This is a genomic window from Leucobacter sp. VD1, assembly GCF_037150695.1.
Lineage (GTDB): Bacteria > Actinomycetota > Actinomycetes > Actinomycetales > Microbacteriaceae > Leucobacter.
The window spans coordinates 623,529-680,003 of sequence record NZ_JBBCPO010000002.1 but is presented as its reverse complement, the minus strand read 5'-3'; the positions used below and the strand labels follow the sequence as shown (position 1 = coordinate 680,003).

Here is a 56,475-nt window from a genome sequence, read left to right as displayed (position 1 = left end):
GCGGCTGGCTGCCGGCTTTCCGTCGCCGGGCGGGGCGGCCGAGTCAGCGCGAATGGCGGCTGATCGCGCTGTCGCTGCTCATCGCGATCGGCGCGATTCAGGTGCTCGATCTGGTGGTTCCCTACAACGGGCCACTCGGAGCGAACGATCCGATTGCGTCGTTCACCGATGTGGCGATCGATGTGGTGGTGATCGCGCTCATCGCGAACGGTATTCGGCAGGGCTATCGCCTGGCCTGGACCATCGCGATCGTGCTCGGGGTCTTCAACGTGGTCACAGCGGCAGTGGTGCTGCCGCTGCTGCCGCTGCTCGTCGAGCAGGGCGTGCTCAGCGCCCCTTCGGAAGTCGTCGGTCTCGTGCTCGCGCCGGCCTTGTTCTGGCTCGGGCTCGTGCTCTTGCTCGTGCTGGCGCGGGGTGCGTTCCGGGTGCGGCTGCGCAAGTCCAATAGGCGGCTCGACGCGCAGGCGCTCAGCCGGCAGCAGCTCATCGAGCGGTTGCAGCACAGCGGCGGTGGCACGATCTCATGGATGTCAACGTGGGAGGGCAACCGGCGCATCGCTTCTGGTGAGGTCGGCGCTATCGCCTACCAGTCGCACTCGGGGGTCGCGATCATGCTCGGCGACCCGATCGTGCCTGCGGGTGATACGAGCGCAGCGCTCGCCGATTTCGCGCGGGTGACCCAGCAGGCTGGGCTGATCCCGTGCGTGTTCTCGGCGGGTGAGGAGGCCGCTGCGGCGCGGCCGGAGGGGTGGCGCTCGGTGATCGTGGCGGAGGACACCATCGTCGATCTGCCGGGGCTCGCGTTCACGGGCAAGGCTTGGGGTGCTGCGCGCACTGCCCTCAATCGTGCCGCCCGCGAGGGCGTCGAGTTTCGCATGGTGCGGCTCGCGGATGAACCCTGGAACGTGCTCGCTCAGGTGCGCGCGATCTCGGAGCAGTGGACGGGCGACAAGGGGCTTCCCGAGATGCGGTTCACGCTGGGCACTGTCGATGAGGCGCTGGATCCCGAGGTGCTCGTGGGCATCGCCGTCGACGGGCGGGGCGACCTGCACGGCGTCACCTCGTGGCTGCCGGTCTACGGGCCTGCCGATCCTGCGACCGGCGAACCACGCATCGTGGGGTGGACTCTCGACCTGATGCGTCGCCGCGACGGCGGATTCGGCCCGGTCATAGAGTTCTTGATCGCCGCGTCGGCGCAGCACCTGTCGGAGCAGGGCTACGAGTTCATCTCGCTCTCGGGCGCCCCGCTGGTGCGCCCGGCCGAAGCGGAGGCCGGCCCGGTGGATCAGGTGCTCGAGCAGATCGGCGGCCTCATCGAACCGCTGTACGGATTCAAGTCGCTGCACCGCTTCAAGCAGAAGTTCAATCCGCGCCACGAGTCGCTCTATCTGCTCTACCGCGATGAGGGTGATCTGCCGCGCATCGGCATCGCACTCACTCGCGCCTATCTGCCCGATGCTTCGCTGCGCGATCTGGTGGCCTCGGCTGCTTCGGCAGGGAAACCGGCCTGAGCCGCGGCCACCCCCTACAGTTGAATCATGGCTGACCCCCGCAACGCACGCGCCAGCATCGGAGCTGCCCTCAGCCTCGTCGGCGAGGTTGTCGGAGCGCTCATGCAGCTGCTGCTCATCTGGCTCGCCGCCGCAATCGTGTGGGACGACAACGGCACCGACAATGGCACTCTGCTGCGTATCTTCTGGTGTCTCTTCGCGACGCTCTATCTCGGTGCCACCGTCATCTCGCTCAATGTGCTCGTCAGGCTCGATGTTCCTGATCCGCGAGCGACGCGCATCCTGGTGGGGCACCCGGTGGCGCGAGCGCTCGCCACGGTGCTCACCTTTGGCGCGAGCCTGCTCGGCCTTACCGTTGCGATAGACCTCATCACTGCGCTCGGCAGTGGGCAGAGCGACACCGTGGCCGAGTTCACTGCGATCTGGTCGATGCTGCTGTCGTGGGCGATGTTCAACTGGGGGTACGCGCGCATCTACTTCTCGCGCTACCATCGCGAGGCGGATCCGCCCCTCGTCTTCCCTGGCTCCCCGATACCGCGGCTCGTCGACTTCGTCTACCTGGCGTTCACGAACGCGACCACGTTCGCGGTTTCGGATGTGCAGGTGCAGTCGACGCGCATGCGGTGGACGATCGTGTGGCACACCACGCTCGCGTTCTTCTTCAACGCGCTCATCATCGCGCTGGTGATCAATGTGATCACGCGGGGCGACCTGCTCGTCGATCTGCTCGACTAGTGCCATCCCCGCGGGGGCGAATCCCACCGGGAGCGAGTACAGTAAGAGGCGTGTTCCGGGGTCGGTGAGAATCCGAACCGGCGGTGACAGTCCGCGAACCTCGCACCCGCGAGGCCGAACCGGTGAAATTCCGGTGCCGACGGTGATGGCACGGCGGTTCGCCGCCTGTCGAGTCCGGATGAGAGGAACGCTGACCTCCGCTTCGCGCGGAGGCGTTTTCAGCACCCCGGATACGCGTCATAGAGCGAACGGGGGATCGAATGCTCGAGCAGGTGCTCCTCGAAGACGCGATGCGTCGCGCCCTCACGCTCGCACGCCGCGGCCCCGCCGACAACCCGAACCCGCAGGTGGGTTGCGTGCTGCTCGACCCCGCGGGGCGCATCGTGGCTGAGGGCTGGCATCTCGGATCCGGCACTCCGCACGCCGAGACCGTCGCACTCGCTCAACTGCCCGCTGAGTGGCGGGAGCGGGCCAGCGAGCTCACCGCTGTGGTCACCCTCGAACCATGCAATCACACGGGCCGCACAGGCCCCTGCGCAGTCGCACTGCTGGAGGCCGGGATCGGGGCGGTTGCCTACGCGGTGAGCGATCCGGGCGAGGCATCGGCTGGGGGCGCGGCGCGATTGCGCGCGGCGGGGGTCGAGGTGCGCGGCGGGGTGCTGCCCGGCGAGGCCAGGATCGTGCTCGCGCCGTGGCTGGCACGACAGGCCGCTGCGGAGATGGCGGATCGCGAAGCCCCGAGCAGCACACCGCAATCGGGCGGCGGATCAGCGCTCCCGCGCCCGCACGTCACTGTGAAGTGGGCGCAGACCCTCGACGGCAGGGCTGCCGCGGCCGACGGATCGAGCCAGTGGATCACCGGCGTCGACGCGCGAGCCGACGTACACCGGAGGCGCGCAGAGGCTGATGCGATCCTCGTCGGCACCGGCACGTTGATCGCCGATGATCCCGCACTCACCTCCCGCGCCGAACACGGCGGCCTGCTGGTGCCTGCTGAGCAGCAGCCGATCCCCGTCGTGCTCGGCCACCGCGCCATCCCTGCCGAGGCGCGAGTGATGCAGCACCCCGCACTCGCGGCGCACGGCCTCGACGCCCCGATCACGCTGCGAGGCGATGACCTCGCAGCCGATCTCGCAACGCTGCACGCCGTCGGAGTACACCGCCTCTTCGTGGAGGGCGGGCCCACGGTCGCAAGCGCGCTCATCGCGGCGGGCCTCGCCGACGAGGTGCTCATCTACCTGGCACCGGCGCTGCTCGGCGGGCCGCGTCTCGCGCTCGGCGACCTCGGCATCGCCGATATCTCCGGCATCAAACGGCTGCGCATCTCACACACGAGCCAGCTCGGTGCGGATCTGCTCATCAAAGCCACCCTCCACGCTTCGCACACCTCATCGGCCCCCACGAAGGAGCACTAACCATGTTCACCGGACTTATCGAAGAGATCGGCGAAATCATCGCCGTCGAACCGATTGGCGACTCGATCCGCCTCACCATCGCGGGCCCGCTCGTCACCAGCGATGCCGAGCACGGTGCCTCGATCTGCGTGTCGGGCGTGTGTCTGACAGTCGTGGAACAGGGCCGCGCCGACGCAGACCCAGGCCCCGGCCGGGGCTGGTTCGCCGCTGATGTGATGCAGCAGTCGATCCGTATGTCGACGCTCGGAGAGCTGCGCCCGGGCAGCCCCGTCAACCTCGAACGCGCGGTGCGCGCCGATACCCGCCTCGGCGGCCACATCGTGCAAGGTCACGTCGACGGCACGGCCACGCTGCTCTCCACGACAGAGCACCCCGCCTGGCGCACGCTGCGGTTCTCGCTGTCGCCGGAACTCGCACCGCTGCTCGTCGACAAGGGGTCGGTGACCCTGTCAGGAGTTTCGCTCACCGTCTCGGCCATCTCAGACCCGCCCAGCGCAGGCGTGCCCGCCGACGCTCAGTGGTTCGAGGTGTCGCTGATCCCTGAAACGCTCACGGCGACCACGCTCGGTTCTCTTGAAGCGGGCGACCGAGTCAACGTCGAAACCGATATTCTCGCGCGCCATCTCGCGCGCATGCACAGCTTCTTCACCACGACCGGAGGAACCCCAGCATGACCACCACAACGCCCGGCATCAGCAGCATCGAAGAGGCTGTCGCCGCTATCAAAGCCGGTCGGCCAGTGATTGTCGCCGACAATGAAAACCGCGAGAACGAGGGCGACGTGATCCTCTCGGCAGAGCTCGCAAGCCCCGAGTGGATCGCGTGGACCGTGCACTGGTCTTCCGGCCTGCTGTGCGCCCCGATGACCAATGAGGTTGCCGACAGGCTCGATCTGCCGATGATGGTCGACCGCAACGAAGACGTACGCGGAACGGCATACACGGTGACCGTTGACGCCGCGCACGGCGTCACCACGGGCATCAGCGCGAGTGATCGTGCCACGACGGTGCGCGCCCTCGCCAACCCCAACGCGGTGCCGAGTGATGTGCGTCGCCCCGGCCATGTGCTGCCGCTGCGCGCCGTTGACGGGGGCGTTCGCGCTCGCGACGGGCACACCGAAGCAGGCGTGGAGCTGATGCGCCTGGCCGGCCTGAGCCCTGTCGCGGTGATCGGCGAGATCGTCGCTGCAGACGGCGAGATGATGCGCCTCCCCGCGCTGCTCGAGCTGGGGCAGCGTGAGAATGTGCCCGTCATTACTATCGAGCAGCTCATCGCATACCTCAACGAGCATGATCCTGTCGCCACCCCGGCACAGCAGGTGCAGCACCGCAGCGTGAGCCTGCGCGCCGAAACCCTGCTGCCCACTGTGCACGGCGACTTCCGCACCCGTGCCTACCGCGATCGTCGGCTCGGCATCGACCACCTCGCGCTGATCGCGCCCGGCCCGGACGGCTCGCTGCCCGGCAAAGAGGCGCTCGTGCGGGTGCACTCCGAGTGCATCACCGGCGAGGCCTTCGGCTCGCTGAAGTGCGAGTGCGGCCCGCAGCTCGAAGCAGCACTCGACCTCGTGCACGAGCGCGGCGGCATCGTCATATACCTGCGCGGGCATGAGGGGCGCGGCATCGGCCTCGCCAACAAGCTGCGGGCCTACCAACTGCAGGAACAGGGCATCGACACCCTCGACGCCAACCTGCAGCTGGGGCTGCCGGCAGACAGCCGCGACTACACCGCTGCCGCCGAGATCCTCGCTGAGATCGGTGTGGAGCGGGTGCGCCTGCTCACCAACAACCCCGAGAAGGTTCGGCAGCTGGAGGAGCACGGCATCGTCGTCTCCGAGCGGGTGCCGCTGCTCGTGGGCGTCACCGAGCAGAACATCGGCTACCTCAACACCAAGCGCGACCGCATGGGCCACGAACTGCCCGCAGAGGTGCGCGAACAGTAGCCAGCGGCCGCCACGCCCGCCGCACCCTGGTGCGGCGGGCACATCCCGAGCCTGAAACCCACAACCCAAGGAGCGCCCCATGAGTGGAGCCGGAGCCCCCAACCTCACCGTCGACGCGAGCGGATTGCGCGTTGCCATCATCGCCGGCAGCTGGCACGAAGAAATCATGGCACCCATGATCGCCGACGCGCAGACCGCGTCCGCGGCCGCCGGCGCAGAGCACGCGCTTTTCCGAGTGGCCGGCGCATTCGAACTGCCGCTCGCCGCGCAGACCGCACTCACCCCCGTCGAGCAGGGCGGCGGTGGCTTCGACGCAGCCGTCTGCCTCGGCGTGATCGTGCGCGGTGGCACCCCGCACTTCGACTACGTGTGCAACTCAGTCACCGACGGTCTCACGCGGGTGCAGCTCGACACCGGCCGCCCCGTCGGCTTCGGCGTGCTCACGACCGACGACGAGCAGCAGGCACTCGACCGCTCGGGCCGCCCCGGCGCCCCGGAGTCGAAGGGCCGCGAGGCTGCTGAGGCCGCACTGCATCTCGCGATCACCACGCGCACCATCGCCGCTACCGCCCTCTAGACGCCGCGATCCGCCTGCCCGTCCGACGCAGCCGCCGCAACCCTCCGCGATCCGCCTCGATCCGCCGCGATCCGCCTCACCCAGCATCGAGGTCACCCGTGTGGCCCTTTCGACCGCCCCCAAAGGGCCACACGGGTGACCTCGATGCACACAGCATGCGGGCGAGGCGGGTCGCCCTCGGGCGGGGGTCGCGCATGCGCGGCGCGGGCGGGTTTTTTGTCAGCCGAGCTGGCCTAGAGTGGTGGCCGTGGCTGGCACATCTGATGAGACTTCTCCCGGCACCGCACGCACCCGGCAGCGGGGGCGCCCCGCAGGCTCCTCCCCTCGCGGGCCCCGCGCTTCGCTGCGGCAGCTGATCCCCTACCTGTTCGAGCAGCGCGGCCCCCTCGCCCTCGCCATCGCACTCGGTCTCGTGGGGGCCGTGGCCTCACTGGTGCAGCCGCCGCTGCTGGGCCAGGTGATCACCCGTGTCGAGGGCGGTCAGTCGCTCGGCGGGTTGCTCGCGGTGCTCACCGCTGTCGTGATCCTGGGTGCGGTGCTCGGCGGTCTGCAGCACTACGTGCTGCAACGCATGGGCGAGGGCATCGTGCTGACGAGCCGCCGCCGTCTCATCGCGAAGATCCTGCACCTGCCCATTTCGCAGTTCGACAGGCGCCGCACCGGCGACCTCGTCTCCCGCGTCGGCAGTGATACCACGCTGCTTCGGGCGGTGCTCACACAGGGACTTGTCGAAGCCATCAGCGGCATGCTCGTCTTCGTGGGTGCGCTCATCGGCATGCTGGTGATCGATCCGATGCTGTTCGGGATCACCTTCGGTGTGATTCTCGCCGCCCTCTTGGTGGTGGTGCTTGTGTCGAGCCGTATCAGGCCGGCAGTTGCGAAGGCTCAGGAGAAGGTCGGTGATCTTGCCGCGCAGGTGGATCGCACCATCTCGTCGATCCGCACCATCAGAGCTGCTGGTGCGGCCGAACGCGAGCAGCGCGTCACCGAGCGCGATGCTGAGGAAGCGTACCTGCTCGGGGTGAAGGTCGCAAAGATTTCGGCGTTCATCGTGCCTGTGTCGTTCCTCGCGATGCAGCTGTCGTTCCTAGTGGTGCTCGGACTCGGCGGCTATCGGGTTGCGACGGGGGCCATTACGATCGCGCAGCTCGTCACCTTCATCATCTTCTTGTTCCTGATGGTGATGCCACTGGGGCAGGCCTTCGGGGCGATCACCGCGATCAATCAGGCCCTGGGGGCGCTGGGCCGCATCCAGGAGATCTCCGAGCTTTCCACCGAGACCGAGCATGACGCCGAGCTTTCGCCGCTCGGCCGCATCATGCCGCTCGAATCGTCGAGGCGCGAATCCGCCGCGGCGATCCGCTTCTCCGAGGTGCGCTTCACGTACCGCTCAGCTGCTCCGGCCCGGGCCGACGCCCGCGATCTCGTGCGCGGCGGGCGCGGCGCCCGGCGCGATGCCGAGGCTGCGCCCGCCGAGATCATCGAAACACCGGTGCTGCACGGCGTGAGCTTCGAGGTGCCTCGCGGATCGCGCGTCGCTCTCGTCGGCCCTTCAGGTGCGGGTAAGTCGACGCTGCTGGGGCTCATCGAGCGCTTCTATGACCCTGACGAGGGTGCGGTGTCGCTGTTCGGTGCGGATCTGCGCACCCTCGACCGTTCCGAGGTGCGCGCGCAGATGGGGTACGTCGAGCAAGACGCACCCGTGCTTGCGGGCAGCCTGCGCGACAATCTGCGGCTCGGCGCCCCCGACGCGACCGACCACGCCTGCGAACGCGTGCTGCGAGCCGTGAACCTCGGCGGGCTTCTCGACCGTTCGGCCGGGCGAGCAACCGCTTCGCTGCCCGCTGCTGAGCTCGGCGAAGTCCCACCGCTCTCCGAGGCAGAACTCGCCCGCGCGCTCGATCAGCAGGTTGGTGAGAACGGCATCATGCTGTCGGGTGGGGAGAAGCAGCGACTCGCGATCGCGCGGGCGCTGCTCACCGCTCCCCCGATCCTGCTGCTCGACGAGTCGACGGCCAGCCTCGACGGGGTGAACGAGCGGCTGATGCGCGATGCACTCGATTCTGTTGCGACCGGGCGCACACTCGTGGTGATCGCGCACCGCCTGTCGACGGTGGTCGACTCCGACAAGATCATCGTGCTCGACCAGGGCCGTGTCGTCGGCGAGGGCACGCACGCCCAGCTACTCGACACAACACCGCTCTACCGCGAACTCGCCAAGCACCAGCTGCTGGTCCCGTCGGAGGGATAGCGGCGGGAACGCCGCTGCGGAGGTGAACACGGCGAGGCCTCGCAGCGAGGGAAACCTACCGCTGGGCTTGCCCAGCCCCGGTCTCACCGCGACCGTGGGTTGGCGCATCGGCTTCGCTGCGGGCTACTGCGCCTTGATGCTCTCCAGCAGTGCTGAGAACGCCGGACGGTAGCGCTCGAGCGGCTGCCCCTCGGGGCCGCCTGCAGTGTTGCCTGCGGCTTTGTCCCCGGTGTTGGCAGCGGTGTCGGCCGCGGTCTTGCCCGCGACGCTACCGACAGCTTCGGCTCGCAGCGTGACCCAGCCTGACCCGGTTTCGACAACCGCGGCGATCACCCCATCGGAGTCAAGGTGCTGCACCTCGAAGCCGGACGCAAGGGTCTCACTGCGCACGGCCGCATCGCCGCTGTCACCGGAACGAACCCCACTTCCAGCATCTGCAGCATCGCCGGTCTCTGCCCCGTCTCCGGGAACCGCCCCACCGCCCGAATCGGCGCCGTCACGAGCATCCGCCCCGCGACCCCCAGATGCATCGCTCTTGGACACTGACTCTCGCAGCCAGGCATGCGCTGCACGCTCGCTCCCCGGGCTCAGCACCTCAACCTCGACACGCATGCCGTGATCGGGCGACAGCAGCAGCAGCCCGTTCGACTCCCCCAGCAGCACCGACCAGTCATGCAGCGGCGGCAACGGCGGCCATTCCACGATCTCGCGCACGAGCGGCTGCACCACCCAGCCCTTGGCCGGCACGAGCTGCACCCCACCGCCCACCTCAGAGGCAGCCTCGCCATCGGCTGATACCGCCTGCGCACTCGCGTACTGCTCGGGAGCGAACGTGACCGCGTAGGCGGCAGCCGCGACAAGGAGCACCAGCACCGCGAGCAGCACCGATACCACCCAGACGCGGGCGCGTGACGGACGCCGCTGCCCTTGCTCGCGCGGCTCTTCCGGCCCGGCGGTCACCCGCACCGTCGCGGTGCGCGACTCCTGGCTGCGGCGGCTCATCGTCGTGTCACCCTTCCACCCGGCACCTGGCCGCCAAACAGTTGATCGACAGTCACCAGCGTGAAACCCCGATCGCGCAAGCCCCGCAGCACCACCTCAGCACTGTCGACAGTCTCGGCGTGCGAATCGTGGAAGAGAATGATGTCCCCGGGAGCGGCGACGCCTACCGATCGCTGTACGAGTTCTTCACGGCCCGGCTTCTTCCAATCGAGCGTGTCGATCGACCACAGAATCGCCGGCTGCCCTACAGCGGCGAGCACCCGCTCATTCACCGCACCGTAGGGCGGGCGGTAGGTGGTGATGGTGCGCCCTGTGACCCGTGTGAGCATTGCCCCGGCGTCGAGCACCTCCGTGCGAGCTTTGTCAGGGCTGACCGTGGTGAGGTCGGGGTGGGTCATCGTGTGGCTGCCGATGCCATGCCCCTCAGTGGCGACGCGTTGCGCGAGTTCGGGCTGCGCGCGCACGGCGGAACCGATCATGAAGAAGGTAGCCGCCGACTGCTCAGCGCGCAGAGTGTCGAGCAGCCGCGCGGTGTGCTCGGAAGGCCCATCATCGTAGGTCACCGCCACGCAGGCGAGCAGGCTGCAATCGACCGGTTGATCAGCCCGCCAGGTCGGCATGCCCGCGAAGGGTGCGCCCCGACCGGCCTGCATCGCAACCCCGAACGGGCTCAGCCACGCTGCCAGTTGCTCGCCGCTGATGTCGACTGTCGTGACAGCGTCTGTGGCTTTCAGGCCGAGACCGGCCAGCTCGGGCGCGCTGATGCCGGCAGGCAGCACGACGCTGGCACCGCTCTCGGTGAAACGTGCCGAAGCAAGCGCGCGGCGGGCGAGCTGCAGTTGCGCATCATCGGGCGCAGCGACAGGGGCCGCGCTCAGCCCTCCGGCTTGCCGCCGCAGCAGCTCGACGGTGCTCGTCCACATCTGGCCAGGAGCCTCAGCACTCCACAGATCGCCAGACTCGTGCACCTCGCCCGTCGCCACATCGGCGTAGAGCGTGTCCACGCTGTCGCTCGTGACACCCTCGGGGCCGCCCACGACAGTTCTCGCGGTCACCCCGACGATCGACCCGAACGCCGTGGTGATCTCGCAGACGAACGAGGTTCCTGCTCCGGTACCATCAAGCGGGCCCGTCAACGGATCGGCGAGCAGCTGTGCCGCCGGCCGACTCGCCGCACCAGGCACGCAGCCGCCATGCGACAGCCCTGCCGCAACCGGGAACACCTCAGGCGCAATCGCAGTGCCCGTCGCGGCAATAGCGCCGTGCAGCAGTTCAATCATGCGCGCATTGAAGCGATGCCATCCGGGTATCTCGACGTAGCGCGCCTGCAGGCGAGCCCGGTCATTACGCAATCGCCGCTCGATGAAGCCGAGATCCTGCCCACCGATCGCGGCCGTTCCATCAGCAACCACCGAACCCGCGCTGCCACCCGTGGCCTCGTCAGCCAACACCAAGCTCACCCCCGCCGCCGAGGGCCACTCCGGGGGCTTCCACCCGGCGACAGGGGCGATCTGTGCACAACCCGCGAGCAGCGCCACCGCGACCGTGCCGCAGACGAGCCGCATCGCCCGCACAGAACGCGCGTTGCGCCGATCTCTCTGTTGCCGCTGCACGGTGACCTCCTCTGCGATGCCCGCGCTCCGAACGTACCGCGACCCACGGACATTTCTCGCACGCGGCACGCGAAGACACGCCGCTACGGGCTCCGCAGCAGCCAGTCGACACGCGGTTCGATCACCGGTCGAAACACGCGCGCGATCCACATCAGCGAGAACAGCACCGCGAGGGCAACCCCAAACGCCACAAGCACCAACAGGCCACCAGCATCGGCCATCGCGTCGACCGCTCCGCTCTCACGCAGCGCCCACACCACGGGGCCGTGCAACAGGTAGACGTAGAGCGTGCGCCCGCCCCACACCGTGATGATGCTGCGACGGCGCGGCGTCACCACGAGCATCGCCAGCGTCAGCGCTGCCGCCAAGACCAGCAGCGCCGCAGTCACCGCCATACCCCCGAGCGAAACCCACACCCACGCGCTCGGCTGCCAGTCACCGAGCGGGGCTCGCTCGAACAGGGTGAGGTAGTCGTCACGCCAGGTCAACCAACGGTCGATACGCCAGATTTCTCGCAGCTGGGGAGTGAGGGCAAGCAGGAACGCGAGCGCCCCGAACAAACCCCACGCCGCGAGGCGAGCCCACTTTGCCGGGTGCACGAACCACTCACCGTCGAGCCAGCCGCGATCCTTGATCAACCAGCCGGCCACAAAAAACGGCAGAAACACTAGCGTGCGCGACGCGGAGAATGCCGTGCCTACCGCGGGCAGCAGCCCCGACCCCAATGCCAGCACAACCGAGAACAGCAACGGGTGCCGAAGCTTCGCAATATAGGGCAGCAGGATCCGCATCGTCACCAGCGAGACCAAGAACCACAACGTCCATGCGGGATTGACCAGAAAGCCAGCCCCCGGCTCCTGGCCCGTAACCGTGAACCTGATTCCCGCCCAGATGCCCTCCCAGAGCAGCCAGGTAGCGAGCAACTGCACGGTTGAGGCGAGCGCCTTCGGAGTGATCTCCGGCTTCGAAAACAGCCCAGCCAGCAATATCATCGCGGGCATGTGGAACAGGTAGATGAAGGTGTAGAGGGCGAACCCCTCAGCGGAGTCGGTGCGCACCGTCGAGATCATGTGGCCCACCACGACGAGCACGATCAGCAGAAACCGCGCGTTATCCCAGTACGCGATACGCGGCTTCGACGCGCCCGGCGAGGCAGCAACAGCTGGTTCGTTCACACCACCAGCCTACGCGGCGCAAAGCGGGGCGAAAGCTGCTGGGAGCTGCCCGGAAACGGGAACAGCCCCCGCCGAAGCGAGGGCTGTCGATGAGAGCCGCCTGTCGGATTTGAACCGACGACCTGTTCTTTACGAGGGAACTGCTCTACCCCTGAGCTAAGGCGGCCTGGTGCGGAATTGCTCCCGCACACAAGCGCCTACTTTACCACAAGCGCGCAGCCCGATTCGAGTCGCGCAAGACCGCTACGAACAGAGCGGATCCTGCTTCGGCACGACCCCCTTGAGCAGGTAGGCATCGACCACATCGCGCACGCAGTCGCTCTCACCGTAGGCGGTGTGGCCCTCGCCACGGTAGGTGACAAGCACACCACTCTCGAGCTGATCGGCGAGCGATTCGGCCCAACGATACGGGGTCGCCGGATCACCAGTGGTGCCCACCACAAGAATGGGCGCAGCACCGGCAGCCGTCACGGGTAGGCGCTCAGACACGCCCTGCACCGGCCATTCGGCGCACGCCAGGTCGCCGAAGCCCTGGAAACGCCCGATCGTGGGCGCGATGCGGTCGAGTTCTGCCGCATCAGCCCGCATGCGATCCCGGTCCAGCTCTGCTGTGGGGTAATCAAGGCAGTTGATCGCCGAGAACGCCTCGGTCGAGTTGCTTGCGTACTCGCCGCCGACCCGGTCGTAGTAGAAATCGGCGAGCGACAGCGCCACCTCGGCGTCGCCCTGTTCTGCGGAGGCGAATAGCTGATCGAGGTAGCCCCAGTTGCCCTGCGAGTAGAGCGGCGTGATGATCGCGGTGAGCATCGTGTTCGCGCCGACCATGCGGCCGTCTGCTCCCTTGAGTGGCTTCGCGTCGACTCTGTCGAGAAGCGCACCGATACGTTCCATCGCATCGTCGACGCTGCCCGTGAAGGGGCAATCCTTGCGCTGCAGACAGTCGGTGAGGTATGCCCGCAGGGAAAGTTCGAACCCGCGGGTTTGCTCGCGCACCACGTCGGAGAGGGATGCCGTTGGGTCCATCGCGCCGTCGAGCACAAGACGGCCCACGCGCTCAGGGTAGGCGTCGGCGTACCGCGCACCGATGTAGGTGCCGTACGAGAAGCCGAGGTAGTGCAGCTGCTCGTCGCCGACGATGGCGCGCAGCATGTCGAGGTCTTGCACGGTGTCGGCGGTGCTCACATGGCCGATGAGGTCTCCGGTGCCCTTCTTGCAGGCTTCGCCGAAGGCGCGAGACTCTTCGAGGGCGGCGTCGATCCAAGCGTCGTCTCCGCGCACGGGCTCAGCCCCGGGCTCAACCCCGAAGAGGAAGTCGTCCATTCCGGCTGCGTCGAAGCAGCGCACCTGCGTCGACTGCCCCACTCCGCGCGGGTCCCAGCCGATGATGTCGTAGGCGCGCTGCACCTCGTCTGGCACGGCGTAGTCGAGGCTCTCGGCCACGTAGTCTGCCCCCGAGGCGCCCGGACCGCCGGGATTCACGAACAGGGTGCCGATGCGGTTGTCTCCCGTGGCAGGGTGCTTCACGAGTCGCAGCGTGATCGTTTCGCCGCCGGGATCGCCCCAGTCCAGCGGGGCATATACGTCGGCGCACTGCATGCCGTCGCCGCAGGGCGACCAGGCGGGCTGCTGAGCAGCGAAGCCCTCGACACCGCCGCTCGGGCGTTCAGGCAGTTTGACCGCCGGCGATCCGCCGCCGAAGAACGACATCAGGGGGCTGCAGCCCGTGAGCAGCAGTGATGCTGAGAGGATCGCCGCGGCCACTGCGCGGCCCGCAACCCGACGAGCGGTGCGGCGGGCTGCGGCGCTCCCCGCGCTGCCGGCGCTCATGCCCTCGCTCCTGCCTGAAGCGCCGCACCACTCGGCACAGGTGTGACGATCGCGGCGAACAGTGCTTCGAGCACGAGCCCTGGCGTGATGCCGCGGGTGAGACGCTGCCGCGCGGTTTCGACTGCGGTGACCATCGCGAGCGCCCGCGGGGGCGACCACCGTTCAGCGAGCTCTGCGATGCGCTTCGCGTGCTCGCGGTTGATGAGCTCGGGTTCTGCGCCGAGGGCCACGAGCAGCACATCTCGGTAGAGCGAGAGCAGGTCGGTGAGAATGCGATCGATGCCGTCGCGCAGGCTGCGGGTGGCCCGGCGTTTCTGGTCTTCTTCGAGCGCGCGCACCTGAGCGCGCATCTGAGGCGGGATCGCCGCGCCGGGTGCGAGCCCCAGGCTGCGCAGGGCTTCCTCGCGTTCGCGGGCGTCGAGCTGCTCGGTGAGCGCTGCGGCGTCGGCCTCAGCAACCTTCACGAGTGATGCGGCTGCGCGCATGGCATCGCCCAGGGTGCTAATCGAGAGCGCCACTTCGAGGGAACGCTCGCGACGCGCCATCGCCTCGGGGTCACTCGCAAGCCGGCGGGCCATGCCGATGTGGCTCTGAGCCAGACGGGCCGCACGTTCGGCTGCGGCGACGTCGATGCCGTCGCGTTCGTGGAGCAGTCGCGCAATGTCATCGGGGCTGGGGGTCACCAGGCGCAGCGAGCGGGTGCGAGAGCGGATCGTGGGCAGCAGATCGGCCTCACTGGGTGCGCAGAGCACCCAGATGGTGCGCTCCGGCGGCTCTTCGAGGGCTTTGAGCAGCACGTTCGAGGTGCGCTCGGGCATGCGATCGGCATCTTCGATGACGATCACCCTGAACCGCCCTTCCGCGGGCGCGTAGTGCGCGGTGGTGACGATTTCGCGGGCGGCCTTGATATCGATGAGCAGCTTCTGCGTGGTGAGCACCCCCAGGTCGGGGTGGGTGCGGGCTCGCACCTGCTCGAACACGATCTGGCGTTCGGCCTCGGTGCGCGCGATGAGTGCGGCGGCGAAGCGGAACGCGAGGTTGGAGCGGCCCGATCCTGGTGGGCCTGTGATGAGCCAGGCATGCGCGGGAGGCGCGGCGGCTGCGGGATCGGAGGCATGCTGCAGCGCTCGCACCGCATCGGCCTGACCGACGATCTCTGACCAGAAGTTCACTCCCACAGGCTATCGCGGGCCTCCGACAGAGAACTGGGGTTCAAAAATTCACCCTTTTCCGTTCTGTACCCCACACGCGGGTGAAAGGACGGGTGAAGTTCGATGCTTTTCGCACCTGTGCGAAATCTACGCTTTTAGTATCAATATCGGCGCTCAACCCAGTTCCCCCCGGGAAGACGTCACTCTCTCCCACCGGTGTCCATCTCCGCGGGAGGGGTTGAGCCCCCGGCCCTGTCCCCCAGGTCGTCGGGGGCTTCTTCGTTCCCCTCGGTGTGCCCCTCCGAGGGGAACGAATTCACTTACACGGCTTCAGTCCGGCAGATCGATGTACGCGGCCTCGCCCGGCTTCACTTCGGCGGTCCCCGCGCTGAGTTCGGCTGCGACGGCAGCAAGGGCGGCAAGATCGTCGTCTGCGACGAGGTAGCGTTGCTCCACCCGATCGCTGTAACCGGCATCGCCGACACCGTAGCCTCGCCGTCGAGCCTCGGCTTCGATCACCGGCGCCACCTCATACCCGCTCGTCACCACAACCTCACGGCGCAGGCCCCGCTGCAGCCGCGTCGATTGCAACACTGCCTCCGCGACGGAGGCCCGATAGGCGCGGGTGAGGCCGCCGGCCCCGAGCAGCACCCCACCGAAGTATCTGGTGACCACAGCGACAACATCGCTGAGGCCCGCCGACACGAGCGCGTCGAGCATCGGCGCACCTGCAGTGCCACTCGGCTCGCCATCGTCGTTGGATCGCTGCACCCGGCCATCCGGCCCGAGCACGAATGCCGAGCAGTGGTGCCTGGCGCGAGGGTGATCGGCGCGCACCCTGGCGATGACGGCTCGCGCGTGCTCCTCGTTGTCGACGCGCTCGAGGCGCGTCAGAAAGCGCGAGCGTGAGATTTCGAGCTCGGCCTCGACGGGCGCGGCGATGGTCTCGTATTCGGCGCTCATGCTCCCATCCTGCCCGATCACCCGCCGGGTTTGAGGTGAGGCGGGTAGCCTGATCTGCATGGATTCGGTGCGACTCGACAGCTGGGTGTGGGCAGCTCGGCTCGCAAAAACCCGCAGCCAGGCCACGGCGGCGTGCCGGGCCGGGCATGTGCGCGTGAACGATCAGCCAGCGAAGGCCGCGCAGGCGGTGCGGGTGGGCGATGAGGTGCGGGTGCGTCTGCACGGCTTCGATCGTGTCTACCGCGTGACGGGGCTGGCGTCACGTCGCGGCAGCGCAGCCGATGCGGCGCACTACTTCGAAGATCTGACCCCGCCGGCACCGCCACGCGTTGAGCGCCCCGCACCGGTGCTGCGCGACCGCGGCGCGGGCAGGCCGACAAAGCGCGAACGCCGCGAGATCGACAAGCTGCGGGGCATGGAGCACTGATGCTGCGTCAGAACGAGTGGCGGTCACGCGAGATCGCCCACCAGTTGCGCGCTGATGCCCTCACCGCGGCGCATCGCGAGCGGAAGCTGCTCGGGGAGCGGCATCCGGTGGAAGACTTCCTGTGGACTTACTACTCGGTCAAGCCTGCGGAGCTGCGCAGGTGGCATCCGGGTGCCGGGGTGGTGCTGGAGAATGCGGCTCCGGATCGCGGGGCGTGGCGGCACTACACGCCCGTGCGCCGGGGCGACTCGGAGGCGCGCATTGCTGCGGGGTCGGCGGGCTCGACTGCTGAGCATGCGGCCGTCGATGTTGTGGGCTTCTTCGCGAAGCGCGGGGGCACCGTTGACTACATCGAGACGCTGCTGCGCCGCACGCTCGATCGGGCACCTCGCTTCGGCTGTTTCGGCCTGCACGAGTGGGCGATGGTCTACCGCATGACTCCTGAGCAGTTGCGGCACACTGCGCTGCCGCTGCGCATTGGCCACGAGGCCACAGACCTCGTCGTCGAGAGTCACGCTATTGGCTGCACCCACTTCGATGCGTTTCGGTTCTTTACCCCCGAGGCCGCGCCGCTCAATGCACTGCAGCCCACCCGGGAGTCGCAACCCGAACTGGAACAGCCGGGCTGCCTGCACGCCGGCATGGACGTCTACAAATGGGCGGCGAAGCTCGGGCCGATCGTGCCTGGCGAGACACTACTCGATGCCTTTGAGTTGGCGCGGGACATTCGGGAAGTCGATATGCGGGCCTCGCCATACGACGTGAGCGCCTTCGTCGGCGCTTCGGGGGTGCAGCTGCAGGCGATCCCCATTGAGACTGCGGCCGGCAAGCGAGAGTACGCCCGCCTGCAGCGCGGTTTTGCGGATCGCGGGAACGCGCTGCGCCTGCGGGTGCTCGATGCGATCGCCGAGGCGCGCACCGCGAGCACCACGATGGCCCGATCCGCCGCCTGAGCGCAGCAAGGCGATCGCGCCCCCGCACGCTCTTATCTCCACCTCGTCGCATTCTCACCTCGCGCCTCCTCGCCTCTCAGAACAGCGTGGGTGCGGGAACCCCGGGTGGGCCGATCGTGGCGAGCTGCTCAGCGGAGAACTGCGCCCTGCTTCGCGCGGGGCCGGTGTCGCGCGGCGCCGACCATTCGAGCCCGAGGCGCCGGATAATGGGGCGGATCCGCGCAGCCAGCTCCATGCGGTAGGACTGCGGGGCGCGGCTCGCACTGCCGGGGTAGAGCGAGTGGTAGACCGGCAGCAGCTCCGGGTATGCCCGCTCGAGCCATGCGAAGAACCATGGTTTGACGTGAGCCCTGAGATGCAGCGGGCCGTACATGACCGAGCGGGCACCCGCGGCGCGGATGTCGCCCAATAGCGAGCCGAGCTGCTCGGTGGAGTCGGTGAGGTGCGGCATCACTGGCATCACGAAGACGGCGGGCGCGAAGCCTGCATCGCGGGCGGCGGCGATGGTGTCGAGCCTTGCGCGGGCCGAAGGCACCCCCGGCTCGATCGAGCGTTGCAGCTCGGGGTCGGTCACCGCGATCGACATCGACAGCGTGACGGGGGCACGCTGCGCGACCTCAACGAGTTGCGGCAGATCGCGGCGCAGCAGGGTGCCCTTGGTGAGGATCGACATGGGCGTTGCGCTGCGGGCGAGGGCATCGATAATGCCGGGCATGAGCCGGTACCGACCCTCAGCGCGCTGATAGGGGTCGGTGTTGGTGCCGAGCGCCACATGCTCTCCCGCCCAGCTCGGCCTGCCCAGCTCACGGCCGAGCACCTCCGCGATATTGACCTTCACCACGATCTGCGAATCAAAGTCGCGGCCCGTGTCGAAGTCGAGGTAGCGGTGGGATCCCCTGGCGAAGCAGTACACGCAGGCGTGAGAACAGCCGCGATAGGGGTTGATGGTCCAGGAGAAGGGCATCGACGACGAGGCCGGCACCCGGTTGAGCGCGCTCTTCGCGATCACCTCGTGAAAGACCAGGCCGGCGAACTCGGGCGCTCTGACCGTGCGCAGGTGGCCGGGCAGCGCTGCAACCTCGCCGAGGCCGAGCCCCGGCAGCGTCGCCTCCGACGCTGCGTCTACGCGTTGACCGTTCCACCTCATGCGCTCATTCGAACATATGTTCGAATGATTCGCAAGTGCGATGTTCTGTTCGGCCTGCGACCCCGCCGCTACTCCGACTCGTTCGCGATGCGGGTGTGGTGGCGAATCACCTCGGCCACCACAAAGTTGAACCACTTCTCGGCGAACTCGGGGTCGAGGTGCGCATCCTCGGCGAGGGAACGCAAACGCGCAATCTGCCGCGCCTCACGCGAAGGGTCCGACGGCGGCATGTCGTGGTCGGCCTTCAAGCGACCAACCTCCTGCGTGCAGCGGAAGCGCTCCGCGAGCATGTGCACGAGCGCCGCATCAATGTTGTCGATGCTGGAGCGCAGCGCGGTGAGGCGCTGCTCAGGCGTCGGCTCGCTCACACTCTCCCCCTCAGCCGAGCAGGTCGTGGCGCACCACGACCTGCTCGCGCTCGGGGCCGACGCCGATCGCTGAGATACGAGCACCGCTCATCGCTTCGAGCGCGAGAATGTAATCCTGCGCGTTCTTCGGCAGATCTTCGAAGCGCCGCGCGCCCGAGATGTCTTCCGACCAACCGGGGAACTCCTCGTAGATCGGCTTCGCGTGGTGGAAGTCGCTCTGATTCACGGGCATCTCATCGTGCCGCACGCCGTTCACGTCGTAGGCGACGCAGACCGGGATCGTTTCAAGACCAGAAAGCACATCCAGCTTGGTAAGCACGAAGTCGGTGACACCGTTGATGCGGGCTGCGTAACGCGCGATGGGCGCGTCGTACCAGCCGCAACGGCGGGCCCGGCCCGTGGTGGTGCCGTACTCGTGGCCGACGCTCGCGAGGTGCTCGCCGAACTCATCGAAGAGCTCGGTGGGGAACGGGCCGGCACCGACGCGGGTCGTGTAGGCCTTCACCACGGAGATGATGCGGTCGAGCTGGTGCGGGGGCAGACCCGAACCGGTGCTCGCACCGCCTGCGGTCGCGTTCGATGAGGTGACGAAGGGGTAGGTGCCGTGGTCGATGTCGAGCATCGTGGCCTGTCCGGCCTCGAACAGCACGGTCTTGCCGTCTTGCATGGCCTCGTGCAGCAGCAGCCCGGTATCGCACACCATCGGCTCGAGCATTTCGCGGAAGCTCAGCAGGTCGGCGATCACCTCGTCGGCCTCGATGGCGCGTCGGTTGTAGATCTTGACGAGCACCTGGTTCTTGAACTCAAGCGCCGCTTCGACCTTCTGGCGCAGAATGCTCTCGTCGAAGAGATCCTGGATGCGGATTCCCACCCTGTTGATCTTGTCGGCGTAGGCCGGGCCGATGCCGCGGCCCGTCGTGCCGATCTGACGCTTGCCCAGGAAGCGTTCGGTGACCTTGTCGAGGGTGCGGTGGTAGGCGGTGATGACGTGCGCGTTCGCGCTCACCTTCAGGCGCGACACGTCGACGCCGCGGCTGCTGAGGGCATCGAGCTCCTGCTTGAGCACGCCGAGGTCGATCACCACACCGTTACCGATGACGGGCACGACGCCGGGAGTCAGAATGCCGGAGGGGAGCAAGTGCAGGGCGTACTTCTCGTTGCCCACCACAACAGTGTGGCCGGCGTTGTTGCCGCCGTTGAACTTGACCACGTACTCGACGCGGCTGCCGAGCAGGTCGGTCGCTCGCCCCTTCCCCTCGTCGCCCCACTGGGCACCGGTGATGAGCACTGCGGGCATTTCAGCCCCTTCCTTTGCAGCTGTGGCAGATACCGCCCCAGTCTACCCGGCACCCCCGACGAAGCCGATTCGGCTGGATCGGAAGGCCCGCGGCGCACCCACAGGGGTGGCGACCGAAGGTTGCTTCGGCCGTTGGCACTCAGGCGTTAGTGGCGTCGGTGGCCTCGATGGCCGCGATGGCTTGCGGGTCGGCTCCGTCGAGAAACTCGGTGAGCCGGGTGACCTCGCTGTGCTCGCCTATGCGGGCGGCGGATCGGCGCAGCGCATAGAGCGCGCGCAGCACTCCCCTGTTGGGCTCGTGAGCCCACGGCACTGGCCCGGCCCCGCGCCAGCCCGCCTTGCGCAGCGCATCGAGCCCGCGATGGTAGCCCACACGGGCGTAGGCGTAGGCCTCGATCTCACGCCCCTCGGAGTCGGCGCTGTCGGCGAGCAGCGCCCAGGCGAGCGGCGACTCGGGGTGCTCCCGCACGACCGATTCGAGATCGGCGCCGGCGGCGAGCGCCGCGACAACTTCAGGCTCGGGCTGCAGATGGGTGGGCTCTGGTCCGAGCAGGTTCTGGCCGATCATGGGACCAGTGTATCCGCGGCGATGCGGGTCCTCACGAGCCGAGGCGGAAAGAAAGCAACACACGCTTGAGCGTGGCGTACTCCTCGGTCTTCATAAAGGCGCGCGCCTCGTCCATGGTTGCGAAAGTGCGGGCAGGGTTCGGGCCCGGCTCTGCACTGTCGATCTGCAGGGTGTCGGCGAATGCCATCATTCCGTCAGGCAGCTGCACCAGGTTGTAGTACATGCACGACCGTTGGGGCTGTTGATTGGAAATCGAAAGACTTGTCACCACCCTGTCGGCGAGCTGAGATGCTCGGTACACGAAGCTGACGGGGGCTGTCCCTGATGGGTCGAGCTCAGTCGACGATTCGAGTGGCTCTTGATCGAGCTCTTCGATCGCGAGCACTGGCAGCTCGGGAGTGCAGGCACCGCCGAGCCCCGAAACCTGCGGGGAGTAGCTCAGCTGAGCATGACCCTGCATGTCGAGCAGGCTGAAGGCGAGCGCACCGGAGCCCTCTTCAGAGCTCACCTGCCATCCTGCGGGAACTTCGAAGGAGCCGGCCGCGCGCGAATCCGAGAACCGCTCCCAGGTGGCCGGTTCTGTCGGATCCGGCTGAGGAGTGCTCGACGGCTTGGACGAGGGCGCAGGCACTGAGGGCTCCTGAGCGCAGCCCGTCAACACCAGCAGAGAAACAGCGGTTCCCAGAAGTGCGGCGGCTACCCGGCGGGATCTTGGCTTCATCATGGCCCGAGCATAGCTAAAACTGGGGCTGGCCGCGTGGTATTCGCGAGCAGCCTCCAGCCAGGCATGTTCAGCGGAAGTTGACGAACTGCAAGGCCACGTCGACGTCGGCACCCTTGAGCAGTGCGATAGTCTCCTGCAGATCGTCACGGCTCTTCGAGCTGACGCGCAGCTCGTCGCCCTGGATCTGCGACTTGACGGCCTTCGGGGCCTCGTCGCGGATCAGCTTGTTCAGCTTCTTGGCGGTGGCCTGGTCGATGCCCTCCTTCAGCTTGGAGTCGATGCGATACTCCTTGCCGCTCGGGTAGGGCTCGCCACTGTCGAGCGCCTTGAGCGAGAGGCCGCGCTTGATGAACTTCGACTGCAGCACGTCGAGCACGGCGTTCGCGCGCTCCTCGGTGTTGGCCCTGATCTGAATGTTGTCACCCGAGAAGGTCACGTCAGCACCCACACCCTTGAAGTCGTAGCGCTGTTCGACCTCCTTGCGGGCCTGGTTGACCGCGTTCTCGACCTCCATCGAATCGATCTTGCTCACCACGTCAAACGAAGAATCTGCCATAGGGCCAGGATACCCGGCCTCGCCACATTCGGCAGCGGATCGCGGCGCGACAGCGCCGCCGATCCGCCGCCGCACAGCGCAAGCAAGCACATCTCAACTCAACAATTTGCAATATGTGGAATAACTCAGGCGAATAGCTTGCTACACTCTCCTGCGGCCCGGGCTTCACGCCCGCACGCACTTCGCGCAGATCCGCACACCTCAGATCCCGCGCTCACCATCGAAAGGAACCCTGTCGTGTCGACTTCTCCGACCGCACCCGAAACGCGGCGCCGCCTCCCCAAGTGGGTGACCTCCTTCGGGTGGCAAATCCTCGCCGCACTAGCGCTCGGCCTCGTGCTCGGCGGCATCGCCCGCTCGATCGGGGCCGACGCAGAAGGCAATCCGAACGGCCTTCAGGCAACCCTCGGCACCATCGGTGACAGCTACGTGTCACTGCTGCGCGCCGCAGTCGTGCCGCTCATCTTCACCGCCATTGTGTCGAGCATCGTCGGCCTGCGCCAGGTCACGAACGCCGCTCGCCTCGCAGGCCAGACCCTGCTGTGGTTCGCCATCACCGCCCTTATCGCCGTCACCATTGGCATCGCGCTCGGCGTTGTGTTCCAGCCCGGCGCGCAGGCCTCCCAGAGCGAACTCGAGACCGGCGACCCCTACGCAGTCGGCAGCTGGTGGAACTTCCTCATCGGCCTCGTGCCCTCGAACTTCCTGGGCCTCGGCGTGAACGGCGGCGTCGACGCCGAGACGGGCTCCTTCACCGGATCCGCCAGCTTCAACGTGCTGCAAGTCATCGTGATCTCGGTCGCTGTCGGCATCGCAGCGCTCAAGATCGGCGAGAAGGCGGAACCGTTCATCAAGCTCACCGAATCCGCGCTCGCGGTCATCCAGAAGGTGCTGTGGTGGATCATCAGGATCGCGCCCCTGGGCACCCTCGGCCTCATCGGCAACGCCGTCGCCGAGTACGGCTGGGACAAGATGGGCTCGCTCACCTGGTTCGTCGCGGTGCTTTACCTGGGACTCGCACTCGTGCTCTTCGTGGTCTACCCCGTGCTCGTGAAGGCGCATGGCCTCTCGGTCAAGCAGTACTTCTCAGGGGTGTGGCCCGCTGTGCAGCTGGCCTTCGTGAGCCGCTCGTCGATCGGCACACTGCCGCTCACCCAGCGCGTCACCGAGCGCAACCTCGGCGTGCCGCGCGGCTACGCCTCCTTCGCAGTGCCGCTCGGCGCAACCACCAAGATGGACGGCTGCGCCGCGGTCTACCCCGCCCTCGCCGCGATCTTCATCGCGCAGTTCTTCGGCATCGACCTCACCATCGTGCAGTACCTGCTCATCGTGATCGTTTCGGTGGTCGGCTCGGCCGCCACCGCGGGCACCACCGGCGCGACCGTGATGCTCACGCTGACCCTGTCGACGCTGGGTCTGCCCCTTGAAGGCGTGGGCCTGCTGCTCGCTGTCGACCCCATCATCGACATGGGCCGCACCGCGGTGAATGTCGCCGGCCAGGCACTCGTGCCTACGATCGTCGCGAAGCGCGAGGGCATCCTCGACGTCGATCTTTACAACGCTCCTCGCAAGGGCCAGGCCTTCGACAACACCGATGTGGAGACCGTGGTGGCGCACCCCGGCGGCCCGTCGACGGACGAGATCCGGGATCCGGAGCCCGCGAAGGCGTAGCCCTCACCCGCCGAAGCTGAGCCCCGGATCGCAGCCTCATCTCATAAGGAGCTGCGACCCGGGGCTCAGTTGTTCGTATGCGCGGCGGCAATTTGAGGGTTCCCATCGGCACCCAGCAGTGGCAGTGTCGAATCAGCACCCGAACCGAATGGAGTTCACCATGAAATACATGCTGATCATGCGCGCCACCGACGAAGCACTGCAGGCCTCGAAAGACGTGCCCTTCGAGCAGATCATCGAGGCCATGGGACGTTACAACGAATCGCTCATCGAAGCCGGTGTCATGGCTGGCGGCGACGGCCTCACCCCGCCGGCCGAGGGCGCCGTCGTCGACTTCTCAACCCACCCCCCACTCGTCACCCAGGGCGCCTACGGCACCACCGAGTCGCAGTTCAACGGCTTCTGGGTGCTCGACGTACCCACCCAGGAGGAGGCCATCGAGTGGGCCAAACGCTGCCCGCTCGGCCCGGGCAACAAGCTCGAAGTGCGCCGCATCACCAGCGAGGAAGACTTCCCGCAGGACAACGAGTGGATCGAGAAGGAGAAGGGCTGGCGCGAGGCGGCAGAGCAGAAGTAGCGGTGGCTAGGGCGGGGCAGGCACCCCGCCCCGGCGCTGCTTGCAAGGGCGACGACAACGGCGACGATGCACGAGACACGCCCTAGACTGGCGCCATGACAGCCAACGTTGATGTCACTCCCCGACCGGGTGCCGAAACACGCCTTTCGCGCATGATCAGCATCCCCACGGTTTCCGCAGAACTCGAAGAGCGCGGCTCACAGCCTTTCGAAGACTTCGTGGCCCTGCTAGAAGAGCTCTACCCGCTCACGCACCAGCAGTTGGAGCGCGAGCGCATCACCGACTTCGGCCTGCTGTTCCGCTGGCAGGGGCGCGGCAGCTCCGCCGATCCCGCGGTGCTGATGGCGCACTACGACGTCGTGCCCGTCGACCCGAGCGATCACTGGCGATTCCCCGCATTCGAGGGGCGCATCGAGGACGGCTTCGTGCACGGCCGCGGCGCCCTCGATGACAAGGGTCCGCTGCTCGTGGTGCTCGAAGCTGTCGAGAACCTCCTCGCGGCAGGCTTCACGCCCGCACGAGACGTGCTGCTCTCATTCGGAGGCAATGAGGAGACGTTCGGGGCCGCCGCGCGCACCATCTCCGACACACTGCACGAACGAGGCGTGCGGCCGTGGATCGTGCTCGACGAAGGCGGTGCCGTGACCGACGCGCCGCTGCCATTCGTCACGGGCACCGCCGGCATGGTGGGTGTGGGCGAGAAGGGCATCGCCACTGTGCGGATCAGCGCCAGGGGCGATGGCGGTCACGCCTCGGTGCCGCCAGAGCTCACTGCTGTGGGCCGTGTCGCCCGTGCGGTGAACCGGCTCACGCCGGGCACGTTCCGCGCCCGTGCGCCCCGCGCGATCCCGCGCATGCTCGGCCTGTTCGCGCCGCGCTCACGCGGCATCGGGCGCCCGCTGTACCGGCTGCTCGCCTCCTGGCCGTGGCTCAACGCGCGCGTGTTCGCGGCGCTCGGCGGTGAGGCTGCAGCGCTCGTGCGCACCACCATCGCCCCCACCCGACTCGCCGGCGGCACAGCCAACAATGTGCTGCCCTCAGAGGCGAGCGCCACCCTCAATCTGCGGCTCGCCCTCGGCGAGACGGTTGCGGGTGCTGCTGAGCGCCTGCGCCGTCGCATCGGCGACGATGCCGTCTCGGTCGACGTGCTCGAAGGCAACGACGCGTCGCCCGAGTCGCCATCAGACGGCCCCCAGTTCGCCCTGATCGCCGCCGCGCTCAGGGCCTCCCACCCGGACGCGGTCGCCGTGCCCTATGTGACGCTTGCCGCGACCGACTCCCGCTACTTTCACCGCTATGCCCCGGCAACCTACCGTTTCGCTCCGCTCATGATGAACGCCGAACAGCGCGCCACGATCCACGGCGTTGACGAGCGCGTCGCAGTTGCAGAGCTTGCACGCGGTGAGCTGTTCCATCGCCGCCTCATCGAGGGGCTACCTGCGTGACCCCGGCAAAGCAGACCTCCCCCGCTGCGGCGAAGCCGCGCGTGCGACTGGGAGCGCTCGCCGGCGTTGTCGGCTTCCTCGCCTTCGTCGAGTTCACGAGCGGCATCCTGCAGGGCTACTACACGCCCATGCTCACCGACATCGCCAGGCATCTTGGGGTGCATGACGCCGACGTGAACTGGCTCGAGGGCAGTCAGCTCATGCTGTCAGCGCTCGTGGTGCCCGCCTTCGCGAAGCTCGGCGACATGTTCGGCCACAAGCGCATGCTGCTGTGGTCCACAGCGCTCACCGCGATCGCCTCCTTCGCCTTGCCCTTCACCGATTCATTCGCGGTGTTCCTGATTGCCTGGGCGTTGCAGGGCTTCTACGTGGTGTGGCTGCCGCTCGAGATTGCAATCATCTGGTCGCGCAGTCGCGGCCGCGAAGGGTCTTCGCTGCTCACCGCACGCGCCGCCGGCATCCTGGTGGCATTTCTCGAACTCGGGGCGATTCTGGGCGCGCTTCTCGGCGGTCAACTCATCGACGCGCTGCCGCTGCAGATCGTGCTCGTGGTGCCGGCGCTCTTCGTGGCGGCCTGCTTCGTGGTGGTGGCGTTCGGGGTGCGCGAAAGCGATCTCCGGCCTGGCGGGCGCCTCGATCTGACGGGGCTTGTGCTCGTCTCGCTCGCACTGATCGCGTTCACCGGCGGCCTCAGCCTGCTGCGTCTGAACGGTCCCGCCGATCCGGCAGCGTGGCTGGTCACCGTGCTGGGTGTCGCCCTGATCGTGCCGTTCGTGCTGTTCGAACTGCGGCACCCGGATCCGCTCATCGACGTGCGCATGTTCCGCTCGCCCGCGCTTGCGCCGGTGTTTCTCACCGCAGGCCTCTTCGGTGTCAGCGTGCTGGGAGCACAGGCCCCACTCTCCACCTTCGCGCGCACCGACCCCGCAGTGTACGGCTACGGGCTCGGTACCAGCGGCTTCACCACCTCGCTCATCATCGGCCTGTACCTGGTGGCGATGATCGCGGGCGCGCTTATCTTTCCGAAGGTGGCGCGGTGGGCAACGCCGCGAGTCACCCTCATCGGCGCGGCCTGCCTGGTGGGTGTCGGCTATCTCCTGTTCTTGCCGCTGCACGAGAGCTACCTCCAGGTCACCGTGAACATGATGATCGCGGGTGCCGGATCCGGCGCGCTCGTGGCGGCGCTCCCCGCAGCCGCGGCCGCAGCCGCCCCAGCCACGCAGACGGGCGTCGCAACAGGTCTCACGAATTCGGTGAAGACCGTGGGCGGGGCGGTCGCCTCGGCAACATTCGGCATCGCACTCATGCACGGTGCCACCGGGGCCGCCGCGGAGGGCACCGCCGGTTCCCTCGCCGGCTACGTCACCGTGTGGACCATCTGCGGCGTCACCGCCCTCGTCGCAGCCGCACTGCTCTGCTTCGTGCCGAAGAACGCCTTTACCGACGGCACCACCCCCGCGCTCACCGTCTGAGTGCAGCAGCAGAGCCGCGATCCGCCATCTCAGAGAAAGAGATGGCGGATCGCGGCTCCCGCGCCCGCTACCGCACCGAGGCGCGCCGCATCGCGAACCACGTGCCCACGAGCGCGATCGCCATCACCACGATCGAAGCAAGCGCGAGCGATGCCCCGGTGGTGGCCGCGATGATTTCGCCCAGCTGCGGGGCGAACAGCAGCAGCAAGAGGGCAAGCACGAGGCCCAGCGCCAAACCCATGACCGCCGGGCCCTTCGGCCCAAACCGCACCCACACCGCGCCGAAGAGGCCGCCGACGGTGAGGCAGAACAGGGTGCCCAGGAATGCGCCGAGCCCCAGGATCAGCGGGTTGCCCGACCCCGTCGCGTAGACGTCGAGCACGTAGAGACCCATGAACCAGTGATTCGTCGCAAGCTCGAGCCCGAGCAGCACCAGCAATACCACCGCCACGTATGCCGCCTGAACCGCGTTCGCGAGCATGGTGCCCAAGATGAAGTTGCGGCGCGTCACACCGAGCGCCAGCCCGAACGGGTAGGTCGTCGCGATGGCCTGCACCCCGTAGTAGACGAGGAAACCCGGGAGCGACCACACGATCGCCTGATTCCAGCGGGCGTTCTCGGCGTAGCCGGGCGACGAGGGGCCGAGGCCGGTGCCGCGCTGAATCGCGATCTGAATGATGATCGAGACCAGCATCACCACCGCCAGGATCATGAGCGGGGTGAGAGTGTAGGTGCCGAGCTTGTTGAGGTGCAACCGTGTCACCTTGACGATGCGGTTCATGATGCGCTCCTTCCGGTGAGCGGCGAAACAGTGGCGAGTTCGAGATCCGCATCGCCGGCGGACTCCGCGAGATCTCCGAGACCGTAAGCGGCAACGAGGTCCTGCAGAGACACCGGTGTGATCTCGAGACCGCCGGCGGCGGCCGCTGCCCGATCCGCCTCTCCCAGCACGCCCTCGATGACGGCCGTGCCGAGCCCCCCGATGGTGCGGCGCGAAAGGGCCCGACGCTCCCGGGCGAACTCGGCGACCGCAGCCGCCTTGCCCGCCACCTGATAGGCGCCGCCGCGCAGCTCGTCGACGTCGGCGTGCCGCACGACACGTCCCTGATCCAGCACGATCACGCGTTCGAGCAGGCGATCCATCTCATCGATGAGGTGCGTCGAGAGGATAATCGTGCGCGGGTGTGCCGCGTAGTCGCGCAGCAGTTCGTCGTAGAAGATGCCGCGGGCCGTGGCATCGAGACCCAAATAGGGCTCATCGAAGAAGGTGATGGGTGACCGCGAGGCGAGGCCCAGCACGATGCCGAGCGCCGACAGCTGCCCACGCGAGAACTTCTTCACGATCGGCTTCGTCGGAATGCGGAACAGCTCAACCAGCCGATCCGCCACCTCTTGCGACCAGTTCGGGTAGAAGATCGCGGCCGCGCGGATCGCGTGCTTCAGCTTGTAATCATCGGGGTAGCGCTGGTTGTCGCGCACGAAACACATCTGCTCGATGATGTCGGCATGCTCGAACGGTTCGCGGCCGTTCACGCTGACCGTGCCGGCACTCGGCCGATCCTGCGCGGTGATGAGCGACATGAGCGTCGTCTTGCCAGCGCCGTTGCGGCCGAGGAGCCCCGTGATCACACCGGGCTCAATGTCGAGGGTCACGTCTTCGAGCGCGACCGTGCCCCGATAGCGGCGGGTGAGGCCGCGCGTGGCGATGATGGGTGCGGTCATTGTTCTTCCTTCGCTTGCTGCGCCGCGAACGGGGCGACGATGGGTGGCGCGGCCTGGTGCGGGCCGGATTGCTGCTCAATGAGGCGGATGACGTCATGCGCTCCGAGACCGAGGCTGCGGGCCTCGGTCAGCAGTGGCGCGATGAATCGCTGCGCGAAGGCCTGTTGGCGCTCATTCGCGATGAGTGCGCGGGCACCGGGAGCGACGAACATGCCGATGCCGCGGCGCTTGTAGAGCACGCCGCGCTCGACAAGTAGGTTGAGACCCTTGCCCGCCGTGGCGGGATTGATGCGCAGGTGCGCGGCGAGTTCGTTCGTGGAGGGCACCTGTTCCTCCTCGGCGTAGACCCCCCGCAGCACGTCGTCGGCGATGCGATCGGCGAGCTGCAGGAAGATGGGGCGCGTGTCATCGAACATCCGGCGCCTCCGTTCTGGTGGGAGAGACTGGCGGATCCGGATCCACCGCGGCTCTTTGGTTCATTACTTCACTAATGAACCTACGCACCGATAGCGGCGGCGTCAAGACCGGGGTGTGAATTACAACGGTGTAATTATCCACAGGCGGGAGGGAGCCTGTGGGGAAGGAGCTGCGCGGATCACGAAAAAGGTCGTGCTGCCACGCCTCCTGCCGCATTTTCATGCGGATCTACCCGGCTGCGCGCCGGGAATTACAACGATGTAATTATCCACAGCCCCTTCGCCGGGCTGTGCGGAACCGTGGGAAAACTCTCTTGGTTCCCGGCCCTGTCCCCATGCTCAGGGCTCAAGCCTGAGACCCCAGAGCTCAGATCAGGCCGAACTCCATTGCGCGGATCACGGCGCGAGTGCGATCAGAGACCTCGAGCTTTTCGAACACGTGCAACAGGTGCGTCTTCACGGTGGATTCGCCAATGAAGAGTCGCGCAGCGATCTCAGGATTGCTCAGCCCCTCTGCCACCAGCCCCACGATTTCAGCCTCGCGCGCAGTGAGCCGCGGCGCCGAGCGGAGGCCCTCTGCCGCCGAATTTGCAGGCACCCGCCCCTCCGCCACATCGCCGCTGGGCACGACCGCAGGCTCACTGGCGGGCGCTGCCTCGGGCACGACCGCTCGACCTCGGGCGGCCATCGCCAGGGCGGCAGCAACGGAGGGCGCAAGCACGGTCTGTCCGGCGACGACGGCGCGCACGCCCGCCGCGAGTTCGGCGGCGGGCGCCGCCTTCACGAGATACCCGCCAGCGCCGGCCTCGATCGCCGCGAGAATTTGGTCGTCGTCTTCATAGGTGGTGAAGACGAGCACCCGCACCGGCTGAGCGGAACTACCGCCCGCACCGGGCACCCTCTCAGCTCCGGTCGATCCCGGCTCCGCACCCGGCTCCAACGACATGGCTGCGATGCACCGCGTGGCCTCGACCCCGCCCATGCCGGGCATGCGCAGATCCATGAGCACCACGTCGGGCAGCATCTCTGGAACCAACTCGATCGCCTGTTCACCGGACTCGGCTTCGGCGACCACCTCAAAATCGGGTTCGGTGTCGAGCAGGCCCACAATACCCGCCCGCACAATGGGGTGGTCATCGACAACCATGACCCGGATCATGCGCCCACCCCATTCGCCTCTCGCGCTTCGTCGAGCATCACTTCGAGGCGGGCTCCGCCGAGCGGCGATGCCTCGAACACCACAGACCCGCCGACGCTTCGCGCTCGGGCTGCCAGGCCGCTCAGCCCGAATCCCCCGCCCCCGTCGCCTGCCTCCGCGGCACCGCCACCAGGCAGCCCGACCCCGTCGTCGTCGATGTGCAGCAACGCGCCACCCTCTGGACGCGCGACGAGGCGCACATGCACCCGCGAGGCGCCGGCGTGCCGGCGCGCATTCGCAAGCCCTTCTTGCACCGCGCGCAACAGCACCACCTGCCGCTCACGGTCGAGTGGCACCGTCTCGAGCTCGCAGCTCACATCGAGCCCGGCGTCGGCTCGCAAGCGTGCCACGACCCGATCGATCGCCGCTTCGAGCCCTCCGTCGCCCAGCGGGTGCGTGGTCGCTACCAAAGCGCGCGCCTCGGCAACCGCTTCTCGAGCCGCCGACTCGACGCGCGCGACGCGATCCCGCGCCCGCTCCGTGTCGCCGGCGGCGAGCGCGCGATCCGCCTGCTCACTGAGCATCACGAGGCCTGCGAGGGTCTGCGTGAGGGTGTCGTGCAGTTCCTGCGACAGACGCTCTCGCTCGCGCCCGGCCCCGGCCTGCTCTGAGAGCAGCGCCACCTCCGCCTGCGAGGCGCGCAGGCGCTCTGCCACCTGCCGGTACTGCTCGCCCTGCTCGAAGATGCGGGTGATCCAGGTGCCCATGGCCACTGCGAAGGCGAAGGAAAGCACCACGAGCACTGCGGTTCCGCTCAGCGCGTCAGCAAGGCCGGAAGGAGCAAGCCCCGCGAAGAAGCCGGCCCCCACGGAGAGCGCAAAAGCTGCGCTCAAGATGATCGCGTCGCGGTAGCGCGCCACGATCGTCCAGATCATGGGGTAACCGATCGTCTGCAGCGTGGCATAGCTCGGCATGACGAATGCGGCCAGGCCGCAAAGCAGCACCAGCACCCCCAGGAAGATGAAGTCGACCCGTTGAGCCCCCTCACCGCTTGCGGCACGGCGCAGGGCCGGGCGCCCCAGGGCCACGTACCAGGCCCCCACCAGTGCGAGCACTCCGAACTCCACGGCCATCTCGGGCGGCGTGAACGGCGCTTCGGAGGCCAGCTCGATCCCGCCGATCGCGGCCAGCACCACGAGGGTGGCCGCAACGCCGAGATCCCACCACCGCAGCACCGGGCGGCGAGGCCGCTCGTTCTCGGGGGTGTGGTGCTGTGCGTTCATGGTTTCACTCTCTCACGGGCCTCTGACATTGACGGCGCGCAGACCTCACGCGATCCGTCATTGATCATCGAAGTCACCCATGTGGTCGTTTCGCGTGCCTGCAAAGGGCCACACGGGTGACCTCGATGCAACCTAGGCAGAACCCCGGCGATCCCGAGCAGCCCGAGCAGCCCGGGCCGCACCAGCTCACGAGCGGCGCTGCCACCTGAACGTCATGAGGCTGAGCACCAGACCCACAACCAGCCACACCGCCAGGTTGAGCGCGACGAGGCCCAGATCCCACGCCCCCGAAGGCTCGGCTGCGGCGAAACTCTCGGGCAGAAGCACCGATCGCATCCCCTGCGCCAGCCACTTCAACGGGAACGCGGAGGCGATATTCTGCAGCCACTCCGGCAGCATCGAGAACTGCAGGTAGACGCCCGAGATGAACTGCAGCAGCAGCACGATCGGCAGCACCACCGCGGTTGCGCTGCGCGAGGATCGCGGCACCGCCGAGAGCGCGATGCCGAGTAGTGTCATCGTCACGATCCCGAGCAGGAACAGCCAGGCGAAACGCCCCCACAGCTCCGGCTCCGTGGGCAGCTCCACACCCAGCACCAGCACGGCGAAGGCGAGCAGCAGCCCGAGTTGCGCGATGGAGGTAACCAAAATCATGCCGGCCTTGCCGATGAAGTACGACACCGGGGAGACCGGCGTGCCGCCCAGCCGCCGCAGCCACCCCTCCCCTTTTTCTCGCGCGATGTCGACGGCGAGGTTCTGTACGCCGGTGAGCAGCAAACCTGCGGCGATCATGCCGGGCAGGTAGTAGTCGGCCATGGTGACGCCGGGCGCGATCTCCCCCGCAGATTCGAAAGCGACGCCGAAGATGCCAAGCATCAAGACGGGGAACAGGAAGGTGAAGAACACCGTGTCGGGTGTGCGGAAGTAGGCGCGCAGCTCTAAGCCGATCGAGGCGAGCCCGGCACGCAGAATCGACGGTGCGCCCGCGCTGCGATACTGAGGGGATGGCGGATCGGGCAGCGCCGTCGCACCGCCGGCACGGGCCCCTGCCCGCATCTCACCGGGTCCATCCACTGCCGGCGCCTGGTTTCGTGCTGCGGTCATCGTGCTGCTCCGTTCGGCGTCTGCGCGGCGTCCTGCCGCTCCTGGGTATCTGACCCTCCGATGAGGTCGAGGTAGATCTGCTCGAGCGAGGGCCTGCGCACCTCAAGCTCGACGGGCTCGAGACCGGCGAATCCGGCCGCCCCGCCGGCGCTGTCAGATCCGCCCCCATCGCGAAGGCCCGCCCCAGCGCTCTCGCACAGGCTCGCCACGAACAGGCCCGGCGTTTCCGTGCGCTGCTCGTGTCGCACCCCTGCCGCGTCGCGCCAGCTCACCACGGGCACTCGCGCCTGCGGCCCGCCGAGTTCTGCGGGCGGGGCTTCCGCCACGATCCGCCCCCCTGAGAGCACACCCACCCGGTGGGCAAGATGCGCTGCTTCGTCGAGGTAGTGGGTGGTGAGCAGGATCGCGGTGCCCTCGTCACTGAGCCCCGAGATCATGTTCCAGAATTGCCGGCGCGCCTCAGGGTCGAAGCCTGTGGTGGGCTCGTCGAGGAACAGCATTTCGGGCCTGCCGACAATACCGAGCGCCACGTCGAGGCGGCGCTGCTGACCGCCAGAGAGCTTGTTCGCCCGCCTGCTCGCGTGCTCGGTGAGCCCCACGAGCTCGAGCACCTCATCGGTGCTGCGTCGCCGAGGGTAGAGCGCTCCGAAGTGGGCGATGAGCTCGCGCGGCGTGTAGGGGCCGAGATCGCCGGTGCTCTGGGCAACGATGCCGATCCGCGACCGCCACGAGCGGGGCACCCCCAGCGGCTCCTCGCCGAGCACGCGCACCTCGCCGCTGTCGGGGCGTCGGATACCTTCGAGGATCTCGATGGTGGTGCTCTTGCCTGCCCCATTCGGGCCGAGCAGCGCGTAGGTCTCGCCCGGGGCGATATCGAGGTCGATGCCGGCGAGCACGCTCCGCTCGCGGTAGTTCTTGGTCAGGCCTCTGACGCGGATCGCGGCTGCGCCGTGCGCGCTGGGGTGAGTGTTCATGCTTCCACTCTGGCCTGCCGTTGCGCACATCGATAGCGCCCAGTAGAGGGATCTTCACGTCGCCCCGCATCCACCGATCGGTGGATGCCTGCTCCGGGCGCAACCCCGCTGAGTCGGCCTATTCGTATCGAGTCGGCCCAGAATGCACGCGAATTGCAGGCCGGCTCGATACAAGTGGGCCGGCTCGATGGGACGCCTCCGCCCCGGGCATAAGCTGAAGCGGTGAACGACATCAGCGCCTCCCTCGTCTCCTTCGCCTCCGACAACTGGGCGGGCATCCACCCAGAGGTGCTCGATGCGATTGCGGCGGCCAATGTCGGCCACGCGCCCGCGTACGGCGGTGATGCGTGGACGGAGCGCTTCGAGCAGCTCGCCAGAACCCTCTTCGGTGCCGACGCTGAGGCGTTTCCGGTGGTCAATGGCACGGGCGCGAACGTGCTCGCGTTGCAGGCGGCGCTGCCCCGCTGGGGTGCTGTGATCTGCGCGCACACCGCGCACATCCACACCGATGAGACGGGCGCGCCGGAGAAGACTGGCGGGCTGAAGCTGCTGCCGGTCGAGGCGCCGGGCGGCAAGCTCACCCCCGAGCTGGTGGCGCGCGAGGCGTGGGGATGGGGCAACGAGCACCGAGCCGAGCCGCTCGCCGTGTCGATCACGCAGTCGACCGAACTGGGCACCTGCTACACCCCCGACGAGATCCGAGCGCTCGCCGACCAGGCGCACGAGCACGGCATGGTGCTGCACCTCGACGGCTCGCGGCTGGGCAATGCGGCGGCGGCGCTGGGGGTTTCGCTGCGGGAGCTGACGAGCGATGTCGGCGTCGATCTGCTGAGCCTGGGTGGCACGAAGAACGGGCTCCTCGGCGCGGAGGCTGTGGTGGTGCTGCAACCCGGATCCGCCCCTGGCCTGCCCTACCTGCGCAAGATGAACCTGCAGCTCACCTCGAAGATGCGTTTCGCGTCGGCGCAGTTGCTCGCGCTGTATGAGGGTGATCTGTGGCTGCGCTCGGCGAGCCACGCGAACGCGATGGCGGCGCGACTCGCAGCGGGTCTTGAGGCGCTTGCGGCTTCCGGTGCGCTGTCGGGGGTGCGGATCGCGCAGCCTGTGGAGGTAAACGCGGTGTTCGCGACGCTGCCCGCCGAGGTGGCAGCGCGGGTGCGTTCGCAGTTCGCATTCGGTGCGTGGCCGACAGAGCCGGGGCTGTACCGCCTGATGTGCGCCTTTGACACGCGGCCTGAGGATGTCGACGCGTTGCTGGCTGCGCTCGCCGAGGGCTGAGCGGATCCGAATCGCGGATCGCGCTTCGCGCTACACGCCGAGGCCGCCGAATACGAGCCTGGCGGCGATCACGAGCATGACCACTGCGACGACCCAGTCGAGGATCTGCCAGGAGCGCGGTGTGGCGAAGAAGCGTGTCAGCGCTCGCGCGCCATAGCCGAGCAGGAAGAACCAGGCGATGCTTGCGAGCGCGCCGCCCGCCACGAACCACCACCGTGCTGGGTCGCCCTGCGCGTTGCCGATCGACCCCATCAGCACCATCGTGTCGAGGTAGACGTGGGGGTTGAGATAGGTGATGGCGAGACAGGCGAGGATGGTGCGTTTGAGGCTGCTGCCTGAGCCCTCCGGGCCTTCGCCCGCCACGAGCGCTTCGGGTCGCATGGCGCGGCGCGCGGCCGACCAGGCATACCAGAGCAGGAAGGCGACGCCGCCCCAGCGCACGATTTCGAGCAGGATCGGAGCACGTTCAACCACGAGGCCGATGCCTGCGACGCCGAGCAGTTCGAGCAGTGCGTCGGTGAGACCGCAGATGAGCACCACCGGCAGCACGTGTTCGCGGCGGATTCCCTGGCGCAGCACGAACGCGTTCTGGGCGCCGATGGCGACGATGAGGGAGAGGCCGCTGCCGGCGCCGATGAGGAGGGGAAGGATCACGCAGTCGACGTTACGGGCGGGCAGCTCAGCTTCGCTACTTCAGCAGTGCTACGGATCGTGATGCAGCATAAGCTGAGCTTCAGGTAACGTGGGGCCTCGGCGCGCGCAGAAGCGACAGCGGCCGGTCAGCGGCGGATGAGCGGCGGATCGGCGGCAGCGAACCCGCAACCACTATTCGAACGAGAAGAGACATCGTGGACCTGCCAGTCGAGCACCTCGCCACCTTCGCCGCCATCATTGACGAGGGCAGCTTCGAGGGCGCGGCGCGGCGCCTGCACATCACACCCTCGGCCGTGAGCCAGCGCGTGCGCTCGATGGAGCAGCGGGTAGGGTCGGTGCTGCTGCGCCGCACGCGCCCCGTCGAGACGACAACGGCGGGGTCCGCGGTGCTGCGGGCCGCCCGGCAGGTCGAGCGCGTGCTCGACGACGTGGCCGAGGAGCTGGGGCAGGGGCCGTCGGGTGGCACGCTGATCCCGGTGGTGGTGAACGCCGATTCGCTGGCAACCTGGTTCGTGCCGGCGCTGGCGCGGGCGGCGCGGGAGACGGGCGCCCGCTTCGAGGTGGTGCGCTCGGATGAGACGGTGTCGACGGAACGACTGCGCAGCGGCGAAGTGATGGCGGCGCTCACCGCCACGGCGGAGGCGGTGCCGGGATGCACCTCGACCCTCATCGGTGTGGACCGCTACCGCGCGGTGGCCGCGCCGTCGTTCGTGGCCGAGCACTTCTCCGAGGGGGTCTCGACGGAGGCGCTCTCGGTGGCGCCGATGATCGAGTTCGATCGGCACGACATGTTTCAGCGGCGCTTCATCGAGCGCGTTATGGGCGGTGCCGTGCGCAGTGCCGTGGATGCGGGCTCCGGGCACGGCGACCGGCCTCACGCAGCTATCGAACCTCCCCGCCACCTGGTGCCGTCGTCGGCCGAGTTCGCGCTTGCGGTCGAGCTTGGCATGGGCTGGGGCATGCTGCCGCACCGGCAGTGCGCCGAGGCGCTCGCGAGCGGTCGCATGGTCGAGCTGGTGCGGGGTTCGGCGTTCGAGCTGCCGCTGTACTGGCAGCGCTGGAACCTGCGCTCCCCGGTGCTCGACAGGCTCTCGGAGGTCATCGCGGAGGAAGCCGCGATCGCGCTCGATGTCAGTGGTGCGCGATAGCCTGGAACGGCACTGCTCACCGCATATTCGCACCTCGACGAGGAGGATCCATGTCCCTCATCCCAGAACTGCTCGGCGCCATCGGCTCGGGATCGCTGCGCGTGGTCGATCTCACGAACAAGCTGCAGGCTTCGACCCCGACACTGCGACTGCCCGAGCCCTTTGCCAACCTCATCGATTTCTCGCTCGAAACCGTGAGCGAGTACAACGAGCCGGGCCCGTTCTGGAAGCACGCGAACATCCACACGGGCGAGCACATCGGCACGCACATCGACGCCCCGATCCACTGGATCAGCGGCCGTGAGGGCCATGATGTCTCCGAGATCCCGCCCGCGCGCCTGTTCGGCCCGGCCGCGGTGCTCGATTTCTCGGCCGAGGCCGCGGCCGACAACGACTTCCTGCTCGACGTGCACCACGTCGAGGCATGGGAGGCCGAGCACGGCGCTTTCGCGCACGGCACCTGGCTGTTGCTGCGCACAGGTTGGGATCGTTTCTCGGGTTCGCAGGAGGCCTTCCTCAACGCCGACGAGACCGGCTCCCACACGCCGGGGTTCACGGCCGAGTGCGCGGCTTGGCTGGCCGGTCGCGCCGAGATCTCGGGCGTCGGCGTCGAGACTGTCGGCATCGATGCGGGGCGAGGCGCCGAGCTGGATCCGCCATTCCCCGTGCACTACCACCTGCTCGGTGCCGACAAGTACGGCATCACCTCACTGCAAAACCTCTCACTGCTACCGCCCACGGGCGCTGCAATCGTAGTGGCACCGCTGCCCATCGTGGGCGGCACGGGCAGCCCCGCCCGCGTGTACGCCCTCGTGGAGGCCTGATGCCACACGTCGCCCCTGCCGAGGCAGCCCCGGCCGAAGCCGCCGTCGCCGGGGCCGGGGCCGGGGCCGGGGCGAGCGTGACGCCCGAAACCGCTCCCGCGCCCGCTCCCACCACTGTGGCCGAGCTCGTGGGGCACGCACTCGCGCGTCTCGGGGCCGGTCACTGCTTTGGCGTGGTCGGATCCGGCAACTTCGCCGTGACGAACGCGCTGCGGGGGGCCGGAGTGCCCTTCACCGCAGCGCGGCACGAGGGCGGGGCGGCCACCATGGCCGACGCGTTCTCGCGCATGTCGGGCACGGTGGCACTCGTGTCGGTGCACCAGGGCTGCGGGCTCACGAACGCGGCGACGGGGATCGGCGAGGCGGCGAAGAGCCGCACGCCCGTCATCGTCCTCGCAGCGGAGGCCTCCGGTGCGGCGGTCGGGTCGAACTTCTCAATAGATCAGCCCGGCTTCGCTCGGTCTGTGCTGGCCGAGGCGCACCGCGTGCACTCCGCCGCGAGCGCTCTCGCCGATGTGGTGCGGGCCTTCCGCACCGCCCGCGACGAACGCCGCACCGTGGTGCTCAATTTGCCGCTCGATGTGCAGGCGCAGCCCGCGCCAGCCGACGCACTGCGGGCGCTCGACACGCTTGCGCCGCCCCCGGCCCCGGTGCTGCCGTGCGCTGACTCGGAGGCGGTGTCGGCGCTCGTCCAGCTGATCTCGTCGGCCGAGCGCCCGGTGATCGTCGCCGGGCGGGGCGCACGAGGCGCCGGCCCCGAGCTGCGGGCACTCGCCTCGGCATCCGGGGCGCTGCTGGCCACCTCCGCCGTGGCGAAGGGGCTCTTCGCGGGCGATCCCTTCGACCTGGGCATCTCGGGCGGCTTCTCGTCTCCGCTCACGGCCGAGCTGATCTCGGAGGCCGACCTCATCATCGGCGCGGGGTGCGCGCTCAACATGTGGACCATGCGGCACGGGCGCCTAATCGGCCCCAACACGCGCATCGTGCAGATCGACCTCGAAGTGTCCGCGCTCGGGGCGCAACGCCCGATCGATCTCGGGGTGCTCGGCGACGTCGCGTCGACTGCAGTCGCTGTGCTGGGCGAACTCACCCGTTTCGGGGCCGACGCCGCCCCGCGGTACCGCACACCCGAGATCGCGGCCCGCATCGCCGCCGAGGGCCGCTGGGCCGATGTGCCCCTCGACCCGCCTGATTTCGCCGGGCCGGGCCGGGCCGCACGCGCAGCCGGGCGAGACGGTGCCGACGAGGTCGGCGACAACGCCGGCGAGGTCGGCAAGCTCGGCGAGGTCAGCGAGGTCGGCGACTCCGGGGCGCGCATCGATCCGCGCGTGCTCAGCCGCGAGCTGAACGCGCTGATTCCCACTGAGCGCATCGTCTCGGTCGATTCCGGCAACTTCATGGGGTACCCGTCGGCCTATTTCGATGCGCCTGACGAGCACGGCTTCTGCTTCACGCAGGCGTTCCAATCGATCGGGCTGGGGCTCGCCACGGCGGTGGGCGCGGCGCTCGCACGGCCGGACCGGCTGCCGGTGCTCGGCGCGGGCGACGGCGGCTTCCTCATGGGCGTCGCCGAACTCGAAACCGCGGTGCGGCTCGGACTGCCGCTGCTCGTGGTGGTCTACAACGACGACGCCTACGGCGCCGAGATCCATCACTTCGGCGTGAGCGACGACCCCGGCTTCGTCACCCCCGACCTCGGCACGGTGACGTTCCCTCGCGTCGATATCGCGAGCATCGCCCGCGGTTTCGGCGCGCAGGGCATCACGGTACGGGATCGCAACGACCTCGCGGCGGTGCGGGAGTGGCTCGCTTCCGGCCCGTCGGGCCCGCTCGTGCTCGACGCCCGCATCGCCTCCGACGGGGGCGCGTGGTGGCTGGCCGAAGCGTTCCGAGGCCACTAGACCTCCAATGCTGGGGGTGCTGCAAGGCTTCGCGCTGATCCTGGGCGTGATCGGTGCCGGCTACCTCACCGCGCTGTTCAAGGTGGTGCAGGGCGATCAACGGCGCGTGCTCAACAACGTGGCGTTCTACATCGCCACCCCCGCTCTGCTGTTCACGGTGCTGAGCCGCAGCGATCCCACGGTGATCCTCTCGCCTGTCATCCTGGTGACAAGCGCGGGAGCCGTGATCGTCGCGGCCGTGTTCGTCGTCGCGTCGCGGCTGTGGTTCACACGGGATCTCGCGAGCACCACGCTGGGCGCGACGTGCGCGAGCTACGTCAACGCGAACAACCTCGGTCTGCCGGTCGCGGTCTACATCCTGGGCGACGCCGCCTACGTGGCCCCGCTGATGCTGGTGCAGCTGCTGTTCTTCGCTCCGGTGGTGCTCGCGATCCTCGAAAGCGTGCGCGGCAACCAGCGCGGCTTCCTGGTGGCGCTCGGGCGGGCGCTCTCGAATCCGATCATCGTCGGGTCGATTGCGGGCCTCGTCGTGGCGCTGACCGGCCTGCCCGTGCCTCAGATCGTGATGGCACCCCTCGACATGCTCGGTGCCGCGGCAATCCCGATGGTGCTGCTGAGCTTCGGCATCTCGCTGCGGGGCCAGCGCGCGCTGCAGCGGGGCACGGGGCGGGCGGCGGTGTTCGCGGCGAGCGGTCTGAAGGTGCTGCTCATGCCGCTCATCACCTGGGTGATCGCGGTGCTGTGCGGGCTGGGCGCTCATGAGGTGTTCGTCGCGACGACCATCGCGGCGCTGCCCACGGCGCAGAACGTGTATAACTACGCCGCCACCTATCGGCGCGCGGAGACGGCGACGCGGGACACGGTCTTCCTCACGACGTTCGCGTCGCTGCCCGTCATCGCGTTGATCGCCTGGCTGCTCGGCTCTTGAGCGGGGCGCGGGCCCGAGGGAATAGCGGCGGCGGATCGCGTGTTGCAGAGAGGCGGAACACGGGCCCGCCAGTGAGGGCCCGCCAGCATCACCTCGAAGGAGACTCACGTGAGTTCGCGCATCGCCCAGACCACCGCCCCCGTTCTCGACGCCCTCGCGCAGCGGTGGAGCCCGCGAGCGTTCGACGCCGAGCACGCCTTCCCCGAGGGCGCTCTGCGCAGCGTCTTCGAAGCGGCGCGTTGGGCACCCAGCGCCAACAACTCGCAGCCGTGGCGTTTCATCGTGGCCCGCCGCGGCAGCGAGAGCTACGCGCGCGTCGAGCAGACCCTCGTCGGCTTCAACCGCGAGTGGGCCGTATCGGCGGCCGCTCTCATCGTGAACATCGCCGAGGTTGCCGACGCCGAGGGCAATCCGCGCCCGTGGGCCGAGTACGACCTCGGCCAGGCGGTCGCGCACCTCACCGTGCAGGCGCACGCCGACGGGTTCTACACGCACCAGATGGGCGGCTTCGACCGCGAGGCACTGCAGGCGGCGTTCGACCTCGATGAGCGCCTGGTGCCGGTCTCGATCACCGCGATCGGGGCGATCGGCACCCCCGAGCAGCTTTCAGAGGTGCTGCGCGAGCGTGAGACCGCGCCCCGCACGCGGCTCCCGCTCGAAGAGCTCGTCATCGTGCGCGACTAACGCGCCGCCGGAGCTTCCGGGACCGACGCACCCCTGCTCTGTGGGCCGGTCGAGTCCCCACGCCGCCCCCAGCGCGTCCATCGAGAGGCGGATTTCGCAGGCTGATCTCAAGGATCACCTGCGAAATCCGCCCCTCGGCGTTGTGGGGCGCGGGGCAAGGGGGCACAGCAGGTAGGCCACGCAGGTCAGACAGGCAAGTCAGGTGCCAAGGGAGGCAGAGGCCAGGGCAAGCCAGGCAAGGCTATGCCGGTCAAGCCAAAGCCAGGCAAGGCAAAGCCAGGTCAGGGCCTGGTCCTGAGCGATCTAGTCGAGCATGTCGCTCTGATCGATGACCGATTCGACGGTCTCGATGAGGGCGCGCTTGGTGGCGTAGAGCGGGTGCGAGGGATCGTCGGCTTCCGAGGGAAGCCCCACGGCTGCTGCCGCTTCGATCGTGTTGACGCCGACGCAGGGCACGATTGTGGATTCGGGGAACGAGGGGAACTGCGATGCGACCTCTTCGGCGATCCTCGCCGAAGCGACGAGCACGGCGTTGATGCGGCCCGACTCGATGTCTTCGCGGATGTGCACCGAGGCCGGCACTCCGACGGTGCGGAAAGCGAGCACCTGGGTGACCTGGTGGCCGCGCTCGATGAGCCCCTGGGTGAGCACCGGGATCGCCACGTCTGATCGCAGAGTGAGCACGCGCAGCACTTCGCCGGTGTCGATCTCGGGCCACTCTTCGAGGAGGGCGTGGGTGCTGTTCTCGCGCTCGGGGGTGCGGGTGATGTGGTAGCCGGCGTCACGGAAGGCGACCGCGGTGGCTTCGCCGACCACGGCGACTTTCGTCTCTGGCGGAATCACGGCGTTGTGGTGCTGCAGAACGTCGGCGACCGTAGAGCTGGTGGCGGTCATCCAGTCGAAGCCGCCCTCTTCGAGGGTCTTCAGCGCTTCGACGAGCTTTTCTTCTTCGCGCGTGTGGGCGAAGTCTACGAGCGGCGCGATGACCGTGTGGGCACCTTGCTCTCGCAGCGCCTTGGAGACGATGTCCCCCCAGGTGCCGCCCCTGGGCACGAGCACCCGCAGGCCGCTGAGCGGTTTAGCCTCTCCCGACATACACCCCACTCACTCGACACCAACAGAAAAGCCATACGATCAGTCGTGAACGAACCCTCAGGTATGGCTAGGACGGAAATCCGTCTGACCCTATTCTTACTCTGCGTATTGCCAGGAAGCAAAACGAGGGCTTGCGGCTGAAGGAACGCAACTCAACTGTGACCTGCGTTCACCCCGCTCCGGCTACTCGAAGCGCCTGATCACAGCGCTTGTCACGGTCCAGACGGCGATACCGGCGATGGCCGCGGCACCGGCAACTCCCGCGGCGAAGGCGAGCGGGTTGCGACGCTTCTGCTCGGCGATGCGGTGCTTCACATCATCGACTGCGTCATCGACGCGCTGGGCGTAGTTGAGGCGCACCTTCAACTGCGCGAGCGTGTCGTACAGTTCGGCGCGCGCCTGCGCGGCCTGGGCGACGCCCTGCTGCTTCTCGTGTGCGTTCATCGCCAGTTTCCTTCCTCGCCGACGCGCGGCATCTGCGAGCCGGCGTGCCGCGGTGCTGAGGCGTCAGCGTTGATCCGCACCTCGCTGATAGCTGAGATGTCGTCACCCACACGTTCAAGGGTTTCCTCGGGAACGGGGTTGCCGCGCTTGATGAGCGCAACGCCGGCGAGGATCGCGAGTGCGGCGAGCACGAGCAGCCCTGCCGCTACGACGAGTGCTGCCAGCCACCAGGGCCAGACCAGGGCGAGCGCGGCGATGGCAGCGATCACGAGTGCTTCGAGCATGAAGAACACGAAGAACAGGGCGATGAGGATCGCGCCGGCACCGATGCCTGCCTTCTTGGCCTTCGAGACGATTTCACGCTTCGCGTTCTCGTACTCGATCTTGGCGAGCGAAACGATCTGCTGCGGCAGGCGGGTCAGGAGCTCGAAGGTGCCCGCCTGATCCTTCTTGCGGTTCATGCCTCGCCGCCAGACTTCGCTGCGGCCCCCGAGCTGCGCTTCTTCGAGCCCGTGGAGGCCTGAGACGACTTCGCAGCGCCAGCCGACTTTGCGGCGCTGTTCGACTTCGCGGTGCCGCTGGACGCTTTCTTCTTGGAGGCGTCGGAGCCGTTTGAGGTGCCGGATCCGCCGGAATCCTTCTGCCCACCCGATGCTGCATCGGCAACCGGCTTGGCCGACGCGGTGCTCGAAGCGGGCCGCGCTGCGGTCTCGTCGTCACGGAAGAAGGCCGCGACGGCGTTCTTGCCGGCACGCGTGGCCGAGGCTTTGAGCTCGTCGATGCGGGTCTGTGCGGCGTCGCGCACCACGCCTACACCGCGCTGCACCGGGGCCGTCTGCCAGAGGTTCTGGGCGCCGTTCTTGATCTGCTCGTAGCGTTCGCGACCTGCCCGGGTGCCGAGCACGTAGCCGACTGCCGCGCCGAGAACGAATGCGATCTTGCCCTTCATCACTGCCTCCCGCCGTTGGCGATTCACTTGCCTGTGGTTAGCCTACCGCCCGCGAGGTTGTTCATGCCGCTTCAGGCATCCCGGTGGTCACGGCCGCCCGAATTCTGTAAGATTCGCGGACTCTGCAAGAAGCCGATCAGTCGGCCCACCTGAGCAGACCTTTGGCGCACCGAGGCACAAGCCATCGGCCCGAGCATGGCGCGCACACCCGTCGCTCCCGGGCAGCACGCCACGCACACAGGCCCATCCCCTGAGCCCTGGACCCAGACCTAGACCTTGACCTTGACCTTGACCCACCCGCCGGTGCCCTGCCCCGAGCGCCCCGCACCTCAGAGCGTTAGTCAGCGATGCCTGCGAGGCGGCGGCGCAGCAGCACAGCCTGGGTGCGCGCGTCTGCCACTGCCGTGGCGAGCGAACCGCCGTGCAGCGCTTCACCCACGGGAAGCAGCGTGGGAGCCGTTTCGCGCGCCGACGCGAGGCGCGCCTCGGCAGCTTCGCGCAACTCGGTGGAACTGTAGGGCGCGAGCCGCAGCTGCGCTTCGACGGCACCCTGCTGAGTCAGCCCGAGCGCTGCAAGCACCTCAGCCGCCACGCGGTCGAGCTTCGCCAACGCATCGCGATCCGCCTCCGATTCGAAGACGGGCCCCGAGAGCCTGGCGCGGTGCGCACCCTCAGCATCGCGTTCGATGCGAATCGCCCAGTGCTCGCCATCTGCGAGTTCGACTGCGGTCAGCGCAGCATGTTCGCCGACTTCGGCGGGCGCAGCCGCGACCGCAACGTCTGCTTGCACCCGCCAGCGACGCGGCAGCAGTTCGCGCAGTGGCTCATGCGCTGCCAGCAAGGCGCCCCGCGCCGAGACCGCATCGACGCCGGTGACAATCGCACGTGCCTCCACAACTGTGCCATCGGCCTCTTCGATGCGCCAGGTATCGTCAGCGCCCGATACGAACGCCGACACGGGGGCTGAGGCATGCTGCGCCTCGTACAGTTCAAGCCGATGCCGCAGCTCTTCGAACGCGGCCGGCCAACCGGTTTCGGGCACGACTCCGGTTTCACGTGCAACATCGCGATCCGAGTTGGCGAGCACCCCGCCGGAAAGCGAACCCGCGCGCGTCAGGGCCTCGTTGAGACCCGGCAGCGCGGCGGCCACCTCAACATCATCAGGGGTGAGCCCGAAGCGCTCACGCACAAAGGGGTCGACGAGCTTCGTCACCACGGCCTGGCCCATTCGGCTGCGCACCAGCTCGCCGAGCGAGTGCACCTTGCCGATCGTCAGCACCGGCTTCACGCGATCAAGATACGCGCGCGCCGCCGCACCGCCGCCGATCACGGCCACCGCCTGCGACGAAATCGGCACCGCTGGAATGCCGAGCGCAGCGGGAACGGGCTGCGGCACCCAGCCACCCTTCGCGCCGCGCAGCAGCACCGGCTTGGGCGCAACCGCCACTGCGCGCACCGCAGCATTCGCGTGCCCGCCCTGCGCGATCGGGGCTGCGATGTGTTGCAGCAGTTCGCGCAGCACGCCCTCGGGATCAGGCAAGGCACCCCGGGGTTCGCGGTGCGCAACCGTTCGGCCCGGGGCCACCGTGGCATCCGAGACAGGGCTCTCTGGCTGCCAGTCGGTGAGGCGCACAGAGAGCCCCACCTCGGCAAGTTCCAGCGCGGCAGCCAACTCGGGCAGCCCGCCACCGATCACATAGACGTCAACCACGCTGGGGCTCCTCTGAATCAGGGTTGGACTGGGGAGGTGCGGGCGGCACCGCCGGTGCCTCTGGCTCTGCCGGCACCTCAGTGCCGAGCTGCGGCGGGACAGGCTGCTCGGATGCAGTCGGCGCAGCCACCGTCGGCGCAACAGCCGACTGGGCCACCGCAACCGGTGCCGCAACCGGCACCTGCACCAGATCAATACGGGCGCGACCGTGCCCGCCCCGGCGGAACACCTTGAGGCTCAGCCAGACAAACACGGCCAGCCCCGCGATCTCGCCCAGGAGACTTGCCGCGCTGCCCCCATCGGCCGTCTGCGCGGTCTGCCCACCAACACCGGCCACCATGAACCCGAAGCCCACAAGGTTGTTGACGATGTGAATCGCGATCGCCGCTTCCAGGCCACCCGTGCGCCAGGTCAGCCAGGCAGCCACCAGCCCCATCGTGCCCACGGCCGCAAGACCCCAGAAATCGTAGATATGCGCCGCTGCGAACGCGACGGAAGGAACCAGGATCGCAAGCCACGGACTACGCAGCCACGAGCCGAGCACCTGCATAAACAGGCCGCGAAACACGACCTCCTCCGTCGCCGCCTGAATCGGCACGAGCACCAGCACGAGCAGCAACGACACCAGCGCCGCACTCACATCGAAGTCGCGGCTCGCCTCCGCGGGAGGAGCGGAAAGCGCCGCCGGATCCACTATCGCCTGCAGCCCGAGATCGGCCGCCATGCTCACCACCGTCATCGCGATCATCGCAATCACCGCAGCCCCCAGCAGACGCAGCAACAACCCCCACCGCATACGGGCAGCCACCGACCAGATACGCCCCACAGGGCGCATCCCCATCGACAACATCGCCAACAGCACCGCGGGCAGCATGACAATGATCGAGAGCATGCTCATCAGCACTGAGAGCGGCCGCTGCGTATCAAGCACCTCAGTGGTGCCGGCAGCGAGATCGTTCAAGTAGCCCGGATCGCCAACCATCATGACCGGAATGAACACCACAGTCAGAATGACCGTGAACACCCCGAAATAGACACCCGCGAGCAGCACCAGCAGCAGCGGCTTCCACCAGCGGTAATTCGCCGTGCCACGCAGCAAGCGGTGATATTCGAGCGGTTCGGTCTCGACAGTCTGCATCGTCGGCGCCGGAGCCGCCCACGCCCACTGCTGCGGCGCGGCCGGCGGCTGCACGGGTTGCTCTGGGGCCGTCATGAGTGTCTCCTTCATCTCGCCGAACCTCGCCCGGTTCGCAGAATGGGGCAGGATCCTGTCGCTACAGAATCCTGCCCCATACCTCTGACATTCTCAGGGGAACAGCGATCCGCCCCCACACACGCAAGCAGCGCACTCCCCCACCGCGCTACGCGGCGGAGATGATCCGCCTATGCGCCGCGAAGTCGCGCAGCGAGGTATCCGTGCAGTTCAGCCAGCGGCACGCGCTCCTGCTGCATCGTGTCGCGCTCGCGCACCGTCACAGCGTTGTCGTCAAGCGAATCGAAGTCGACGGTCACGCAGAACGGAGTGCCGATCTCGTCTTGACGACGGTAGCGGCGGCCGATCGCGCCCGAATCGTCGAAGTCGACGTTCCAGTCGTCGCGCAAATCCTGCGCGAGCTCGCGCGCCAGCGGCGACAGCTTCTCGTTGCGGCTCAGCGGCAGCACAGCCACCTTCACCGGCGCAAGACGCGGATCGAGCGCCAGCAGGGTGCGCGTGTCAGTGCCGCCCTTCGCGTTCGGCACTTCCTCCTCGCGGTACGCATCGACGAGGAACGCCATCAGCGAGCGCGTCAGGCCGGCCGCAGGCTCGATCACATACGGCGTGTAGCGCTCGTTCTTGGTCTGGTCGAAGAAGTTGAGATCTTTGCCGGAGTGCTTCGAGTGCGTCGACAGGTCGAAATCGGTGCGGTTCGCGATGCCCTCCAGCTCGCCCCACTCGCTGCCCTGGAAGCCGAAGCGATACTCGATGTCGGCCGTGCGCTTCGAGTAGTGCGACAGCTTCTCCTTCGGGTGCTCGTAAAAGCGCAGGTTCTCGGGGTCGATGCCGAGGTCGGTGTACCAGCTCATGCGCTCGTTCATCCAGTATTCCTGCCACTGCTCGTCAGTGCCGGGCTCGACGAAGAACTCCATCTCCATCTGCTCGAACTCACGGGTGCGGAAGATGAAGTTGCCGGGGGTGATCTCGTTGCGGAAGCTCTTACCGATCTGGCCGATGCCGAACGGAGGCTTCATACGCGCCGCCTGCAGCACGTTCGCGAAGTTCACGAAGATGCCCTGAGCGGTCTCGGGGCGCAGGTAGTGCAGACCCGACTCGTCGTCGACAGGACCGAGGAAGGTCTTGAGCAGGCCCGAGAACGCGCGCGGCTCGGTCCACTGGCCACGGGTGCCGCAGTTGGTGCAGACGATCTCGGCGAGCCCACCCTCGGGGGCGCGGCCCTTCTTCTCCTCAAACGCCTCAATGAGGTGATCTTCGCGCTGACGCTTGTGGCAGCTCAGGCACTCCACCAGCGGGTCGCTGAACACCTCAACGTGACCCGAGGCCTCCCACACCTGCTTCGGCAAGATCACGCTGGAGTCGATGCCGACCACGTCGTCGCGCTTCTGCACCATGGTCTTCCACCACTGGCGCTTGATGTTCTCCTTCAGCGCGGTGCCGAGGGGGCCGTAATCCCAGGCCGAACGCGAACCGCCGTAAATCTCACCCGCTTGGAACACGAAGCCGCGGTGGCGGGCGAGGGCGATGACCTTATCGAGGCGGGACTGTTCAGCCATGTTCTCTTTCACTCCAAGGGGCAAGCGGGGATCTTGGGCAACGACGAGCTCAGGGCTCGGCGCATCAGACCATCCTACGCCCTCGGGTGCGCCTCGGCCCCGTCAACAAGCCCTGTCAAACATGGCGGATCGCGCGCGCAGCGAGCACCCGGCCACTACCGCCTGTGCTCGATATGCGCGGCAAGCACGGCCCGCACCGCATTCACCCCCGCAACACGCGCGGATCGGTCTGCGATGCCGCCGCAAACGGCCCCCGCAGCAGACCCTCCCACCGCTGCCCCGGCAGCTCAGGATGCAGCGCAGCGGTTCCCGTGCCGAACTTGCAGAAGCGCTGCGGGCGGTGGCCCGCCCGCCACAGCTCCCTGTCAAGCGGGGTCGCCCCCGCCACCGACTTCGACTCGATCACCACCTGGCCAGGCAACGACAGACACCGCCCGTCAGCGTCGATCCAGGCCAGACCGCTGTCAAGCGTGGCGCGGCTGCCATCGGCGAGCAGCAGCGTGGCGCGCCGGTAACGGGTGGTCATCGCCGGGCGCAACAGCGCTTCGAGATCCGGATCAAACCCCATGCCCGCCAACGACTCCGCAGCATAGGCGCGCCCCTCATCGGTCAAGCGACCCAAATGGTGCGCGGCATATGGAATGCGATCTTTCACCGCCGCGCCTCCCCCGCCGCACGCCCGCATCTCCAAGAACGCGGTGCGCGTACCCGCATACACGCGCGTGCGCAACCTGAAACCGCGTCGGCGAGACTGCGCTGCCAAGCGATAGCTCAGCCGATCAGGAGTGTCGAAATAGACCGAGGCGTACTCCGAGCCGCGCACACCATCCAAGTCGAGTGCCCGCGTCCTCGCATCAAGGCGGCGGATCACCTCCACCGCATCGGCCATCGGCAACAGGTACTTGCGGTCGACCCGCGTCGACCCGTCAACAGCGGCAGCGAGTTCACCAAGCGTCACCCCGGTAAAGCGCTCGATGGAGCGCTCAATGGCGGTCATCGCGCGGCCCTCCGCGCGACCGGCACCACACCAGCAATGAGGGTGAGGCTGAGACCGGGCATACCGAACTCCAATCGTCGAACGGAGTCGGCCATGGGGCATATGCCGACCTGATCCCATTCCAACGAATCGAGTGATGCGAATGCTATGCGATTGCTGAATAAACAATCAGAATGCGCCAAGGAGGCGAGCGCGCGACGTACCGCGATCCACTCACCCCCGCAATCAGCTGAGATCGATGAGGTTCTCCGGCGACTCCCCCGCCCGCAACCGCGCAATCTGACGTTTCAGCAGCGCCGCCATCCGCGGCATCATCGCACTCGAATCACCACCGACATGGGGAGTGATGAGCGTATTCGGACACTCCCACAGTGGATGCCCCTCAGGCAGCGGCTCAGGATCGGTGACGTCGAGCGCCGCGCGCAGACGCCCCGATCGCAGCTCGGCGACGAGCGCATCTGTGTCAACGACAGGGCCGCGGGCCACGTTCACGAGCAGCGCGCCGTCGGGCATCGCAGCGAGCGCAGCTGCGTCGATGAGCCCCCGCGTCTCCTCGGTGAGGGGAACCGCGAGAATGACGATCTCGGCCTCCGCAAGACGCTCATGCAACTCCGAGAAGCCATGCACCGCAACGGCGTCACCGGCAAGATTGCGCTGCTCGCGAGCCGAACGCGCAAGCCGCTCAAGGCGCACCTCGAAGCCCGTGAGTCGCGCTTCAACAGCCTGCGCCACACCCCCGTACCCCACCAGCAGCACCCGGCGATCCGCGAGACTCGGGAAGCTCCGCAACTCCCACCGCCCCGCATCGCCCGCGCGCACGAAATCGGGAAGACCCCGCTGCGCAGCAAGAGTGAGCGCCAAAGCCAACTCCGCGGTGGAAGCCTCATGCACTGTCGTCGCGTTCGCAAACGGCAGCCCACTGGGCAGATGCTTCGCCACGCCGTTGAACCCGATCGACTGCCACTGCACCAGCCGCACCTCAACCCCCGCGAGCGCAGACAGGCGCCGCGCACCACCCCAATACGGCGGCACCACAATGTCGAAGAACGAGCGCGGGGCCGGAGTGTCAAGATCCCACTCCACGAACTCGACCCCGGGCAACTCGCCCAGAACGTCGCGCAGCGGCTCTTCAGCGGGCAGGGAGACGACGAGGTCAGACATACGATCGAGTGTAGTGTCGACGCGTTCCGCCGCGGGAGCCCCCGGCTTTCCGAAGCTCGCTGCAGCGCTGCGCCGCACTTGGCTGTACGGTAATAGATATGGACACCTCGTATTTTGAGCGGCTCCCCGAGAGCATTCAGAAGCTCGTCGTTGACGGCTTGGACGCCGAAGTGCAGGCCGGGCTTGAAAAGCTCGACGAGGCCAAGAAGTCGGGATCGCTCGGCACCGAGCAGCAGACCGCCATCGAAGGCGACATTCGCCGGGCCGCCGAACTGCGCAACCGCTTCGCCCCCGCCTGAGCCGCACCCCCGCAAGAACCACTAGCCCGAACTGCTCGGGGGACGAGCCTCGGGTTTAGCGGAGCCACGGGCAGTCTGCGCGCCAAGGGAGCAGTGTGACGGCGGATCGCGATCCGCCATCGCACACAACGTCAGCCGGCCGTGAGCAGCCCGCTTCCCTTTCGCACCCGCTTCTGCTGATACATGCGAGCATCGGCGGCGGCGATCGCGTCAGCCATCGGCACCCGGCCAGGCTCAGCCACCGCAAGTCCCACCGAAGCCTCAACCTCAGCGGCGGCGAGCGCAGCCACGATCGCAGACAAACGCGCCTCGAACTGCGCCTGGGTGACACCGTTCGCCAACACCATGAACTCGTCGCCACCGCAACGGGCAACGTGGCTGCCAGCAGCGCACGCACCCGCCAGCGCCTGCGCAGCCCGAACAATCAGAGCATCCCCGGCAGCGTGCCCATGCGCATCATTGATGCGTTTCAACCCGTCAAGGTCGATCACCGCAACAGCCACAGGATCACCGAACGCATCCAGGCGCTCCTGCGCGTCAGCAACGACCCGCTCCCAGCCACGCCGGTTCAACACACCCGTCAATGGGTCGGTCTGCGCGAGCGTCTCAGTGAACTCGAGCCGCCTACGCTCACGGTCAACCCGACGCGAGAGCGCGAGCTGCGAAGTCAACAGCTCGCTGAGCAGGAACACCAGGCTTTCATCAACGCCCTCATCGTCGCTGAGAGGTGCGGGCCGCACACCGCAGAGCACCCCGAAAATGCCCTCGCGGTCATCCCCAATCGGGTAGCCAGCATAGGCGCCGACCGTGTCTGAGGCGGCCAGATCCGAGTAGTCGGGGTCATTGCGAGAGTTGCGCACTACATGCTTCGCGCCTGCCGACATGCGACTGCAGAACGACTCCGTCCACGCAACCCGGTCACCCACCTCGAGCAGACGATCATGGTGCACATGCAAGTGGATCTGCTCGCCCCCGGCAACACGCGACACCGACCAATCGGTGAGCGGCGTGTGCGCATTGAGGTAGGCAACAACACGCTCCGCAGACTCAGTGAATGATCGGGCACCGCTCATGCCCCGCGCACCGGGTGATTGCATATCGCTAATGTAGCCCACCGCCCCGCGCCCGCGCATCCGGGGCAAGATCGAGGCTGGTGTTCTGCGTGCGACGCAAACAGCGAGCAGGAAGGACTCTACTTAGTCGTAGTAGTGCACAGTGCTGCGGATCTGATCCGCGAACCGATAGATCTCATCCAAAGACTCGATCGGATGCCTGGTCTCATTCTTATCCGCGTCGAACAACCCGAGATACTTCTGCGAAGCGTTGAACCACAGTCTTGCGAGTGGCCGCCGATTGTTATCGTCAAGCAGCACCCCGCAGTAAGTCTTCGTGTCTCTCTGGGAGATACGAGCGGGAGGCACTTCGCTGCAGGCGATGGCTCTCACGATCTGGAATGCTTCTATCTCTTCCAGAGTCGTCTCAATACCCTTGTTCTTGTCGGCGCTCTCAAGAGACGCTTCAGCAACGTGCTCGCTAGCCTCGGCAGAGGAGACAGACGTACTGTCAGGGAGAACCGCTTGACCCCCTAGCGCAGCCTTCAAACGGTCGTTCACACGATCGTTCAAGAACTGCTTGCCGGCCTTCTCCACCAACCCAGAGAACTGCTCACGCACCTTTTGCGTAAACGCGCCTTCATACACTCGCGTAGTCAGGAACTTGACCCAATCAGTGTCGGGAGAGGTGAACTGTACAGCGAGCACCCGCTTGAGTTCTCCGACATACTTCAGTTCTTCTGCGGCGCTAATGATCGAGTCAAGGTCGAATGCGTCTTTGGTGAGTTTACGAAGCTCTGGCACCAACGCAGAGTCAAGGTCAGAGAGCTGCACTACAAGGAATGGCTTCTCGTCCATCTTGTTGGGTGCGTCCAGATCGGTGAAAAACTGATACTCGTCGCCATTCGTAAGGACCGCAATACGCGCATTTGCAACGGCAAAGTAACGGAACAGCTGCGAAGCATGCTTGATATTCAAGGGGGCACCAATGTGCTTGCATTCGATGAGAATCTGTACTTCGTCATCTTTGACAATGGCGTAGTCGATCTTCTCGCCCTTCTTGGTTCCCACATCAGCAGTGAACTCCGGGACGACCTCATTCGGGTTGAAGACGTCATAACCCAGAACGAGAGAGATAAAGGGCATGACGAAAGCGTTCTTCGTAGCCTCCTCGGTCTCAATCGTAGATCGCTGCTGGGCAATCTTGGTCGCGAGACTGGAAAGCCGTTCTGCGATATCCACCGACATTAAAGCTCCTGTAGTCGAAGTGTCTTTGCCCGATCTTATCTCTTAAATTCTTTACCAAATGTTTTTCATAAGTACCGAGAAAATAGGAACTATGTAACAAGTGCTTCTACCTAAATTTAGGCATTGGGCTGCGATCACCACTAGCAGCCATTCTTAACTGTCAATATCTTTAGTGCCATCCATGCTTTTGGCATGATCAATACCGACGCCTGTAGGGTGGCGACGTGCGCATGATCTACCTGGACGAATCCGGACGCGGCAACAAGTTCTACTTCTTCGGAGCGTTGATCGCTGACGCGCCCGCCATCCAAGACATCGAGCGAGGCTTCAATGAGATTGCAGGCCTCATTGCGGCGAATGTCGCGGGCTTTGACCCACGAACCGAGTTCCATGCAGTCGACATGTTTCAAGGCACCTAAGAATGGAAACAAGTACCGATCGCATGGCGGGTGAAAGCGTGCGACCTGGCAGCGAAGGTTCTGGCGCGCTCCTCTGCTCGATTCATCTTCCGCGGAGTCGACATTGAGGGCTTGGAGCGTAGGTATGCGAACCCTCATCCACCGCACCTCCTCGCCTTGGCCCAGGTGCTCGAGCAAGCTGACACCTTCCTCGGCAACGAGGGAAGCGCACTCCCAATCGGTCTCGCACATGCCGACGAGCACCACTCCGCGCACAGCGCCCGGAGAAGCCTTCGGGACTTCAAAATCGCACGCGTGCCCGGTTACACCACCCGTCAGCTGCACCGCATAGCCGACACCATCTACTTCGGCCCTTCGCACGAAAGCCGGCTGCTGCAGGCCGCAGACGTCGCCACCTACTTCATCAACCGAGCCAGAACAATCACGGAGCAGGATCCGCGTTCTTCGAAAGCCGTGGCCAAGATCGTCAAGAACATTCGCTCCATCACTGCCCATGAATGGGTTTGGAGCCCCCGATAATCTCCAGAAAGACACAACGCCCCGACTGAAGTCGGAGCGTTGGCTGATGCGGGAGGCTTTCGCGTCCTGCAAAATAAACATATCACGGAGGACCAGCCACCACGAGGTCTGTGCTCTCGAAGAAAACAGCTGAGCCCCTGATGGACGATCCACTTTCTCGTCCGACAACACAAAAGCCCGGTCAGAATTCACTTCTGACCGGGCTTTTTGCTGGTGGCGGATGAGGGATTCGAACCCCCGTAGGCAGTGCCAGCTGATTTACAGTCAGCCCCCTTTGGCCGCTCGGGTAATCCGCCGTCGGCCGCGCAAGCACGACCAAGAGACCACTTTAGCGCCTCCCTCCCGCGAACGGAAATCGGCGGGTGCCGTGAGGGCGTGGCAGGATCGGAGCATGACCACTCTCCCTGAAGAACTCACCCTGGTCACCGCCGACAGCGTCGACGACATCCCCACACGCATCTTCTACCGCATCGCCCAGCTTCGGCAGGAGGTCTTCGTGGTGGAGCAGGAGTGCGTCTACCTCGACCTCGACGGGCGCGACCTCGAAGCGGGCGCGAAGCAGCTGTGGGCGCAGACCGCTGACGGTGAGATCGCCGCGACGGTGCGCGTGCTCGACGAGAGCGCGCAGGAGGCGAATCTCATGAGCATCGGTCGCGTCGTCACCGCCCCCGCCTGGCGCGGCCGAGGCGTCGCCGCCGCGCTGCTGCGGGCCGCGATCGCGGGGTGCGCGGGGCGTCCGATCCTGATTCACGCCCAATCTCATCTCGCCGGCTGGTATAGCGGCTTCGGGTTCACCGCGTGCGGCGATGAGTTTCTCGAAGACGGCATCCCCCACACCCCGATGCGTCTGGGCTAATACCCGCACCACGATCCTTCACACATCGCCAGACCGTGGCCGCGACAAGGCGAGGCTAACCTCCGGCAAGCCAGAGGCCCAACTCAGCTCAGCTCAGCACACCGCGTTAATCCTCGATGAGCTCGTCGAGCCCGGGCACCTCGGTCGCCAGACCGTGCCGGTTCGCTCGCGCCGACACCGCTTGCTCGCGCAGCAACGTGAGCAGTTCGACAGGGCCCGCCATGGTGACCGGCTGCGCCCAGAGCGCCACGCGATCCAACCCGCCCAGCCACTCGGCGGTGCGCACCGCGTCGCCGCCGATGAGCCTCACCCTGTCGGCCGCCACACCGTCGGCGCTGACGGGGCCGGAAACCGCCAGGCGCTCGACCCAGTCATCGTCGCGTTCGAGCGACACTTCAACGCCCTGCCGCTCGAGAAACGCGGTGACCGCAGTCGGCAGCAGCTCACCGGTCGACACCGACACTGGCGCGCGCACGAGCAGGGCTGCCGCGAGCACGCGCACCAGCGATGCGATGCTGCCTCCCTCGGCGAGTCGCAGCTGTGTGATGACGGGCAGATAGCGGATCACATTGCGTTCGACGCCCAGACCGATGGTGTCGCGTCTCAGCCCGAAGGAGGTGCGCCAGGCGAGCGCGTCGGCGAGCGCCGCTCGCCGCACCTCATCGAACTCCTCGTAGTGCAGCACCGTCTGCGCCGCCTCGATGAGCAGGCGCACTTCGGGTTCGAGCCCGCGCAGATGCAGTGTCTCGCTGCGTGTGCCCTCTCGCAGCTGCCAGGCACCGAGCGGCAGCAGGCGGTTGGGGCCGCCGCTGAGCGCGGGCAGGCCCATTGCTGCGTCGTTCCAGGCGCCGCCGGGGTGCCGTTCAATACGCGCCGCCGTGGTGGGGCGGTTGATCGCCAAGAATGCTGCCTCGACCCCTGCGAGCCAGTTGAGAATCTCATCTGTGTCGTTCGATTGCAGGCCCGCCGCGACGCCGCTGCCCGCCGCGTTCTGCAGGCGCAGCGCCTCATCAAGGGTGTGGGCGTGCGCGATGCCCAGCACCGGCACACCGCGGGCGTCGTTCCAGAACGATGACGACGCAGAAACGCCGAGACGCACTCCGGGGCTCCACAGTCGCCCCTCGGCGTCGAGCCTACGCGGCTCGACAAGCCATGATTCGCCACGCCCGAGTTCGGTGAGGGCTCGGAGCGCCGCCTCACCGGGGGCCGTAGCGAGCGGCCCTACGTCGAAGCTGAGCGGATCCGCCTCCTCAGGCTTCGCGGTGTCGCCGACCCGAAGGGCGCGCACCGCGTCGGCGAGGCCGTCGCGGAAGCGACGCGAGCGCCCCACACTGCCGAGCAGAATCGCCACCTGGGCGGTGCGCGGGTGGGCTCCCGCCGCAGAGAAGGCCGAAGCAACGAGGTCAACGATCGCTCGGTCGATTTCGGCCGATGGCGCCACGAGCACAGTGCCTCGCGCATGGAATCGGCCCTCGATCTGCAGATCGGGTCTGCGGCGGGCGATCTCGCGCGCTGTGGCGCGGTCGCCGAGCACA

General features: G+C 67.3%; 55 protein-coding genes, 2 tRNA genes and 1 riboswitch (2 of these 58 running past the window's edge). Of the genes, 23 read left to right on the top strand and 34 right to left on the bottom strand.

The genetic code is table 11. From position 1 onward, the window contains the following. From WFL22_RS08525 to WFL22_RS08495, 7 genes are all read left to right on the top strand, one after another. Nucleotides 1-1,511 carry the 3' portion of a bifunctional lysylphosphatidylglycerol flippase/synthetase MprF gene (locus tag WFL22_RS08525; protein WP_336992299.1) on the top strand. The gene continues 595 nt to the left of window position 1, outside the view, so 1,511 of the gene's 2,106 nt are visible here — the last part of the coding sequence; the start codon falls outside the window, past its left edge; the stop codon is at nt 1,509-1,511. Nucleotides 1,512-1,538: 27 nt separating this feature from the next. Further along, a complete protein-coding gene (locus WFL22_RS08520; RefSeq protein ID WP_336992297.1) occupies nt 1,539-2,246 on the top strand; it encodes a DUF1345 domain-containing protein in 708 nt (235 codons plus the stop codon). A 47-nt stretch (nt 2,247-2,293) separates the two neighbouring features. After that, a riboswitch (FMN riboswitch) is annotated at nt 2,294-2,440 on the top strand. A gap of 66 nt (nt 2,441-2,506) precedes the next feature. Next, nucleotides 2,507-3,661: a bifunctional diaminohydroxyphosphoribosylaminopyrimidine deaminase/5-amino-6-(5-phosphoribosylamino)uracil reductase RibD gene (locus tag WFL22_RS08515; RefSeq protein ID WP_336992295.1), complete on the top strand. Its 1,155-nt coding sequence runs from the start codon at nt 2,507-2,509 to the stop codon at nt 3,659-3,661. Nucleotides 3,662-3,663: 2 nt separating this feature from the next. Next, on the top strand, nt 3,664-4,335 hold the full coding sequence (locus WFL22_RS08510; RefSeq protein WP_336992293.1) for a riboflavin synthase: 672 nt from the start codon (nt 3,664-3,666) through the stop codon (nt 4,333-4,335). Beyond that, nucleotides 4,332-5,603 carry a 3,4-dihydroxy-2-butanone-4-phosphate synthase gene (gene ribB / locus WFL22_RS08505; protein ID WP_336992292.1) on the top strand — a complete coding sequence of 424 codons (1,272 nt, stop codon included), beginning with the start codon at nt 4,332-4,334 and terminating at the stop codon, nt 5,601-5,603. Before WFL22_RS08510 ends, ribB begins: the two co-directional genes overlap by 4 nt. A 79-nt stretch (nt 5,604-5,682) precedes the next feature. Then, nucleotides 5,683-6,180: a 6,7-dimethyl-8-ribityllumazine synthase gene (ribH, locus tag WFL22_RS08500; RefSeq protein ID WP_336992290.1), complete on the top strand. Its 498-nt coding sequence runs from the start codon at nt 5,683-5,685 to the stop codon at nt 6,178-6,180. Between the two features lie 247 nt (nt 6,181-6,427). Further along, on the top strand, nt 6,428-8,431 hold the full coding sequence (locus WFL22_RS08495; RefSeq protein WP_442918966.1) for an ABC transporter ATP-binding protein: 2,004 nt from the start codon (nt 6,428-6,430) through the stop codon (nt 8,429-8,431). A gap of 123 nt (nt 8,432-8,554) precedes the next feature. Here the strand turns inward: WFL22_RS08495 and WFL22_RS08490 are convergent, their stop codons facing one another. The 7 genes from WFL22_RS08490 to WFL22_RS08460 all read right to left on the bottom strand — a co-directional run bounded on the left by WFL22_RS08490 (nt 8,555) and on the right by WFL22_RS08460 (nt 16,162). Next, nucleotides 8,555-9,433, bottom strand: coding sequence for a hypothetical protein (locus WFL22_RS08490; protein ID WP_336992286.1), 879 nt, complete (start codon nt 9,431-9,433; stop codon nt 8,555-8,557). Continuing rightward, complete coding sequence (locus WFL22_RS08485; protein ID WP_336992284.1) at nt 9,430-11,046, bottom strand: polysaccharide deacetylase family protein; 1,617 nt, start codon at nt 11,044-11,046, stop codon at nt 9,430-9,432. The genes WFL22_RS08490 and WFL22_RS08485 overlap by 4 nt, the downstream gene beginning before the upstream one ends. An 83-nt stretch (nt 11,047-11,129) precedes the next feature. Further along, nucleotides 11,130-12,221, bottom strand: a complete 1,092-nt coding sequence (locus tag WFL22_RS08480) for an acyltransferase family protein (RefSeq protein ID WP_336992282.1) — start codon at nt 12,219-12,221, stop codon at nt 11,130-11,132. A 94-nt stretch (nt 12,222-12,315) separates the two neighbouring features. After that, a tRNA-Thr gene (locus WFL22_RS08475) sits at nt 12,316-12,387 on the bottom strand. Nucleotides 12,388-12,464: 77 nt separating this feature from the next. Next, nucleotides 12,465-14,048 carry an alpha/beta hydrolase gene (locus tag WFL22_RS08470; protein WP_336652314.1) on the bottom strand — a complete coding sequence of 528 codons (1,584 nt, stop codon included), beginning with the start codon at nt 14,046-14,048 and terminating at the stop codon, nt 12,465-12,467. Continuing rightward, entirely contained in the window at nt 14,045-15,220 is a 1,176-nt protein-coding gene (locus WFL22_RS08465; RefSeq protein WP_336992280.1) for a DNA polymerase III subunit delta', read from the bottom strand. The genes WFL22_RS08470 and WFL22_RS08465 overlap by 4 nt, the downstream gene beginning before the upstream one ends. Nucleotides 15,221-15,529: 309 nt before the next feature. Further along, nucleotides 15,530-16,162, bottom strand: coding sequence for a YigZ family protein (locus WFL22_RS08460; RefSeq protein WP_336652316.1), 633 nt, complete (start codon nt 16,160-16,162; stop codon nt 15,530-15,532). A gap of 58 nt (nt 16,163-16,220) precedes the next feature. Between WFL22_RS08460 and WFL22_RS08455 the strand changes: the two genes are divergently transcribed. Together WFL22_RS08455 and WFL22_RS08450 are read left to right on the top strand one after the other, a co-directional pair. Further along, nucleotides 16,221-16,589 (top strand): RNA-binding S4 domain-containing protein, encoded by a 369-nt coding sequence (locus tag WFL22_RS08455; RefSeq protein ID WP_336992278.1) that lies wholly within the window; start codon nt 16,221-16,223, stop codon nt 16,587-16,589. Beyond that, on the top strand, nt 16,589-17,542 hold the full coding sequence (locus WFL22_RS08450) for a 3-methyladenine DNA glycosylase (protein ID WP_336992276.1): 954 nt from the start codon (nt 16,589-16,591) through the stop codon (nt 17,540-17,542). Before WFL22_RS08455 ends, WFL22_RS08450 begins: the two co-directional genes overlap by 1 nt. A gap of 76 nt (nt 17,543-17,618) precedes the next feature. Here the strand turns inward: WFL22_RS08450 and WFL22_RS08445 are convergent, their stop codons facing one another. From WFL22_RS08445 to WFL22_RS08420, 6 genes are all read right to left on the bottom strand, one after another. Continuing rightward, a complete protein-coding gene (locus tag WFL22_RS08445) occupies nt 17,619-18,689 on the bottom strand; it encodes an Rv2578c family radical SAM protein (RefSeq protein ID WP_336992274.1) in 1,071 nt (356 codons plus the stop codon). Between the two features lie 68 nt (nt 18,690-18,757). After that, nucleotides 18,758-19,057, bottom strand: a complete 300-nt coding sequence (locus WFL22_RS08440) for a chorismate mutase (protein ID WP_336652320.1) — start codon at nt 19,055-19,057, stop codon at nt 18,758-18,760. A gap of 10 nt (nt 19,058-19,067) precedes the next feature. Beyond that, entirely contained in the window at nt 19,068-20,354 is a 1,287-nt protein-coding gene (locus WFL22_RS08435; RefSeq protein WP_336992272.1) for an adenylosuccinate synthase, read from the bottom strand. A 139-nt stretch (nt 20,355-20,493) separates the two neighbouring features. Next, nucleotides 20,494-20,922: a DUF3151 domain-containing protein gene (locus WFL22_RS08430; RefSeq protein ID WP_336992270.1), complete on the bottom strand. Its 429-nt coding sequence runs from the start codon at nt 20,920-20,922 to the stop codon at nt 20,494-20,496. 31 nt (nt 20,923-20,953) lie between these two features. Further along, nucleotides 20,954-21,430, bottom strand: coding sequence for a hypothetical protein (locus WFL22_RS08425; RefSeq protein ID WP_336992268.1), 477 nt, complete (start codon nt 21,428-21,430; stop codon nt 20,954-20,956). Between the two features lie 283 nt (nt 21,431-21,713). Further along, nucleotides 21,714-22,202 (bottom strand): YajQ family cyclic di-GMP-binding protein, encoded by a 489-nt coding sequence (locus WFL22_RS08420; protein ID WP_336652323.1) that lies wholly within the window; start codon nt 22,200-22,202, stop codon nt 21,714-21,716. A gap of 237 nt (nt 22,203-22,439) precedes the next feature. Here WFL22_RS08420 and WFL22_RS08415 point away from each other — a divergent pair, with 237 nt between their 5' ends. The 4 genes from WFL22_RS08415 (at nt 22,440) to WFL22_RS08400 (ending at nt 27,367) form a co-directional block, all read left to right on the top strand. Further along, nucleotides 22,440-23,873, top strand: a complete 1,434-nt coding sequence (locus WFL22_RS08415; protein WP_336652324.1) for a dicarboxylate/amino acid:cation symporter — start codon at nt 22,440-22,442, stop codon at nt 23,871-23,873. A gap of 160 nt (nt 23,874-24,033) precedes the next feature. Beyond that, the gene (locus WFL22_RS08410) at nt 24,034-24,450 is read left to right on the top strand and encodes a YciI family protein (RefSeq protein WP_336652325.1); all 417 of its coding nucleotides are present in this window, start codon (nt 24,034-24,036) and stop codon (nt 24,448-24,450) included. Between the two features lie 95 nt (nt 24,451-24,545). Next, on the top strand, nt 24,546-25,895 hold the full coding sequence (locus tag WFL22_RS08405; protein WP_336652326.1) for a M20/M25/M40 family metallo-hydrolase: 1,350 nt from the start codon (nt 24,546-24,548) through the stop codon (nt 25,893-25,895). Further along, nucleotides 25,892-27,367 carry an MFS transporter gene (locus WFL22_RS08400; protein ID WP_336992265.1) on the top strand — a complete coding sequence of 492 codons (1,476 nt, stop codon included), beginning with the start codon at nt 25,892-25,894 and terminating at the stop codon, nt 27,365-27,367. The genes WFL22_RS08405 and WFL22_RS08400 overlap by 4 nt, the downstream gene beginning before the upstream one ends. A gap of 67 nt (nt 27,368-27,434) precedes the next feature. On the opposite strand, the gene WFL22_RS08395 is transcribed toward WFL22_RS08400, so the two are convergent. From WFL22_RS08395 to WFL22_RS08365, 7 genes are all read right to left on the bottom strand, one after another. Next, on the bottom strand, nt 27,435-28,148 hold the full coding sequence (locus WFL22_RS08395) for a hypothetical protein (protein WP_336652328.1): 714 nt from the start codon (nt 28,146-28,148) through the stop codon (nt 27,435-27,437). Further along, entirely contained in the window at nt 28,145-29,089 is a 945-nt protein-coding gene (locus WFL22_RS08390) for an ABC transporter ATP-binding protein (protein ID WP_336992263.1), read from the bottom strand. Before WFL22_RS08390 ends, WFL22_RS08395 begins: the two co-directional genes overlap by 4 nt. Continuing rightward, complete coding sequence (locus WFL22_RS08385; protein WP_336652330.1) at nt 29,086-29,505, bottom strand: GntR family transcriptional regulator; 420 nt, start codon at nt 29,503-29,505, stop codon at nt 29,086-29,088. The genes WFL22_RS08390 and WFL22_RS08385 overlap by 4 nt, the downstream gene beginning before the upstream one ends. A 367-nt stretch (nt 29,506-29,872) precedes the next feature. Then, nucleotides 29,873-30,652 carry a response regulator transcription factor gene (locus WFL22_RS08380; RefSeq protein WP_336992261.1) on the bottom strand — a complete coding sequence of 260 codons (780 nt, stop codon included), beginning with the start codon at nt 30,650-30,652 and terminating at the stop codon, nt 29,873-29,875. A gap of 8 nt (nt 30,653-30,660) precedes the next feature. Continuing rightward, nucleotides 30,661-31,926: a sensor histidine kinase gene (locus WFL22_RS08375; protein WP_336992259.1), complete on the bottom strand. Its 1,266-nt coding sequence runs from the start codon at nt 31,924-31,926 to the stop codon at nt 30,661-30,663. A gap of 186 nt (nt 31,927-32,112) precedes the next feature. After that, nucleotides 32,113-33,030: an ABC transporter permease gene (locus WFL22_RS08370; protein ID WP_336992257.1), complete on the bottom strand. Its 918-nt coding sequence runs from the start codon at nt 33,028-33,030 to the stop codon at nt 32,113-32,115. After that, a complete protein-coding gene (locus WFL22_RS08365) occupies nt 33,027-34,004 on the bottom strand; it encodes an ABC transporter ATP-binding protein (protein ID WP_336992255.1) in 978 nt (325 codons plus the stop codon). Before WFL22_RS08365 ends, WFL22_RS08370 begins: the two co-directional genes overlap by 4 nt. A 222-nt stretch (nt 34,005-34,226) precedes the next feature. Here WFL22_RS08365 and WFL22_RS08360 point away from each other — a divergent pair, with 222 nt between their 5' ends. Then, the gene (locus tag WFL22_RS08360; RefSeq protein WP_336992253.1) at nt 34,227-35,282 is read left to right on the top strand and encodes a threonine aldolase family protein; all 1,056 of its coding nucleotides are present in this window, start codon (nt 34,227-34,229) and stop codon (nt 35,280-35,282) included. A gap of 30 nt (nt 35,283-35,312) precedes the next feature. On the opposite strand, the gene WFL22_RS08355 is transcribed toward WFL22_RS08360, so the two are convergent. After that, nucleotides 35,313-35,936 carry a LysE/ArgO family amino acid transporter gene (locus WFL22_RS08355; RefSeq protein WP_336992251.1) on the bottom strand — a complete coding sequence of 208 codons (624 nt, stop codon included), beginning with the start codon at nt 35,934-35,936 and terminating at the stop codon, nt 35,313-35,315. Nucleotides 35,937-36,130: 194 nt separating this feature from the next. On the opposite strand from WFL22_RS08355, the gene WFL22_RS08350 reads away from it, so the two are divergent. The 5 genes from WFL22_RS08350 to WFL22_RS08330 all read left to right on the top strand — a co-directional run bounded on the left by WFL22_RS08350 (nt 36,131) and on the right by WFL22_RS08330 (nt 41,421). Further along, nucleotides 36,131-37,084 (top strand): LysR family transcriptional regulator ArgP, encoded by a 954-nt coding sequence (locus WFL22_RS08350; protein ID WP_336992249.1) that lies wholly within the window; start codon nt 36,131-36,133, stop codon nt 37,082-37,084. A gap of 50 nt (nt 37,085-37,134) precedes the next feature. Beyond that, nucleotides 37,135-37,908, top strand: coding sequence for a cyclase family protein (locus WFL22_RS08345; protein WP_024357060.1), 774 nt, complete (start codon nt 37,135-37,137; stop codon nt 37,906-37,908). Continuing rightward, on the top strand, nt 37,908-39,809 hold the full coding sequence (locus tag WFL22_RS08340) for a thiamine pyrophosphate-binding protein (protein ID WP_336992247.1): 1,902 nt from the start codon (nt 37,908-37,910) through the stop codon (nt 39,807-39,809). Before WFL22_RS08345 ends, WFL22_RS08340 begins: the two co-directional genes overlap by 1 nt. Nucleotides 39,810-39,816: 7 nt before the next feature. After that, on the top strand, nt 39,817-40,737 hold the full coding sequence (locus WFL22_RS08335; protein WP_336992245.1) for an AEC family transporter: 921 nt from the start codon (nt 39,817-39,819) through the stop codon (nt 40,735-40,737). Between the two features lie 108 nt (nt 40,738-40,845). Continuing rightward, nucleotides 40,846-41,421: a nitroreductase family protein gene (locus WFL22_RS08330; RefSeq protein WP_336652340.1), complete on the top strand. Its 576-nt coding sequence runs from the start codon at nt 40,846-40,848 to the stop codon at nt 41,419-41,421. A gap of 303 nt (nt 41,422-41,724) precedes the next feature. On the opposite strand, the gene WFL22_RS08325 is transcribed toward WFL22_RS08330, so the two are convergent. The 9 genes from WFL22_RS08325 to WFL22_RS08285 form a co-directional block, all read right to left on the bottom strand. After that, complete coding sequence (locus WFL22_RS08325; RefSeq protein ID WP_336652341.1) at nt 41,725-42,516, bottom strand: uroporphyrinogen-III synthase; 792 nt, start codon at nt 42,514-42,516, stop codon at nt 41,725-41,727. A gap of 183 nt (nt 42,517-42,699) precedes the next feature. Next, the gene (locus WFL22_RS08320) at nt 42,700-42,960 is read right to left on the bottom strand and encodes a DUF3618 domain-containing protein (RefSeq protein WP_336652342.1); all 261 of its coding nucleotides are present in this window, start codon (nt 42,958-42,960) and stop codon (nt 42,700-42,702) included. Then, nucleotides 42,957-43,421 (bottom strand): phage holin family protein, encoded by a 465-nt coding sequence (locus WFL22_RS08315; protein WP_336652343.1) that lies wholly within the window; start codon nt 43,419-43,421, stop codon nt 42,957-42,959. The genes WFL22_RS08320 and WFL22_RS08315 overlap by 4 nt, the downstream gene beginning before the upstream one ends. Further along, entirely contained in the window at nt 43,418-43,909 is a 492-nt protein-coding gene (locus WFL22_RS08310) for a YtxH domain-containing protein (RefSeq protein ID WP_336992242.1), read from the bottom strand. Before WFL22_RS08310 ends, WFL22_RS08315 begins: the two co-directional genes overlap by 4 nt. 337 nt (nt 43,910-44,246) lie before the next feature. Then, entirely contained in the window at nt 44,247-45,620 is a 1,374-nt protein-coding gene (locus WFL22_RS08305) for a hypothetical protein (RefSeq protein WP_336992240.1), read from the bottom strand. Further along, the gene (locus tag WFL22_RS08300; protein WP_336992238.1) at nt 45,613-46,833 is read right to left on the bottom strand and encodes a CPBP family intramembrane glutamic endopeptidase; all 1,221 of its coding nucleotides are present in this window, start codon (nt 46,831-46,833) and stop codon (nt 45,613-45,615) included. Before WFL22_RS08300 ends, WFL22_RS08305 begins: the two co-directional genes overlap by 8 nt. 170 nt (nt 46,834-47,003) lie before the next feature. Further along, nucleotides 47,004-48,389, bottom strand: coding sequence for a glycine--tRNA ligase (locus WFL22_RS08295; protein ID WP_336652347.1), 1,386 nt, complete (start codon nt 48,387-48,389; stop codon nt 47,004-47,006). Between the two features lie 202 nt (nt 48,390-48,591). Further along, nucleotides 48,592-49,386: a polyphosphate polymerase domain-containing protein gene (locus WFL22_RS08290; RefSeq protein WP_336992236.1), complete on the bottom strand. Its 795-nt coding sequence runs from the start codon at nt 49,384-49,386 to the stop codon at nt 48,592-48,594. Between the two features lie 225 nt (nt 49,387-49,611). Beyond that, nucleotides 49,612-50,547, bottom strand: a complete 936-nt coding sequence (locus WFL22_RS08285) for a 2-hydroxyacid dehydrogenase (RefSeq protein WP_336992234.1) — start codon at nt 50,545-50,547, stop codon at nt 49,612-49,614. A 98-nt stretch (nt 50,548-50,645) separates the two neighbouring features. Here WFL22_RS08285 and WFL22_RS08280 point away from each other — a divergent pair, with 98 nt between their 5' ends. Next, the gene (locus WFL22_RS08280; protein WP_336992233.1) at nt 50,646-50,846 is read left to right on the top strand and encodes a hypothetical protein; all 201 of its coding nucleotides are present in this window, start codon (nt 50,646-50,648) and stop codon (nt 50,844-50,846) included. Nucleotides 50,847-50,977: 131 nt separating this feature from the next. Here the strand turns inward: WFL22_RS08280 and WFL22_RS08275 are convergent, their stop codons facing one another. Then, entirely contained in the window at nt 50,978-51,943 is a 966-nt protein-coding gene (locus WFL22_RS08275; RefSeq protein WP_336652351.1) for a GGDEF domain-containing protein, read from the bottom strand. 99 nt (nt 51,944-52,042) lie between these two features. After that, a complete protein-coding gene (locus WFL22_RS08270; protein WP_336992399.1) occupies nt 52,043-53,140 on the bottom strand; it encodes a type I restriction endonuclease in 1,098 nt (365 codons plus the stop codon). Between the two features lie 230 nt (nt 53,141-53,370). Between WFL22_RS08270 and WFL22_RS12440 the strand changes: the two genes are divergently transcribed. Both WFL22_RS12440 and WFL22_RS12435 read left to right on the top strand, forming a co-directional pair. After that, on the top strand, nt 53,371-53,565 hold the full coding sequence (locus tag WFL22_RS12440) for a hypothetical protein (protein WP_442918965.1): 195 nt from the start codon (nt 53,371-53,373) through the stop codon (nt 53,563-53,565). A 30-nt stretch (nt 53,566-53,595) separates the two neighbouring features. Beyond that, nucleotides 53,596-54,084 carry a DUF3800 domain-containing protein gene (locus WFL22_RS12435; RefSeq protein ID WP_442918964.1) on the top strand — a complete coding sequence of 163 codons (489 nt, stop codon included), beginning with the start codon at nt 53,596-53,598 and terminating at the stop codon, nt 54,082-54,084. A 211-nt stretch (nt 54,085-54,295) separates the two neighbouring features. On the opposite strand, the gene WFL22_RS08260 is transcribed toward WFL22_RS12435, so the two are convergent. After that, a tRNA-Tyr gene (locus WFL22_RS08260) sits at nt 54,296-54,380 on the bottom strand. 95 nt (nt 54,381-54,475) lie between these two features. On the opposite strand from WFL22_RS08260, the gene WFL22_RS08255 reads away from it, so the two are divergent. Next, nucleotides 54,476-54,940: a GNAT family N-acetyltransferase gene (locus WFL22_RS08255; RefSeq protein WP_336652375.1), complete on the top strand. Its 465-nt coding sequence runs from the start codon at nt 54,476-54,478 to the stop codon at nt 54,938-54,940. A 106-nt stretch (nt 54,941-55,046) separates the two neighbouring features. Here WFL22_RS08255 and WFL22_RS08250 read toward each other — a convergent pair whose 3' ends face one another. Then, nucleotides 55,047-56,475 carry the final stretch of a proline dehydrogenase family protein gene (locus WFL22_RS08250; RefSeq protein WP_336652376.1) on the bottom strand. The gene runs 2,333 nt beyond the window's last position, so the window shows 1,429 of its 3,762 coding nt (coding positions 2,334-3,762); the start codon falls outside the window, past its right edge; it ends in the stop codon at nt 55,047-55,049.

Bases quoted from the DNA above. Each gene is read 5' to 3' on its own strand.
- WFL22_RS08370 (WP_336992257.1), bottom strand. From the start codon at position 33,030: ATGACCGCAGCACGAAACCAGGCGCCGGCAGTGGATGGACCCGGTGAG.
- WFL22_RS08520 (WP_336992297.1), top strand. From the start codon at position 1,539: ATGGCTGACCCCCGCAACGCACGCGCCAGCATCGGAGCTGCCCTCAGC.
- WFL22_RS08290 (WP_336992236.1), bottom strand. From the start codon at position 49,386: ATGACCGCCATTGAGCGCTCCATCGAGCGCTTTACCGGGGTGACGCTT.
- WFL22_RS08380 (WP_336992261.1), bottom strand. From the start codon at position 30,652: ATGGTTGTCGATGACCACCCCATTGTGCGGGCGGGTATTGTGGGCCTG.
- WFL22_RS08405 (WP_336652326.1), top strand. From the start codon at position 24,546: ATGACAGCCAACGTTGATGTCACTCCCCGACCGGGTGCCGAAACACGC.
- WFL22_RS08300 (WP_336992238.1), bottom strand. From the start codon at position 46,833: ATGACGGCCCCAGAGCAACCCGTGCAGCCGCCGGCCGCGCCGCAGCAG.
- WFL22_RS08315 (WP_336652343.1), bottom strand. From the start codon at position 43,421: ATGAACCGCAAGAAGGATCAGGCGGGCACCTTCGAGCTCCTGACCCGC.
- WFL22_RS08365 (WP_336992255.1), bottom strand. From the start codon at position 34,004: ATGAACACTCACCCCAGCGCGCACGGCGCAGCCGCGATCCGCGTCAGA.
- WFL22_RS08420 (WP_336652323.1), bottom strand. From the start codon at position 22,202: ATGGCAGATTCTTCGTTTGACGTGGTGAGCAAGATCGATTCGATGGAG.
- ribH (WP_336992290.1), top strand. From the start codon at position 5,683: ATGAGTGGAGCCGGAGCCCCCAACCTCACCGTCGACGCGAGCGGATTG.
- WFL22_RS08460 (WP_336652316.1), bottom strand. From the start codon at position 16,162: ATGAGCGCCGAATACGAGACCATCGCCGCGCCCGTCGAGGCCGAGCTC.
- WFL22_RS08455 (WP_336992278.1), top strand. From the start codon at position 16,221: ATGGATTCGGTGCGACTCGACAGCTGGGTGTGGGCAGCTCGGCTCGCA.
- WFL22_RS08280 (WP_336992233.1), top strand. From the start codon at position 50,646: ATGGACACCTCGTATTTTGAGCGGCTCCCCGAGAGCATTCAGAAGCTC.
- WFL22_RS08450 (WP_336992276.1), top strand. From the start codon at position 16,589: ATGCTGCGTCAGAACGAGTGGCGGTCACGCGAGATCGCCCACCAGTTG.
- WFL22_RS08515 (WP_336992295.1), top strand. From the start codon at position 2,507: ATGCTCGAGCAGGTGCTCCTCGAAGACGCGATGCGTCGCGCCCTCACG.
- WFL22_RS08410 (WP_336652325.1), top strand. From the start codon at position 24,034: ATGAAATACATGCTGATCATGCGCGCCACCGACGAAGCACTGCAGGCC.
- WFL22_RS08310 (WP_336992242.1), bottom strand. From the start codon at position 43,909: ATGAAGGGCAAGATCGCATTCGTTCTCGGCGCGGCAGTCGGCTACGTG.
- WFL22_RS08510 (WP_336992293.1), top strand. From the start codon at position 3,664: ATGTTCACCGGACTTATCGAAGAGATCGGCGAAATCATCGCCGTCGAA.
- WFL22_RS08395 (WP_336652328.1), bottom strand. From the start codon at position 28,148: ATGAACCGCATCGTCAAGGTGACACGGTTGCACCTCAACAAGCTCGGC.
- WFL22_RS08275 (WP_336652351.1), bottom strand. From the start codon at position 51,943: ATGCAATCACCCGGTGCGCGGGGCATGAGCGGTGCCCGATCATTCACT.
- ribB (WP_336992292.1), top strand. From the start codon at position 4,332: ATGACCACCACAACGCCCGGCATCAGCAGCATCGAAGAGGCTGTCGCC.
- WFL22_RS08255 (WP_336652375.1), top strand. From the start codon at position 54,476: ATGACCACTCTCCCTGAAGAACTCACCCTGGTCACCGCCGACAGCGTC.
- WFL22_RS08445 (WP_336992274.1), bottom strand. From the start codon at position 18,689: ATGAGGTGGAACGGTCAACGCGTAGACGCAGCGTCGGAGGCGACGCTG.
- WFL22_RS08435 (WP_336992272.1), bottom strand. From the start codon at position 20,354: ATGCCCGCAGTGCTCATCACCGGTGCCCAGTGGGGCGACGAGGGGAAG.
- WFL22_RS08490 (WP_336992286.1), bottom strand. From the start codon at position 9,433: ATGAGCCGCCGCAGCCAGGAGTCGCGCACCGCGACGGTGCGGGTGACC.
- WFL22_RS08295 (WP_336652347.1), bottom strand. From the start codon at position 48,389: ATGGCTGAACAGTCCCGCCTCGATAAGGTCATCGCCCTCGCCCGCCAC.
- WFL22_RS08470 (WP_336652314.1), bottom strand. From the start codon at position 14,048: ATGAGCGCCGGCAGCGCGGGGAGCGCCGCAGCCCGCCGCACCGCTCGT.
- WFL22_RS08285 (WP_336992234.1), bottom strand. From the start codon at position 50,547: ATGTCTGACCTCGTCGTCTCCCTGCCCGCTGAAGAGCCGCTGCGCGAC.
- WFL22_RS08430 (WP_336992270.1), bottom strand. From the start codon at position 20,922: ATGATCGGCCAGAACCTGCTCGGACCAGAGCCCACCCATCTGCAGCCC.
- WFL22_RS08345 (WP_024357060.1), top strand. From the start codon at position 37,135: ATGTCCCTCATCCCAGAACTGCTCGGCGCCATCGGCTCGGGATCGCTG.
- WFL22_RS08325 (WP_336652341.1), bottom strand. From the start codon at position 42,516: ATGTCGGGAGAGGCTAAACCGCTCAGCGGCCTGCGGGTGCTCGTGCCC.
- WFL22_RS08385 (WP_336652330.1), bottom strand. From the start codon at position 29,505: ATGTTCGATGACACGCGCCCCATCTTCCTGCAGCTCGCCGATCGCATC.
- WFL22_RS08375 (WP_336992259.1), bottom strand. From the start codon at position 31,926: ATGAACGCACAGCACCACACCCCCGAGAACGAGCGGCCTCGCCGCCCG.
- WFL22_RS08320 (WP_336652342.1), bottom strand. From the start codon at position 42,960: ATGAACGCACACGAGAAGCAGCAGGGCGTCGCCCAGGCCGCGCAGGCG.
- WFL22_RS08340 (WP_336992247.1), top strand. From the start codon at position 37,908: ATGCCACACGTCGCCCCTGCCGAGGCAGCCCCGGCCGAAGCCGCCGTC.
- WFL22_RS08390 (WP_336992263.1), bottom strand. From the start codon at position 29,089: ATGACCGCACCCATCATCGCCACGCGCGGCCTCACCCGCCGCTATCGG.
- WFL22_RS08335 (WP_336992245.1), top strand. From the start codon at position 39,817: ATGCTGGGGGTGCTGCAAGGCTTCGCGCTGATCCTGGGCGTGATCGGT.